Source organism: Actinoplanes sp. NPDC048988, from assembly GCF_043197815.1.
Taxonomy (GTDB): Bacteria; Actinomycetota; Actinomycetes; order Mycobacteriales; family Micromonosporaceae; genus Actinoplanes.
Genome location: NZ_JBICTW010000016.1, coordinates 1 through 43,345 on the forward strand (window position 1 = coordinate 1; position 43,345 = coordinate 43,345).

33 protein-coding genes and 2 pseudogenes are annotated in these 43,345 nt (G+C 71.2%); 19 read left to right on the forward strand and 16 right to left on the reverse strand.

Annotated elements, in window-relative coordinates:
• Nucleotides 1–390: 390 nt before the first annotated feature.
• A complete protein-coding gene (locus ACGFJ7_RS35820) occupies nucleotides 391–714 on the reverse strand; it encodes a hypothetical protein (RefSeq protein WP_392646381.1) in 324 nt (107 codons plus the stop codon).
• A gap of 9 nt (nucleotides 715–723) precedes the next feature.
• Entirely contained in the window at nucleotides 724–1,278 is a 555-nt protein-coding gene (locus tag ACGFJ7_RS35825; RefSeq protein ID WP_392646382.1) for a TetR/AcrR family transcriptional regulator, read from the reverse strand.
• Nucleotides 1,279–1,345: 67 nt separating this feature from the next.
• On the opposite strand from ACGFJ7_RS35825, the gene ACGFJ7_RS35830 reads away from it, so the two are divergent.
• The 5 genes and pseudogenes from ACGFJ7_RS35830 (at nucleotide 1,346) to ACGFJ7_RS35850 (ending at nucleotide 8,200) form a co-directional block, all read left to right on the forward strand.
• Nucleotides 1,346–2,746, forward strand: coding sequence for an MFS transporter (locus ACGFJ7_RS35830; protein ID WP_360253712.1), 1,401 nt, complete (start codon nucleotides 1,346–1,348; stop codon nucleotides 2,744–2,746).
• Nucleotides 2,747–3,078: 332 nt separating this feature from the next.
• Nucleotides 3,079–3,636, forward strand: a pseudogene (locus ACGFJ7_RS35835) (transposase); the annotation flags it as partial.
• 725 nt (nucleotides 3,637–4,361) lie between these two features.
• The gene (locus tag ACGFJ7_RS35840; RefSeq protein WP_360253714.1) at nucleotides 4,362–4,679 is read left to right on the forward strand and encodes a hypothetical protein; all 318 of its coding nucleotides are present in this window, start codon (nucleotides 4,362–4,364) and stop codon (nucleotides 4,677–4,679) included.
• Complete coding sequence (locus tag ACGFJ7_RS35845) at nucleotides 4,676–6,868, forward strand: bifunctional polysaccharide deacetylase/glycosyltransferase family 2 protein (RefSeq protein ID WP_392646385.1); 2,193 nt, start codon at nucleotides 4,676–4,678, stop codon at nucleotides 6,866–6,868. The genes ACGFJ7_RS35840 and ACGFJ7_RS35845 overlap by 4 nt, the downstream gene beginning before the upstream one ends.
• Before the next feature lie 30 nt (nucleotides 6,869–6,898).
• Nucleotides 6,899–8,200 (forward strand): protein kinase, encoded by a 1,302-nt coding sequence (locus tag ACGFJ7_RS35850; protein ID WP_392646387.1) that lies wholly within the window; start codon nucleotides 6,899–6,901, stop codon nucleotides 8,198–8,200.
• A gap of 33 nt (nucleotides 8,201–8,233) precedes the next feature.
• Here the strand turns inward: ACGFJ7_RS35850 and ACGFJ7_RS35855 are convergent, their stop codons facing one another.
• Nucleotides 8,234–8,935, reverse strand: coding sequence for a hypothetical protein (locus ACGFJ7_RS35855; RefSeq protein WP_392646389.1), 702 nt, complete (start codon nucleotides 8,933–8,935; stop codon nucleotides 8,234–8,236).
• A gap of 132 nt (nucleotides 8,936–9,067) precedes the next feature.
• The gene (locus ACGFJ7_RS35860; protein WP_392646391.1) at nucleotides 9,068–10,858 is read right to left on the reverse strand and encodes a LamG-like jellyroll fold domain-containing protein; all 1,791 of its coding nucleotides are present in this window, start codon (nucleotides 10,856–10,858) and stop codon (nucleotides 9,068–9,070) included.
• Nucleotides 10,859–10,966: 108 nt separating this feature from the next.
• Here ACGFJ7_RS35860 and ACGFJ7_RS35865 point away from each other — a divergent pair, with 108 nt between their 5' ends.
• Nucleotides 10,967–11,401 (forward strand): hypothetical protein, encoded by a 435-nt coding sequence (locus ACGFJ7_RS35865; RefSeq protein ID WP_360253724.1) that lies wholly within the window; start codon nucleotides 10,967–10,969, stop codon nucleotides 11,399–11,401.
• 6 nt (nucleotides 11,402–11,407) lie between these two features.
• Here the strand turns inward: ACGFJ7_RS35865 and ACGFJ7_RS35870 are convergent, their stop codons facing one another.
• A complete protein-coding gene (locus ACGFJ7_RS35870) occupies nucleotides 11,408–12,838 on the reverse strand; it encodes a gluconate:H+ symporter (protein ID WP_360253726.1) in 1,431 nt (476 codons plus the stop codon).
• A gap of 59 nt (nucleotides 12,839–12,897) precedes the next feature.
• Between ACGFJ7_RS35870 and ACGFJ7_RS35875 the strand changes: the two genes are divergently transcribed.
• Nucleotides 12,898–14,964, forward strand: a complete 2,067-nt coding sequence (locus ACGFJ7_RS35875; RefSeq protein ID WP_392646392.1) for an FUSC family protein — start codon at nucleotides 12,898–12,900, stop codon at nucleotides 14,962–14,964.
• A gap of 10 nt (nucleotides 14,965–14,974) precedes the next feature.
• On the opposite strand, the gene ACGFJ7_RS35880 is transcribed toward ACGFJ7_RS35875, so the two are convergent.
• Both ACGFJ7_RS35880 and ACGFJ7_RS35885 read right to left on the reverse strand, forming a co-directional pair.
• Nucleotides 14,975–15,322 (reverse strand): hypothetical protein, encoded by a 348-nt coding sequence (locus ACGFJ7_RS35880; protein ID WP_360253730.1) that lies wholly within the window; start codon nucleotides 15,320–15,322, stop codon nucleotides 14,975–14,977.
• Nucleotides 15,319–15,474, reverse strand: a complete 156-nt coding sequence (locus ACGFJ7_RS35885; RefSeq protein ID WP_360253732.1) for a hypothetical protein — start codon at nucleotides 15,472–15,474, stop codon at nucleotides 15,319–15,321. The genes ACGFJ7_RS35880 and ACGFJ7_RS35885 overlap by 4 nt, the downstream gene beginning before the upstream one ends.
• Nucleotides 15,475–15,605: 131 nt before the next feature.
• On the opposite strand from ACGFJ7_RS35885, the gene ACGFJ7_RS35890 reads away from it, so the two are divergent.
• A complete protein-coding gene (locus tag ACGFJ7_RS35890; RefSeq protein WP_392646394.1) occupies nucleotides 15,606–17,090 on the forward strand; it encodes an MFS transporter in 1,485 nt (494 codons plus the stop codon).
• Entirely contained in the window at nucleotides 17,087–17,683 is a 597-nt protein-coding gene (locus tag ACGFJ7_RS35895; protein WP_360253736.1) for a TetR family transcriptional regulator, read from the forward strand. Before ACGFJ7_RS35890 ends, ACGFJ7_RS35895 begins: the two co-directional genes overlap by 4 nt.
• On the opposite strand, the gene htpG is transcribed toward ACGFJ7_RS35895, so the two are convergent.
• Nucleotides 17,680–19,512: a molecular chaperone HtpG gene (gene htpG, locus ACGFJ7_RS35900; protein ID WP_360253738.1), complete on the reverse strand. Its 1,833-nt coding sequence runs from the start codon at nucleotides 19,510–19,512 to the stop codon at nucleotides 17,680–17,682. The genes ACGFJ7_RS35895 and htpG overlap by 4 nt on opposite strands.
• Before the next feature lie 65 nt (nucleotides 19,513–19,577).
• Nucleotides 19,578–20,861, reverse strand: coding sequence for a citrate synthase (locus ACGFJ7_RS35905; protein ID WP_360253740.1), 1,284 nt, complete (start codon nucleotides 20,859–20,861; stop codon nucleotides 19,578–19,580).
• Nucleotides 20,862–21,023: 162 nt separating this feature from the next.
• Here ACGFJ7_RS35905 and ACGFJ7_RS35910 point away from each other — a divergent pair, with 162 nt between their 5' ends.
• The 6 genes from ACGFJ7_RS35910 to ACGFJ7_RS35935 all read left to right on the forward strand — a co-directional run bounded on the left by ACGFJ7_RS35910 (nucleotide 21,024) and on the right by ACGFJ7_RS35935 (nucleotide 28,562).
• Nucleotides 21,024–21,845 carry a universal stress protein gene (locus ACGFJ7_RS35910; protein WP_360253742.1) on the forward strand — a complete coding sequence of 274 codons (822 nt, stop codon included), beginning with the start codon at nucleotides 21,024–21,026 and terminating at the stop codon, nucleotides 21,843–21,845.
• 39 nt (nucleotides 21,846–21,884) lie between these two features.
• Nucleotides 21,885–24,176 carry a putative bifunctional diguanylate cyclase/phosphodiesterase gene (locus ACGFJ7_RS35915; RefSeq protein WP_392646396.1) on the forward strand — a complete coding sequence of 764 codons (2,292 nt, stop codon included), beginning with the start codon at nucleotides 21,885–21,887 and terminating at the stop codon, nucleotides 24,174–24,176.
• A 290-nt stretch (nucleotides 24,177–24,466) separates the two neighbouring features.
• Complete coding sequence (locus tag ACGFJ7_RS35920; protein ID WP_360253746.1) at nucleotides 24,467–25,240, forward strand: exodeoxyribonuclease III; 774 nt, start codon at nucleotides 24,467–24,469, stop codon at nucleotides 25,238–25,240.
• Nucleotides 25,241–25,337: 97 nt separating this feature from the next.
• Complete coding sequence (locus tag ACGFJ7_RS35925) at nucleotides 25,338–27,041, forward strand: SpoIIE family protein phosphatase (RefSeq protein ID WP_360253748.1); 1,704 nt, start codon at nucleotides 25,338–25,340, stop codon at nucleotides 27,039–27,041.
• Complete coding sequence (locus ACGFJ7_RS35930) at nucleotides 27,038–28,060, forward strand: cobalamin-dependent protein (protein WP_360253750.1); 1,023 nt, start codon at nucleotides 27,038–27,040, stop codon at nucleotides 28,058–28,060. The genes ACGFJ7_RS35925 and ACGFJ7_RS35930 overlap by 4 nt, the downstream gene beginning before the upstream one ends.
• Nucleotides 28,061–28,319: 259 nt before the next feature.
• The gene (locus ACGFJ7_RS35935; protein WP_360253752.1) at nucleotides 28,320–28,562 is read left to right on the forward strand and encodes a hypothetical protein; all 243 of its coding nucleotides are present in this window, start codon (nucleotides 28,320–28,322) and stop codon (nucleotides 28,560–28,562) included.
• A gap of 201 nt (nucleotides 28,563–28,763) precedes the next feature.
• Here the strand turns inward: ACGFJ7_RS35935 and ACGFJ7_RS35940 are convergent.
• Nucleotides 28,764–29,046: pseudogene (locus ACGFJ7_RS35940) on the reverse strand (DUF1801 domain-containing protein); the annotation flags it as partial.
• 423 nt (nucleotides 29,047–29,469) lie between these two features.
• On the opposite strand from ACGFJ7_RS35940, the gene ACGFJ7_RS35945 reads away from it, so the two are divergent.
• Nucleotides 29,470–29,817, forward strand: a complete 348-nt coding sequence (locus ACGFJ7_RS35945; protein ID WP_360253754.1) for a metalloregulator ArsR/SmtB family transcription factor — start codon at nucleotides 29,470–29,472, stop codon at nucleotides 29,815–29,817.
• Nucleotide 29,818: 1 nt separating this feature from the next.
• Complete coding sequence (locus ACGFJ7_RS35950; RefSeq protein ID WP_360253756.1) at nucleotides 29,819–30,295, forward strand: SRPBCC family protein; 477 nt, start codon at nucleotides 29,819–29,821, stop codon at nucleotides 30,293–30,295.
• A gap of 52 nt (nucleotides 30,296–30,347) precedes the next feature.
• Here ACGFJ7_RS35950 and ACGFJ7_RS35955 read toward each other — a convergent pair whose 3' ends face one another.
• From ACGFJ7_RS35955 to gsmA, 6 genes are all read right to left on the reverse strand, one after another.
• Complete coding sequence (locus ACGFJ7_RS35955; protein WP_392646398.1) at nucleotides 30,348–31,367, reverse strand: LamG-like jellyroll fold domain-containing protein; 1,020 nt, start codon at nucleotides 31,365–31,367, stop codon at nucleotides 30,348–30,350.
• A gap of 496 nt (nucleotides 31,368–31,863) precedes the next feature.
• The gene (locus ACGFJ7_RS35960) at nucleotides 31,864–32,244 is read right to left on the reverse strand and encodes a DUF6401 family natural product biosynthesis protein (RefSeq protein WP_360253760.1); all 381 of its coding nucleotides are present in this window, start codon (nucleotides 32,242–32,244) and stop codon (nucleotides 31,864–31,866) included.
• Between the two features lie 75 nt (nucleotides 32,245–32,319).
• Nucleotides 32,320–36,234 (reverse strand): ATP-dependent RNA helicase HrpA, encoded by a 3,915-nt coding sequence (hrpA, locus tag ACGFJ7_RS35965; protein WP_360253762.1) that lies wholly within the window; start codon nucleotides 36,232–36,234, stop codon nucleotides 32,320–32,322.
• Nucleotides 36,235–36,277: 43 nt separating this feature from the next.
• On the reverse strand, nucleotides 36,278–37,066 hold the full coding sequence (locus ACGFJ7_RS35970; RefSeq protein WP_392646400.1) for an aldo/keto reductase: 789 nt from the start codon (nucleotides 37,064–37,066) through the stop codon (nucleotides 36,278–36,280).
• A gap of 43 nt (nucleotides 37,067–37,109) precedes the next feature.
• Complete coding sequence (locus ACGFJ7_RS35975) at nucleotides 37,110–39,437, reverse strand: ATP-binding protein (RefSeq protein ID WP_360253766.1); 2,328 nt, start codon at nucleotides 39,435–39,437, stop codon at nucleotides 37,110–37,112.
• A 65-nt stretch (nucleotides 39,438–39,502) separates the two neighbouring features.
• Entirely contained in the window at nucleotides 39,503–40,621 is a 1,119-nt protein-coding gene (gsmA, locus tag ACGFJ7_RS35980) for a sporangiospore maturation cell wall hydrolase GsmA (protein ID WP_360253768.1), read from the reverse strand.
• Between the two features lie 220 nt (nucleotides 40,622–40,841).
• On the opposite strand from gsmA, the gene ACGFJ7_RS35985 reads away from it, so the two are divergent.
• Nucleotides 40,842–41,720 (forward strand): phosphatase PAP2 family protein, encoded by an 879-nt coding sequence (locus ACGFJ7_RS35985; protein ID WP_392646403.1) that lies wholly within the window; start codon nucleotides 40,842–40,844, stop codon nucleotides 41,718–41,720.
• Nucleotides 41,717–42,265: a general stress protein gene (locus ACGFJ7_RS35990; protein WP_360253772.1), complete on the forward strand. Its 549-nt coding sequence runs from the start codon at nucleotides 41,717–41,719 to the stop codon at nucleotides 42,263–42,265. Before ACGFJ7_RS35985 ends, ACGFJ7_RS35990 begins: the two co-directional genes overlap by 4 nt.
• Nucleotides 42,266–43,345 lie beyond the last annotated feature (1,080 nt).

The following is a 43,345-nucleotide window of genomic DNA, read 5'->3' on the forward strand; positions in this document are numbered from 1 at the left end:
CATCGTCACCAGGAACGATCGCCCGAAAAGCACACCCAGAAAGAAGCCCTCAACCACTCCACGGCCACGCCGAACAGGTTAAAACTCAAGCTAGGGCTCGCTTGCGCTGGGACGGTGGGAAGCCGGGGGTGCCCACTCGGGCTGGCTGGGGAGCGCTTTATGCCTCGAGTGGTCACCCCCGGCTCCCCACCTTGCATGGCGGCTTGGTGCGGCCAGGGGAATGGTCGGGGGCCGCTGGGTGGGTGGCTTCGGTGAGGGTCACCTTGCGCTGGGCGGGGGTTGCTGTTCGCTGCCGCGCCGGGGTGCGGATAGGCGGATTTGTCGGGCAGGCCAGGGTGAGTGAGGACTGGGCGGCAATTCCAGGCCGGTTGCGCGGGCTGAAAGGCTGGGCTAGCGCGCGGCCCGTAATGCCGCGGCTATCTGGACGAGGTCCAGGTCGACTACGGCCTCCTGGACGTCCCACACGCCTCGCTCGCTGAGGGCCAGGCCGATCAAGGCCAGGTTGGCGGCGTCGTCACGCAGCTCGAATTCTTCGCGGCTCTCCTCGCCTGTCCCGCCCGTCTCCTCGCGGTGCCAGGCGGCGACCGCCGCTTCGGCCAGCGGCCTGGGCAAGCGCACGCTGATCCGATCGGCCTGGGACTCCAGCCGAGTGCCTATCGCGGTCAGCACGGTGCGGTCATGCCGGTATCGCGAGTACTGCTCGTGGTCGGCCACGAAACGAGGCTAGTCGAACTTTTCGTCGGGGTAGGTGCCGGCCAGCTCGGCCGACCAGGGCTGCAAGGGTACGGCGGCGGGGCCGATCACGCGCATCGAGGCCAGGCACGTCAGGAGCATGCCCTCGCCGAAGAAGGAACGGGCCTCCTCGGGGGTGCAGCCGGTCAGGGCGCGGATGGTGTCGTACAGGCGGCCGAAGCCGGCGCGAACGTGGTCGCCGATCGCGGGGTCGTCGCTGGCGGCGAAGCCGTGCAGGAGCATGGCCATGAGCTCGCGGCGACCCAGCAGCTGGAAGTAGGCGTGGCCGAGGCCGGGCAGGGTGGGGTCCCGGTCGGCGGCGGCACGGAACGTGGCGTCGATGAGTTCGACGGTGTGCTGCATGGCGGCCAGGAAGAGATCCTGCTTGGTACGGAACAGGCGGATCACGTACGGCTGGGAGACACCGGCCAGGCGGGCCACCTGATCGGTGGTGGTGCCGGCGTAGCCGCCGCTGCTGAACGCGGTGACGGCGGCCGCCACGAGCTGCTCCTGGCGCTCCTCGGCGGTGAGGCGGGTGCGAGACATGTTGACAGATTATCAGTCGATAACTACGTTGGTTATCAGTCAATAACAACTTGGGGGAACGACAGTCATGACCGCCGTACTGGAAGCACCCGCCGCACCCCGGCGCGCCGCCAAGCCGCTGGCCGCGGTGCTCGCCGCCGTCGGCATCCCGACCTTCATGGTCGCGCTGGACAACCTCGTCGTGAGCACGGCGCTGCCGGTGATCCGGGCCGACCTGGGCGCGTCGCTGACCGACCTGCAGTGGTTCGTGAACGCGTACACGCTGCCGTTCGCCGCGTTCCTGCTCACCGCGGCCGCCCTGGGCGACCGCATCGGCCGCCGCCGCATGTTCGTCGCCGGCCTGGTCGTCTTCACCCTGGCCTCGGCCGCGGCCGGCCTGGCCTCCTCGCCGTGGCAGCTCACCGCCGCCCGCGCCATCCAGGGCCTCGGCGGCGCCGCCGTCGCGCCCCTGGCCCTGACCCTGCTGTCGGCGGCCGTGCCCGACCGGATGCGCACCGCCGCCATCGGCATCTGGGGCGGCATTAGCGGCCTCGGCGTCGCGGTCGGCCCGGTCGTCGGCGGCGCCGTCGTCGAAGGCCTCGACTGGCACTGGATCTTCTGGCTGAACGTGCCGGTCGGCGTGCTCGCCGTGTTCCTCGCCCGCACCGTCCTGTCCGAGTCCCGCGGCGGCGCCCGCCGCCTCGACCCGCTCGGCCTGGTCCTGTCGGCGGCCGGCATGCTGCTGGTCATCTGGGGTGTCGTCGACGGACCCGACCACGGCTGGACCTCGGCCCGCGTCCTAGGCATGCTCGTCGGCGGCACCGTGCTGATCGCCGCGTTCCTGGCCTGGCAGAGCCGCAACCCGTCACCGATGATGCCGCTGTCGCTGTTCCGCTCCCGCGGTTTCGGCCTGGTCAACCTGGTCACCCTGGCCTTCTCGGCCGGCGCCTTCGGCTCGGTCTTCCTGCTGGCCCAGTTCTTCCAGGTGGTACAGGGCCTGAGCCCGCTCGACGCCGGCCTGCGCACCCTCCCGTGGACCGCCGCCCCGATGATCGTGGCCCCGTTGGCCGGCCTGTTCGGCGACCGCGTCGGCCAGCGCAACCTCATCCTGGCCGGCCAGGCCCTGCTGGCGGGCGGCATCCTCTGGATGGGCCTGGCCATCGGCACCGACGTGACGTACCCGTCCCTGGTGGCCGCCTTCGCCATGGCCGGCGTGGGCATGGGCTTGACCTTCGCCCCCGTCAGCACGGTGGCCATGGCCAGCGTCACCGAGGACCAGCGAGGCGTGGCCTCCGGCGTCAACAACACCATCCGCGAACTGGGCGTAGCCGTCGGCGTGGCCGCCCTGGCCTCGATCTTCAGCTCGTACGGCAGCTACGCCACCCACCAGTCCTTCGTGGACGGCATCAAGCCCGCCGTCGTCGTAGGCGCCGCGATCGTCGCCACCGGCGCCGTGATCGCCCTCTTCCTCCCCCGCCGCAAGCCCTGACCTTCCCACCCCAGCGAGCCGGACCGCCGAGGCGGCCCGGCTCGCCCCTTTGCCCGCCCCACCCGCCGAGGCGGCATCACCCCCGCAGTATCAGGCGCCGACCGCAGATCGAAACCTTCGAGACCCGCACCGACTGGCGGATCTCCTCGGCGGCGGGGAAGGCGAGGAAGTCACGCGCGACTCGCAGTGCACTGTCTGCGGGACGGGACGTGATCGGCCGCGCACATGGACGTCGAGACTGAGGTGTATCCGCCCGTGGCCGACGCTGTATCGATGGTTCCGCCACCGGCAGCGCGCCGGTGTTCCCGCGGCGGCTGGACCACCAAGGCCGCTGCTGGCGCCGGCTACGCGACTGGAACAACGCCGGGGTCCGGCAACGCCTGCACAAAGTGCTGCTGGCCGAGCTGCGCGCGGCCGGGAAGCTGGACCCTATCCCGAGCGGTGCTCGACTCAAGTCACGTGCGCGCGCTCCAGGGCGGCCCAAAACCGACCGGAGTCCAGTAGACCGCGGCCGGCTGGGCTCCCAGCACCATTTTGATCACGGACGCCGGCGGTGTCGCGTCGGCGGCGCTGCTGACCGGCGGCAACCGCAACGCGGCAGGCCCCGCCGTCGGGCCCCGAAGGTCTACGCCGACCGCGGCTACGACCACGACAAGTACCGCGCCCTGGTCCGCGAGCTGGGCATCACCCCGGTGATTGCCCGCCGCGGCACCGAGCATGGTTCCGGGCTTGGCAAGCCGCGCTGGGTCGTCGAGCAGAGCTTCGCGTTGCCGCACTGGTTCCGGCGGTTACGCATCCGCCGTGAAGTCCGCGACGACATCCACGAAGCCCTGCTCAAACGTGGCTGCGCCCTGATCTGCTGGCACCGCCTCCACCACCCAAAGAGTTAGGAGTTCTAAGGCCGCAAACTCCTGGCGGTGGTGGTGACCGCCGGCCAACGCGGCGACAGCCCTCAGCTCATCGGCGTGCCGGCCAAGGTGCGCGTTGCCCGAGCCCGTGGTCACCGGCCACGGACCGGACGCACACCGCAAAGCCAAGAGATCCAAGGGCAGGCGAGCGCCCGCACGGCCCCCTCTGTTGGTTCCTCCGCTGGGCCTGACATACGGCCGGCAGACGCGACGAGTCTCGCCCTCCACCCGCCCGCGCAACCGGCCTGGAATTGCCGCCCAGCCCCCCACCAACGCCGGCCCGCCCGACAAATCCCCCCACCCGCACCACAACGCGGCAGCGAACAGCAAACCCCGCGCAGCGCAAGGTGACCACTCACCGCAGCCACCCACCCAGCAGCCCCCCACCATTCCCCTGGCCGCACCAAGCCCCCATGCAAGGCGGGGAGCCGGGGGTGACCACTCGAGGCATAAAGCGCTCCCCAGCCAGCCCGAGTGGGCATCCCCGGCTCCCCGCCGTCCCACCGCAAGCGAGCCCCAAAGTCAGTCGGGTGGGTGACACCCACTCCTTACCGGCCACACCACCACCGCCCCCAGTATTTGATCGAGCACCCCTCCCCCACCTGCGAAGGAACCCCGCCAACCCTCAAGCCACACCGGACACAAGGGACATTCCACCCCCGCCTCACGACGTGCGGCGAATTGACGTACCTCTTAGCGTCGGAAGCGTGGGAGACGAACCCAACATCGGGCGGGCGCGGGTTCAGCGTCCGCCGCGCGGCCAGGCCCGGGTCGGCAAGGCCGTGGGCAAGGCGCGCACGCCCGAGAACGCGCCCACCGACTACATCCCCATCGGTTCGCAGGAGCCGCCGCCCGTCTTCGTCGATCCGACCGGTGGCCGCCGCCGGTGGGTGCGGCGTACGGCGTACGGAATCGGGCTTCTCCTGATTGTGGCCCTGGTCGTCATCTGGCTCAGCCAGCTCGGCGGATCGGCGCCGCCGCCGGCACGGACCCCCGGCCCCAGCAGCGCGGCAGCCGCGCGGTGACCGTCTACCGGGCCACGCCACCGCCGCATGATCCGGCCGAGTCGACCGGGCGGCTTCCCCCGCTTCAGCGTAAGCGGCGTATCCGGCGACGGCGGGTGTTCGCCGGCGGGCTCGGGCTTGTCGTTCTGCTCCTGCTGGCCACCGTGATCCTCGTGTCGGTCTACACCGACGCCGGGTTCAGCCCCGACGGGACCACACAGAGCACCACCTCGTCCGAGGACGTGCCCGACTCGATCAGCAACGGCGGCCCGATCATCGACGTCGACGGCGGCCAGGTCCGGACGTACGGCATGCCGGCCAAGACGATCGCCCTCACTTTTGACGACGGCCCCGATCCGCTGTGGACGCCGAAGATCCTCGACGTGTTGAGCCGGCATCACGCGCCGGCCACCTTCTTCGTCGTCGGGTCCCAGGTCGCCCGGCATCCGGACGTGGCCCGGCGGATCACCGACGAGGGGCATGAGATCGCCGGGCACAGCTTCACCCATCCCGATCTGGCCGAGCTGCCGAACTGGCGGCGGGAGATGGAGAACTCGCAGACGCAGCTGGCCATCGCCTACGCGACCGGACGCTCCTCGTCGCTGATGCGGCCGCCCTACTCGTCGTTCGCCGACGCCATCTCCGACAAGGACTGGCAAACCGTGCAGGACGTCGGCGCGCAGGGCTATCTGACCGTGCTCGACACCATGGACAGTGAGGACTGGAAGAGGCCCGGTGTCGACGCCATCGTGCGCAACGGCACGCCGCGCGGCACCGGCGGGCAGATTCTTCTCATGCACGACGCCGGCGGGGACCGTTCGCAGACGGTGGCCGCGCTGGACCGGCTCATCCCGGAGATGCAGCGCCGGGGCTACCGGTTCAGCACGGTCAGCGCCGCCCTGGGTGACCGGGTCAATCCGCCGGCCACCGACGAGGCCGTGTGGCGTGGCCGGGCCCTGGTGTGGACCGTGCACGTGGCCGACATCGTGCTCGACGCGCTCTGGGTGCTGTTGATCGTCGCGGGCGGCCTGATCGTCGTACGGACGCTGATCCTGTTTTTGTTCGCCTGGCGGCATTCGCGGCATCGGCGCAGCCCGGACTGGTCGTGGGGGTTGCCGGTGTCCACGCCGGTGACGATCGTCGTGCCCGCGTACAACGAGGAGAAGACGATCGCGCCCGCCGTCCGGTCGCTGGCCGGTTCGAAGCATCCGAGTGTCGAGGTCCTGGTGGTCGACGACGGCTCGACCGACGGGACCGCCGCGGCGGTCCGCGACCTGCGGATCCGCAATGTTCGCATCGTGCAAGTGCCCAACTCCGGCAAGGCGAACGCGCTCAACGCCGGGGTGGCCCTGTCCCGCAACCCGATCGTCGTCATGGTGGACGCCGACACCGTCGTGGAACCCGAGGCCGTACACCGCCTCGTGCAGCCCTTCGGCGACCCGATGGTCGGCGCGGTCGCCGGCAACGTGAAGGTCGCCAACCGCGGCAGCCTCATCGGCAAATGGCAGCACATCGAGTACGTGATCGGCTTCAACCTCGACCGGCGGCTGTACGACACCTTCGGCTGCATCCCGACGATCCCGGGAGCCCTCGGCGCCTTCCGCCGCAAGGCCCTGACCGAGGCCGGCGGCCTGAGCACCGACACGCTGGCCGAGGACACCGACCTGACCATGGCCATCCACCGGGCCGGCTGGCGGGTCGTCTACGAGGAGTCGGCGCGGGCGTACACCGAGGCCCCGGCCAGCATGAAGCAGCTCTGGAGGCAGCGCTACCGCTGGAGCTACGGCACCATGCAGGCGATGTGGAAGCACCGCCACGCGGTCGTCGAGTCCGGCCCGTCGGGACGGTTCGGCCGGCGCGGCCTACCGTTCATCACCCTTTTCAGCGTGCTGCTGCCCCTGCTGGCCCCGCTGATCGACCTGATGGCGGTGTACGGGCTGCTGTTCCTGGACCGCCGGATCACCGTCATCGGCTGGCTCGCGATGCTCGTGGTGCAGGTGCTGACCGCCATCCTGGCCTTCCGCCTCGACCGGGAGCCGCTGCGCCCGCTGTGGACGCTGCCGCTGCAACAGATCGTGTATCGCCAGCTCATGTATCTCGTTCTCCTGGTGTCGGCGCTGGCCGCGGTGACCGGCCGCCGACTGCGCTGGCAGACGATCCATCGGACGGGCGACCTCAGCTCGGCCCCCAGCCCGGCCCGCGGCGTATAGCCTGATCACCGGTCGGGTAGAGGAGAGGCTATGCCTTCCCCAGGAGAGATGTACGGCGGCCGGTATCGGCTGGACGAGCGGATCGCCGCCGGTGGCATGGGCGAGGTCTGGCGGGGCACCGACACGGTGCTCGGCCGGGACGTCGCGGTCAAGACGCTGCACGCCGATCGGGCCGGCGACCCCAACTTCCAGACGCGCTTCCGCAACGAGGCGCGGGCCATGGCCGCCCTGCACCATCCGGGCGTGGCCGACGTGTACGACTTCGGCGAGACCGAGGGCGGCACCGACGCGTTCATCGTGATGGCCCGGGTCGAAGGCGAGCCGCTCCATCAGCGGATCGCCGCGCGCGGCCGGCTGAGCGCCGACGAGACGCTGTCGGTGGTGTCGCAGGCCGGGCGGGCGCTCGAGGCGGCGCACCGGGCCGGCATCGTGCACCGCGACGTCAAGCCCGGCAACCTGATCATCAAGCCGGACGGCACGGTGGTGCTGGTCGACTTCGGGGTGGCCCGGCAGGCCGACACCGCGACCATGACCGCGGCCGGCGAGGTGGTCGGCACGGCGATGTACATCGCGCCCGAGCAGGTGTCGAAGGAGCCGATCACCCCGGCCGTGGACGTGTACGCGCTGGGCGTCGTCGCGTACCACTGCCTGGCCGGTCAGCCGCCGTTCCTCGGCGACAACCCGGTCGCCATCGCGATGCAGCATCTCAACGAGCCACCGCCGCCGTTGCCGGACGACGTGCCGCCGGCCGTGCAGGCCCTGGTCCTGCGGGCCATGGCCAAGCGGCCCGAGGACCGGTTCGCGTCGGCGGCGGCGATGGCCGGCGCGGCCGATCAGATCCTGGCCGGCGTCGACACCACGACGGTGCTCGCTGCCATCGCCCCTCCGGCGGGAACGACGGCGGCGCTTCCCGCGCGACAGGAGAACGCCCGCGGCCGTAAGCCGCTGATCGCGGCCGCCGCGGCTGTTCTGGTGCTGGCCGCGGCGGCGCTGGCGCTGGCGCTGACCTGGCCGGACGACGAGCAGACCCCGCCGGACACGCAGCCGTCGGCCACCGTCGGGTCCTCCGCCGGCACGGGCAACGCGCCGGCCAGGACGCCGACCAGCACGCCGAAGAGGACGTCGAACCCGGCACCGTCACGGTCGCAGCAGCCGGTGCCGGCCACCACCCGGCCGTCGGCGCCGGTCACCTCCACCACGACCTCGCCCAGCTCGGACGAGTCGGGTCCCTCGGAGCCGGAGACGTCGGCGCCGCCGGAGACCACCGCCCCGCCGGAGGAGACCGAGGGTCCCGAGGAGAACGCGAGCACCCCGGCCGGCGCCGGAGAATGAGAAAGGGGGCCTCGCGGCCCCCTTTCGCCTGGCTCAGTCCACTTGGACCATGGTCAGTGCCGCCACTTGCTTCTGGAGCTGGGCGACCTGCTCGCTCAGCTCGGCGATCTGCCGGGACAGGTCGTTCAGCGGCTGCTTGCTCGGCGCGTACCGCTGGAAGTCCCCGGCCGGCTGATTCACGTTGGTGTAGGGGTTGCGCAGGCGGAAGTCCCAGACCCGCTCCTCCACCTTGTTGATCTCGCCCGCGATCCAGGACTTGTCAGAGGAAGTGAGAGCCACCGGTATGTCCTCCAGATGCCAGGAAGCCGTCGAGGCTTCGAGGGACGTGGTGTACGACGACGAGAAGTGCGCGTGGTGGTCGTGCGGGTTGGCGCCGCTGTAGGACTGCTGCTTCCAGCCGTTGCTCTGCTGCCAGATGCGCCGGTTGAAGATGATGTAGCGCAGCCGCTTCTCGGCGCCGGACCGGCACCGCCGCAGCAGGAACTGCACCACCGTCTCCATGGTCAGCCCGGGCTCACGCAGGTCGACGTCGACGTCGATCGCGTGCACCTCGTGGATCTTGTCGGCGTCGTGGATCGGCACGTTGCCGACCTCGTCGTCGTTGTGGTCCGACTGCGTCGCCTGGTGAGCGCTGTCCCCGATCGAGCCGTCGCTGCTCTTGTCGCGGTTGGGCGCGATCGTGGTGAACTCGGAGCGCAGCTTCACCAGGCACGGGACCAGAATCCAGTCGGCCATGCGTCAGCTCCTCACGCTGCGTAGACGACGGCAGGCAGGTTAACAGTACCCGGGGTCGACGGTCGTCATTCCGATCAGGGGACCTCGCCCGCCCCCCATCGGGTGACTCGCTGTCACCACTGTCGCGCCTCGTCAGCCGATGTGGATCCAGACGTCGTCGAGTGAACCGTGGAACTGGTCGTTGTTCTTGCCCACGCCCTTGCCGCCGATGCTGAACGGCTGCGAGGACACGATCGAGAGGCTTTCCGGTACGGCGGTAGTGGCCTGGACCTGGTCGTCCACCACGACGGCGAGCGTCGGGCCGGTGCGGCGGCACTCGATCGTGTGCCAGCCGTCGTCCATGATCGACTGTCGGCCGCGGGCCACGTACGACTGACCGCCGTCCTTGCCGGTCAGCACGCAGCTGGGCTTGCCGGTCGTGCCCTCCAGCTGCGCCTTGTACTGGCCGCCGGCGCCCGCGAGGCCCTTCTGGAGCAGGTTCTGGCTGGTCCTGGTCGTGCCCGGGCGCACCGTCACGCCGTACCGGAAAGGCTTGTCGCCGGGGTTGAGATCCGGCGTGTCGGCCGCCTGCAGGACCAGCTTCGGGCAGGCGTCCTCGGCGCAGCCGGGCGGGAACGACAGGGCCTGGCCGGAGCCGTGCGGGGTCAGGGCGATCCTGCCGCCGTCGCGCATCACGGCCCGCAGCAGGTGACCGTGGCCGGAGCCGTCGTCGAAGGTGCCGTCGGCGATCGTCGTGTCGAAGTTGTACGAGGCCACCGGGCCGGTCGCGGGACCGCCCTCCTCCCGCGCCGGCACGCCGTTGAAGGCGGCGTAGCGCTTGCGCGGGGTCGCGTTGACCGTGGTGAAGTCACCGACCGCGCTGATCGAGCCGAGGGCGGGACTGGTGGCGATCTGCCGGGTGCCGGCCACGCCGTTGGCCTGCGGCGCCCACTCGAGCAGGTTGCCCTGCGCGTCCACGGCGGCCAGCTTGCCGCGGGTCACCGAGCCGTCGGTGCAGACCCCGCGCACGCCGTTGTTGCCGGTCGTGCAGGCCTTGTCGAAGTGGCCGCCGACGTAGGTGATGCCGTCCAGCACCGCGATGGCCTGGGCGTCACCGTCGAAGACCCGGGTCCAGCGGGTCGCGCCGGCCCTCGTGTAGGCGACGGCGCGGCCGCCCTGGCCACCGAGGGCGGCGTAGACCCCGTTGGCGTCGGCGGCGAGAGCGAAGACCTGAGAGACCGGCTTGGGTACGAAGGAAGCGTCCGTCACGCCCGTGGCCGGGTCGACCGCCGAGAGCCGGATCGTCGAGCTCACGTTGTTGGTGCGGTGGAACCGGCCGCCCACGTAGACGCGGTCGCTGGTGACGGCGAGCGCGTTGACGGTGTCGTCGGCCGAGGGCGCCCAGGCGTCGAGCGCGCCGGAGCTCAGCGTGAACGCGGCCAGATTCGCCCGCGGCACGCCGTCCACAGCCGAGAGGCGGCCGGCCAGATAGAGCCGGCCGTTGCCGGTGGCGAGGGCGTTGGGCTGGCCGGTCACCGAGTGCCGCATGCTGGTCAGCAGGCCGCTGGTGGCGCCGATGCCGGCCACCGCGTCGCGGGCCTCGCCGTTCACGACGTCGAAGTCGCCGGCCGCGTAGACCACGTCGCCGGCGACCGCGAGCGCGCGGACGTTGGCGTCGGCGCTGGGCTGCCAGTCGAGCAGCGCGCCGGTGCGGGCGTTGAAGGCCGCGAGCCGCGTGCGCGCGACGTTGCGGCCGCCGACGATCGCGGTGGTGAAGTTGCCTCCCACGTAGACGGTGTCACCGCGGTACACGACCGCGTAGACCGGGCCGTTGAACGAGGGGGCGGCGGAGGGTTCGGAGGTGACCACCCCGGCGAGGGCGGCACCGGCCGCGACTACGACGCCGGCGATCGCGAGGGCGGCACTTTTTCGGAGGTTGCGCACATTGGTCGTTAACTACGCTTTTCGTACGAGGTTGCGGCGCCGGCCGGGTGGCGCCCGTGACGGCGGCCACTATGCTTCCTGCGTACGGAATCGAAAAGGGAGAATGCCGTGTCTCGACGCCGCCTGCTGCCCGCCGCCTTGATCGCGACGGCGGCCCTGGCCGCCGGATGCGAGATCGACATCGCGCCCGAGGCGGTGCCGCCGCCGATCAGCATCAACCCGACGCCGTCCGGCTCGGCCGGCGTGCCCGAGTACGTGTGCACGGCCGTGTACAAGACCCTGACCGAGGGGGCGCTCAAACTGGCGCCGTGGATCGGCAGCTCCAGCGACGAGGCCAAGGCGAAGATCAAGCAGACCTTCACCGACATGGCCGCGCAGGTCGACGCCGAGGTCGCCCGGACGACGGAGCCCGGGCTCAAGAGCGCGCTCCAGGACATCTCGGGCGACCTGACCGCCGGGGCGCGGCTGAGCGACCCGGCGGCGTACGTCAAAGGCGATTTCCAGACCGTCGGCCAGAAGCTCGACGGGAAGTGCGGCGCCTGACTTTCGTCACACGAAGATGCTCAGGATCATCACGCAGGCGAAGCCCACCACCGAGATGATCGTCTCCATCACCGACCAGGTCTTGATGGTCTGGCCCACGGTCATCCCGAAGTATTCCTTGACCAGCCAGAACCCGGCGTCATTGACGTGCGAGAAGAAGAGCGAGCCGCTGCCGATGGCCAGCGCCAGCAGCGCCACCTCAGGCTTGTCGAGCGTCGCGGCCAGCGGGGCCACGATGCCGGCGGCGGTGATCGTCGCGACCGTGGCCGAGCCCGTCGCGACCCGGATGCCGACCGCGACCAGCCAGCCCAGCAGCAGCGCGTTGATGTTCGCGTCCTGAGCGGCGTCGGCCACCACGTTGCCGACACCCGCGTTCACCAGCACCTGCTTGAAACCGCCGCCGGCGGCCACGATGAGCAGGATGCCGGCGACCGGCGGCAGGGCGCCGCCGACCACGGCGGAGGTCTGCTGCCGGTTGAAGCCGGCCCGCTTGCCCAGCGTGTACATCGCGATCAGGACGCCGGCCAGCAACGCCACGATCGGCTCGCCGATGGTCTCCAGGACCGACCGGACGCCGTTGCCCTCGTCCAGGGTCAGCTCGGCGATGGCCCGGGCCAGCATGAGAACGATCGGCACCAGGACGGTGAGCACGGCCGGCCAGAACCCGGGATTGTGGGTCGGCCGGGGCTTGCCCTTCTCCTCCACCACGTCGCCCAGGTCGTCGGCGGTCGAGATGCCCGATCCGCCGGCCGCGGGAGTCGCCCCGGCCAGCGCCGGAACCCGCAGCGGGACCCGCTTGGCGATGAAGTTGCCGAAGACCGGGCCGGCCACGATCACGGTGGGGATCGCGCAGATGATGCCGAACAGCAGGGTCAGCCCCAGGTCGGCGTTGAGGTTCGAGATGGCGACCAGCGGGCCCGGGTGCGGCGGCACGAGACCGTGCAGCACCGAGAGGCCGGCCAGCGCCGGGATGCCGATGCGGAGAAGACCGATGTCGGTACGGCGGGCCACCAGCAGCACGATCGGCACCAGCAGCACCACGCCGACCTCGAAGAACAGCGGCAGGCCGATCAGGGCCGCCACTCCCGCCATGGCCCACGGCAGGGCCGAGCCGGAGACGCTGTTGACGATCCGGTTCACGATGCCGTCGGCACCGCCGGAATCGGCCAGCAGCGCCCCGATCATCGCACCGAGCGCGATCAGCACGCCGACACTGCCGGTGGTACTGCCGAGCCCGGCGGTGAAGGAGTCGATGGTGTCACCGGCCGACGCGCCGGCGACGAGGCCGAGCACCCCCGACCCGATGATCAGCGCGAGGAACGGATGCCACTTCGCCCAGGCGATGAGTAGCACGACAGCGATGATGCCGAGCACAGCGGCGAGAACCAGCTGCGTGGTCCCGGCGTCCGTGATGGCCTCAGCGGCGAGGGGCGTCATTTTCGGGCGGATACCCAAGGCGAACGCTTTTCAATCTTGGCTGGGTAATGTCGGACCTGGTGAGCCCACGCACAGTCCCCGCCGACCTGCGCGCCGCGGTCCGGGTCCGCCCGGCCGACGCGGCGTGGGCCTTCGCGCTCCGCGCCGGCCTGGCCGTCGCGGTGCCGCTGGTGGTGCTGATCGCTATCGGTCACACGGCGTGGGCCGGGGTGGCCACGTTCGGGGCGTTCACGGCGCTCTACGGCCGGGACGAGCCCTACCGCCGCCGGGCGGTGATCCTGACGTTCAGCGCGGCCGGCCTGGTGGCCTGCGTGGTCCTCGGCACGCTGGCCGCGCTGGCCCCGCACCCGGAGACCGTCGGGGTGGGGGTGGTCGCCCTGGTCGGCGGCGCGGCCACCCTGCTGTGCAACCGCTACCGGGTGGGACCACCGGCGGGCCTGATGTTCACCTTCGCGGCGGCGGTGGCCAGCGCGTTACCCGCCACGGCGTCGTCGATACCCCGCAACGCGGCCCTGACCGCGGCCGTGGCGGCGGTGGCCTGGCTGATCGTCATGTCGGGGGCGCTGGTGACCCCGGACGCCCCACGCCGCCTGGCCGTGGCCCGAGCCCTGCGCGCCGCCGCGGCCCTGCACGCGGCGCCGGCCGGCCCGGCCGGCTTGCTGGCGCGCCAGCAGGCGGCCCTGGCCGTCGACCGAGCCTGGCGAGCCGTCGCCGCCGGCCGCTGGACCGCCGTTCACCGCACCGGCTCCGCCGCCCCTCATACCTCCCACCTCGCCGGCCCAGCCGCCCTTTACACGTGCCAACCCGTCGACTCGGCCGCCCCTCACACGTCCCATGCCACCAACTCCGCCGCCCCTCCGGCGACCGCTGACACCTCCCGGCCCGCCGCCCCTCGCTCAGCCGTCCACGCCTCCCACCCCGCCGACTCCCTCGCCGCTACGGAAGCCGTCCACACCGTTCACCGCGCCGGCTCCGACGCTCCTTCGCAAGCCGTTCCCGCCGACGAGCCGGACGCCGACGGAAGTTCGGCCAACGGGATGACGGCTGCCGGGCGCCCGGCCAACGGAACAGCGGCCGCCGGAAGCGCAGCGGCCGCGGGTAGCGCAGCGGCCGCGGGTAACGCAACCAACGGAACAGCAGCCGACGGGAGCGCAGCCAACGGGGTGCGGGAGGAGGGGGAACGGGGCGACGAGTTGCGGGCCGAGGAGATCCTGGTCGCGCACGCGGAAACCGAACTCAGCGGGATGCATGGGCACACGGCCGAGGCCGCCGCCGAGCTGCGGGCCCTCGCCGCCCAGGTCAAGGCGCGGGGTCCGATCCCCCACCTGACCGCCACGCCGGCCGAGAACGCCCGGATCGCCGAGCGCCGCCTGGCCGCGCTTCTGCTGCGTGATCTGCCCGCTCCCGGGCCCGGCACGCCCCGGCGCCCGCTCTGGCCGGCGGCCGCCCGTGTCGCCTTCGGGGCGCTCATCGCCGGGGCCGCCGCCGGCATCCTCGTGCATGTCACGGGCCTGCACCACCCGTACTGGGCGGCCGTCTCCGCCGTCGCCGTCCTGCAGACCGCCTCGCTGCGGCTCTCCTCCCAGAAGGCCGTCCAGCGCGCCGGCGGCACCCTCCTCGGCCTGCTCATCGCCGGTGTGGTCGTCTCCGTGCCCGGGGGCCCGTGGGTGATGGTCGCCGGCATCGTGCTGGCCCAGGTGATCGCCGAGCTGCTGGTCATCCGCAACTACGGCCTGGCCATGCTCGCCATCACTCCCCTGGCCCTGCTGGTCGGCGAACTCGGCCACAAGACGCCACCGCTGGACCTGATCGGCGACCGGCTGGTGCAGACGGTTCTGGGCAGTCTGCTGGGCCTGGCCGCCGCCCTGCTGGTCCGTAACCGCGCCGCCAACCGCTACCTCGCCGAGGCCATCACCGCCGTCGAGCGGGGAACCGAGGCGCTGCGCCAGAGCCCGGCGGATCCCATGCTCGAGGCGAGGCGCCTGGCACTGCACGTGGCCACACTTCGTGAGGCGTACGACGTGGCCTCCGGCGAACCCGGCCTCAAGCCCGAGACAACGACCCGCGTCCTGGAGGCCGAACGATCGGCCCGCGCTTCATTGGCGGCCCTGTCCGCCACCGGGTGAGAGCCGCCGCTCAGCGGTCGGTGAGGGCTTGCCACTCGCCGGGCTCGAGGGGGAACGGGTTGCCGCCGGCGGGCATGCGCAGGATCAGGGCCTGGCGGAAGTGGGGGTCGGCACGGAGGTCGGCGCGCGGGATGCTGTGCCAGCGGTCGAAGCGGAGTTCCACCGACGTTCCGGCCGGGGTCGCGTGGGGGTTCGAGACGATCACGCCCAGGGCGGCCAGGCCGCCCGAGGGGCCGCTGTGCCACAGGGCCACCTTGTCGCCCGCGGCTATGCGGTCTCGGTAGCGGCGTACCGTCCAGTCGCCGTCGCCGCAGGCGCCCCGGGCCGGGTTGTGCTGGAAGAGCCAGTGGGCCGTCACGTGGCCAGCTCGCGGACGAAGACGCCCACGTTGCGGAAGACCTCGGCGATGCCGTCGCCGATGCCCTGGGCGATGTCCGCGGCGGGGCCCGGGTTCGTGCCGATGTAGAAGATCACGAGGATGAGCACGATCCAGCCGAGGGCCTTCTTCATCTGCTCGGCTCCCTTCCCGCGCGTGGCCTACGTGATCGTGGCACGTCGGCGCACGAACTTCGCGGATCTTCACCCGCGCGGCACACGGGAAAACTTGACAGCCACTATGAAGTGAGAGCTACTGTCAAAACATGGTTACTTCCACTTCTCGTTGGTACGCCCTGGCGGCGCTCGCCCTGAGCACGTTGGCCGTCGGGCTCGACACCACCGTGTTGAGCGTCGCCCTGCCCACCCTCGCCCGTGATCTGTCCGCCTCGACCGGCGATCTTCAGTGGTTCACCACCGCCTACCTGCTGGTGCTCGCGGCCGCGCTGCTTCCGGCCGGCCTGCTCGGCGACCGGCTGGGCCGCAAACGGATGCTCGTGGGGGCGCTCACCCTGTTCGGCCTCGCCTCCGTGGCCTGCGCTTACGCCCAGAACGCGGAGCAGCTGATCGCCGCCCGGGCTGTTCTGGGCCTCGGCGCGGCCGTGATCATGCCGCTGTCCGGCGCCGTGCTGACCACGCTGTTCGACCGCGCCACCCGGCCGCGGGCCATGTCGATCTGGGTGACCGCCAGCGCGCTCGGCATCCCGCTCGGGCCGCTGCTCGGCGGCTGGCTGCTCGACAACTTCTGGTGGGGCTCGGTCTTCCTCATCAACGTGCCGGTGGTCGTCGTCGGCGTCGCCGCGCTCGCCCGGTGGCTGCCGGAGTCGCGGGGCACGGGCGGCCGGCTCGACGGGCTCGGACTGGCTCTTTCCGCGGCCGGGCTGGTCGCGGTGACGTACGGCGTCATCTCGGTCGGTGACCGCGGCTGGTCCGACGGGCGCTCGCTGGGGACGATCGGCGCCGGTGTGGTGCTGCTGGCCGGTTTCGTCCGGTGGCAACGGCGCGCCTCGACGCCTCTGATCGATCTCGGGCTGTTCCGGTCGCGAGCCTTCACCGGCGGCGCCGCGCTGGCCACCATCGCCAGCTTCGCCATGCTCGGTCTGCTGTTCACGCTGCCGCAGTTCTTCGCCGCGGTCGGCGGCCACGACGCCTTCGGCTCCGGGTTGCGCCTGCTGCCGGTGATCGGCGGCCTGGTCGTCGGCGCCCGGGCGGCCGACATGCTCCGGTCGCGCCTGTCCACCCGTACCACCATCGCCGTCGGTCTTGTTCTGATCGCCGCCGCGTCGTTCCTGGGCGCGCGGACCGAGGTGGCCACCGGCTACGGCTCGATCGCCGTGTGGATCACCCTGGCCGGACTCGGGCTCGGCCTGACTCTGCCGCCCTCGCTCGACGCCGCGCTCGGCGCCCTCTCCCCCGAACAGAGCGGCGTCGGCAACGCCGTGCTTCAGGCCATGCGCCAGGTGGGCGGCGCGATCGGGGTGGCCGTGCTGGGCACGGTCGTCAGCGCCGGCTACCGGAGCGGTGTTCCCGCCTCGGTGGACGACGGGATCGCCACCGCCGTCCGGCTCGGCGACCCGGGCCTGCTGGCCCAGGCGCAGCGGGCCTTCACCCACGGCATGGACCTGTCACTGCTGGTGGCCGGCGCGGTCGCGGCGGCCGGCGTGGTGATCGCGCTGGTGGTCGTGCCGGCCCGCACGCCGGCGCCGCCCGCCGAGGTCAGCGAAGAGGCTTTGGCAGAATCGACGCTATGACCCCTTCCCCCGGTGTGCCGCTCGGCCTGCGTGAACGAAAGAAAGCCAGGACCCGGGCGGCCATTCGGGGGGCCGCGATGCGCCTGTTCGAGGAGCAGGGCTACGCGGCCACCACGGTCGAGCAGATCGCCGAGGCGGCCGAGGTGTCACCGAGCACGTTCTTCCGGTATTTCCCGACGAAGGAAGACACTGTCCTCACCGACGACTACGACCCGCTCATCGTCGAGGCGATCCGAGCCCAGCCCGTCGAGGTGCCGGCCGTGCGGGCCGTCCTGCTGGGCATGCGCGGGGTCTTCGAGAACCTCACCGAGCAGGAGTGGTCGGTCGAGCGCCGCCGCCAGCGGCTGATCGAGACGGTCCCCGAACTGCGCGTCCGTCAGCAACAGCAGACCGTGGCCGCGGTGGACATGCTGGCCGACGCCATCGCCGAGCGCGACGGCCGGCCGGCCGACGAGAACGCCCGCGTGGTGGCGGGCGCCCTCGTCGGCATCGTTCTCGCGGTCAGTCCTCCCGGTGCGGGCTTCCAGCCACACGACTTCGATCGCCTGGAACTGGCCCTGGCCGCGCTGAAGAACAGCCTGAAGGACTTCTAGACGGTACGGGCGAGCCGGTCGGCCAACAGCTTCGCGAACCGGGCCGGGTCGTCCAGGTCGCCGCCCTCGGCCAGCAGCGCCGTGCCGTACAGCAGCTCGGCCGTCTCGGGCAGCGCCTCGTCCGAGGCGTCCCGCTCGTGGGCCGCGCGCAGGCCGCTGACCAGCGGGTGGTTCGGGTTCAGCTCGAGGATCCGCTTGACCCGGGGTCCCTCCTGGCCCATCGCCCTATACATCTTCTCCAGCGTCGGGGTGATGTCGTCGGCGTCGCTCACCAGGCAGGCCGCCGAGGTCGTGAGGCGGTGCGACAGACGTACATCCTTGACCTGCTCCTCCAGACGCTCCTTGAGGAACCCGAGCAGCGGGTCGAAGTCACCTTCCGGCTCCTTGTCCTCGGACGAGTCCGAGGGCAGATCGACGGAACCGCGGGCGATCGACTGGAGCTTCTTGCCGTCGTAGTCGGGCACGGCCTCGACCCAGATCTCGTCGACCGGGTCGGTCAGGATCAGCACCTCGTACCCCTGGGCCTGGAACGCCTCCATGTGCGGCGAGTTCTCGACCTGGGAGCGCGATTCGCCGGTCAGGAAGTAGATCTCCTCCTGGCCCTCCTTCATCCGCTCGACATACGCGGCGAGCGTCGTCGGCTCGCTGCCCGCCGTCGAGGCGAAGGTGGCCACGTCCAGGATCGCCTTCTGGTTGTCCTGGTCGTTGAGCAGGCCTTCCTTGACCGCCCGGCCGAACTCGCGCCAGAACGTCGCGTACTTCTCCGGGTTGTTGTTCAGCAGGTCCTTGATGGTCGACAGCACCTTCTTGACCAGCCGTCGGCGGATCATCTGGATGTGCCGGTCCTGCTGCAGGATCTCCCGCGAGATGTTCAGCGACAGGTCGGCCGCGTCGACCACGCCCTTGACGAACCGCAGGTAGTCGGGGATCAGCTCCCGGCTGTCGTCCATGATGAAGACGCGCTTGACGTAGAGCTGCAGGCCGCGGGCCGAGTCGCGCTGGAACAGGTCGTGCGGGGCGCGCGACGGCAGGAACAGCAGGGCCTCGTACTCGAAGGTGCCCTCGGCCCGCATGTTGATGATCTCGAGCGGCTCGGACCAGTCATGGCTGATGTGCCGGTAGAACTCGTGGTATTCCTCGTCGGACACCTCCGAGCGCGGCCGCGCCCAGAGCGCCTTCATCGAGTTGAGCGTGTCGTCGCCCATCTTGATGGGGAACGAGATGAAGTCCGAGTACTTCTTGACGATCTCCTTGATCTTCCACTCGTCGGTGTAGTCGTAGAGAGCGTCCTCCTCGTCCTTCGGCCGCAGGTGGACGGTGACCGTCGTGCCGACCGGCGCGTCCGGCGCCTCGTCGATGGTGAAGGTGCCCTCGCCGGCCGACTCCCAGCGGGTGCCGTGACCCTCGGTGCCGGCCTTGCGGGTCACCAGCGAGACCCGGTCGGCCACCATGAAGGTCGAGTAGAAGCCGACACCGAACTGGCCGATCAGCTCGGGGCTCTCCTTCGCCTCCTTCAGCTTGCGCAGCAACTCGGCCGTACCCGACTTGGCGATCGTGCCGATCAGGTCGACCACCTCGTCGCGGGTCATGCCGATGCCGTTGTCGCGCACGGTCAGCGTGCGCGCCTCCTTGTCGGCCTCGATCTCGATGTGCAGGTCGGAGGCGTCCGCCTCGAGACCGTCCTGCAACGTCGCCAGGCGCAGCTTGTCCAGCGCGTCCGAGGCGTTCGAGATCAGCTCACGCAGGAAGATGTCCTTGTTCGAATAGATCGAGTGGACCATCAGCTGCAACAACTGCCGAGCTTCGGCTTGAAACTCCAACGTCTCCATGCCCCGATGGTACGAAAACGCCCCGCCGGAGATCCGGCGGGGCGTCGAAGGTTGTTTCGTCCGCGTCAGCGCTTGTCGATCGCGACGAAGTCGCGCTCGGGCGAGCCCGTGTAGAGCTGCCGCGGGCGGCCGATCTTGTTGGCCGGGTCGTTCATCATCTCGGTCCACTGGGCGATCCAGCCGGGCAGGCGGCCCAGCGCGAACAGCACGGTGAACATCTTGGTGGGGAAGCCCATGGCCTTGTAGATGAGGCCGGTGTAGAAGTCCACGTTCGGGTAGAGCTTGCGCGAGACGAAGTAGTCGTCGCTGAGCGCGATCTCCTCGAGCTGGAACGCGAGCTCCAGCAGGGGGTCGGGCTTGTCGAGCGTGTTGAGCATCTCCTGGGCGGCCTTCTTGACGATGGCGGCGCGCGGGTCGTAGTTCTTGTAGACCCGGTGGCCGAAGCCCATGAGCTTGACGCCCTTTTCCTTGTTCTTCACCCGGGTGACGAACGAGTTGACGTCGCCGCCCTCCTTGCGGATCTGCTCGAGCATCTCGAGCACGGCCGCGTTGGCGCCGCCGTGCAGCGGGCCGGAGAGGGCGTTGATGCCGGCCGAGACCGACGCGAACAGGTTGGCCTGCGCCGAGCCGACCAGCCGCACGGTCGACGTGGAGCAGTTCTGCTCGTGGTCGGCGTGCAGGATGAACAGCATGTCCAGGATCTTGGCGATCTTGGGGTCGACGTCGTACTGGACCGTGGGCAGGCCGAACGTCATCCGGAGGAAGTTCTCGACGTAGTCGAGGGAGTTGTCCGGGTACGGCAGCGGGTGGCCGATGCTCCTCTTGTACGCGTACGCGGCGATCGTCGGAAGCTTCGCCATCAGGCGGATGCCCGAGATCTCGACCTGCTCGGCGTCGAGCGGGTCGAGCGCGTCCTGGTAGAACGTGGACAGCGCGGTGGTGGCCGAGGAGAGCACGGCCATCGGGTGGGCGTCGCGCGGGAATCCGGAGAAGAAGGCGCGCATCTCCTCCTGCAGGAGCGTGTGCACCCGGATCTTGTCGCCGAAGTCCTTGAGCTGCTGCGCCGTCGGCAGCGCGTCGTGCATCAGGAGGTACGAGACCTCGAGGAACGTGGATTTCTCGGCCAGCTGCTCGATCGGGAAGCCGCGGTAGCGGAGGATGCCGGCGTCACCGTCGATGTAGGTGATCGCCGACGTGGTGGAGGCGGTGTTCACGAAACCCTGGTCGAGGGTCACATAGCCGGTCTCCTTGAGGAGGGCGCTGACATCGATGCCACCCGGACCCTCGACAGCCTCACGTACCGACATCGACAGTTGCCCGCCGGGATGGTCGAGCTTGACATCCGTCATGTATTTCCCTCGCTTCACCGGCAGATGTCCTACGAATTTTGTCGTTTACCGTAAACCCTCAACCTGAATGGGTCATCAGGCGGCTCCCTGCTGAGGGATTGATCACGAAGAGTGGCGTTCTTGCATAGATAATGGTTGGTATCAAACCCGGAGGTGCACCACATGCGTCGTCCGAGTCCATCGCCCGTCGTCGTAGGCGTCACCGGCACGTCGGCCGGTCTTGCCGCCGTGCGCCTGGCCGCGCGCGAAGCCCTCTCACGCGGCCGTCAACTACGAATCGTCCACGCTTTCACCTGGTCCGATCTCGATCACGACCGAGCCCGCCGAGCCGCCTCCCGGGTGGTCGACGAGGCGATAACCACCGCCCAGCGTTCCACACCAGGGGTGCGCGTGACGGGACAACTCGTCGACGGGCTGCCCGATCGGGTGCTGCTGCGCCTGGCCCGGACCGCCGAACTGCTGGTCGTCGGCGACGACGGCCTCGCCACGACGCCCTGGCTGCCCGAGCAGTCGGTGCTGGTCCAGGCGGTCTCCCGGGCCTGGTGCCCGGTCATGGTGGCCCGCGGGCCCCGCCCTCCGGCCGGTCCGGTGCTGGTGGCGGTCGACGGGTCCGCCCACTCTCTGGTCGCTCTGCAGCACGCGGCCAAGGAGGGCGCACGACACCAGGTCGCCGTCCATGTGGCGCACGTCTGCGCCGATCCCGCCGAGGGGGAACGGCTCGTCGCCCAGGCGGTGCGCTCCTGCCCCGAACTGGACGATCACGAGGTGCACGTGCTCACCGGGGCGCCGGGTCCCACGCTCGTACGCCAGTCCGGGCACGCCCGCATGCTCGTTCTCGGGCACCGGGGCGCCGACGGGGCCGGCCTGATCGGCTCCGTGGCGCGCGAGGTGCTGCACCACGCGGCCTGCCCGACCGTCTTCCCGCACGGCCGGCGGGTACCCTCCCCGCGCAAGCCGATCAGGGGGAACGCCCTGGCCCGGTAACTCCTCAGCCCGGCCGCTTCCGGGTCGAAATGGTCAGTGATGACCGAGAAATGGCGGCTCTTCGGAGTGGCCGGGCTGGCGGCGACGGCCGCGTACACGGCGAACCTGAACTCCGTGGTCAATGCCGTGTGCCTGCTGGCGATCGGGGCCGGCACCGTCTGGGCCTGCTTCACCGGCCCGGGCCGCTTCGGCGCCGAGCCGCGGGTGGCGTGGCGGCTGATGGCCTTCGCCGCGTCCAGCTTCCTGCTCGGCGTACTCGTCCGGCCGGTCGTCGACGACCTCGCGCAGCCGCTGCCGCTGCTGGCCGACGCGGCCACCGTCCCCGGCTACATCATGCTGGCCGCCTTCCTGATCATCCTGCTGCGCTGGCGGGTCAGCATCGACCGGCACGCCGTCCTGGACGGTCTGATCTTCTGCCTGGCCGGCGGCCTGGCGGCGACGCTGCTGCTCGCCGCCCCGGCGGCCGAGATCCAGGAGCGCGACGAGATCCAGAACATGCTGGCCGCGTTCTATCCGCTGTTCGACGTGATCCTGCTGCTGCTCGTGGTCAATCTGACCTTCACCGCGCGGCAGTGGCCGCCGAGCCTGTTCACCCTGCTCGGCACGATGACCATGCTCTTCGTCGGCGACACGGCCTACGCGATCATCGGGACGACCGGCGAGACGTACGCGTCGCCGCTGCTCGACGCGCCGTTCCTGGTGGCCTACGCGATGCTCGGGGTGACCGCCCTGCATCCGTCGATGGTGCAGCTCAGCCGCCCGGCCCGGCCACCCGTGCAGGCGTGGTCGATCCGGCGGGTGGCGGTGCTCGCGCCCGCCTCGATCACCCCGTTCGTGCTGCTGGTGGTGATCCCCGAGCCGACGCGGGCCGAGCGGCTGACCATCGCCGTGGCCGGGGTGCTGGCCACGGCGCTGTTGCTCGTGCGGGCCGTCTTCGCCGTACGGGCCCAGGTCGTGGCCCAGCTGCGCACCGAGCACCAGGCGCTGCACGACGCGCTCACCGGCCTGCCCAACCGCCTCATGCTCAGCGAGGAGATCGAGCGGCTGCTCGGGCGGGCCGCGCCCGGCGGCCTGCAGCGGGTCTGGGTGTTCGTGCTCGACCTGGACGGCTTCAAGTACGTCAACGAGAGCTGGGGCCACGACACCGGCGACCAGCTCGTCATCGAGCTGAGCCGCCGGCTGCGCTCGGCCGCGCCGGCCGCGGTGCCGGTGGCCGCGCTCGGCGGGGACGAGTTCGCGCTGGCCTACCTGGGCGAGCGCGAGGGCGCGCTGCGCCTCTGCGACGAGGTCAGCCGCTGCTTCGCCGAGCCGTTCTCGATCCGCGGCATCGACGTGACCATCACCGCCTCGATCGGCGTGGCCTCGGCCCCACCCGTCGAATACGGGAGATACGCGCAGGTCACCGAGGCCCTGATGCGTGACGCGGACACCGCCATGTACCGCGCCAAGTCGGAGGGGCCGGGCCACACGACGGTCTTCGACGCGTCCATGCACGAGGAGGTCCGCGAGCGCATCGAGCTCGAGGTGGCCCTGCGCCGGGCCCTCGAGGTCGGGCAGCTGCACGTCGCGTACCAGCCGATCGTCCGGACCAGGACCGGGGTGCCGGTCGGGGCCGAGGCGCTGGCCCGCTGGGTGCACCCCGAGCGCGGGGCGATCTCCCCGGCCGTGTTCATCCCGATCGCCGAGGACGCCGGGCTCATCGGGGCCCTCGGCGACTGGGTCCGCCGCCAGTCGCTGCGCCAGCTCGGCCAGTGGCGGCGCGACGGCACGGTCGGCGACGACTTCTACCTGTCCATCAACCTGTCGGCCCGGCAGCTCACCGACCCCGAGCTTCCGCTGATCATCTCGGCCGAGCTGCTCGAGACCGGGGTGCCGGCGCGGTGCGTGGCGCTGGAGATGACCGAGTCGGTGCTGGTCGACCCGGACAGCACCCCCGGCCGGGTGCTCTTCGAGCTGCGTGAGCTCGGGGTCCAACTGCTGATCGACGATTTCGGTACGGGGTTCTCCTCGCTGTCCTACCTGCGGCGCTTCCCGGTGACCGGGGTGAAGCTCGATCGTTCCTTCATCATCGGGCTCGGGCAGAGCACCGAGGACGACGAGATCGTCCGGGCCGTGGCGGCCATGAGCTACGCGCTGGGGCTGACCGTGATCGCCGAGGGGGTCGAGACCAGGTTGCAGCGCGACGTGCTGGACGCGATCGGCGTGACCCGGTGCCAGGGCTGGCTCTGGGGGCCCGCCGTGCCGGCGGCGGAGTTCGCGGCGCACTGGCACGTCGCGGGGGCGGCCTCTTTGCACAGTTCTCTTGATTCACCCAGAACCACTGGCGGTTGAGGGTTCGTTCGGGCATTATTCGCTGACGAGCGTGGTAACGGGGATCACACTCAGGTCAGGTTTAGCTACAGAATTGGTAACAAAGGAGCGACATGTCGGGCCTCGTGGTCGTGCTTCTCGTGCTCATGGCCGGTCTCGCCGCTGCCCTGATCCTCGCCACCGCGCGCCCCCGCCACACACGCCGCCTGTGAGGATTCTTCGCGACGGTGGAGACCTGGACACGTCACTCGCGCGGACGGCCTGGTTGCGGTAGGTCGCGAAGAACCCTCAACATGTAGCACCCTGGGTGGATGCGCTTCGCCACCTGGAACGTCAACTCGGTCAAGGCCCGCCTGCCGCGGCTGCTGGAGTGGCTCGACACCACCAAACCCGACGTGCTGTGCCTCCAGGAGACCAAGGTCGCCGACGGCGCGTTCCCCAGTGACGAGGTCGCCGAGCTCGGGTACGCCACCGCCGCGTACGGGCAAGGTCGTTGGAATGGTGTGGCGATCCTGTCCCGGGCCGGTCTCGAGGACGTGCGCCGCGGCTTTCCCGGCGAGCCGGGCTATCCGGAACCGGAGGCCCGCGCGATCGGCGCCCTCTGCGACGGCATCCGCTTCGTCTCGGTGTACGTGCCGAACGGGCGCACGCCCGACGACCCACACTACGAGTACAAACTGCGCTGGCTGGCCGCCCTGCGCGAGGCGCTGATCCCCGACGTCGCGGCCGGGCCGGTCGTCGTCACCGGCGACTACAACGTCGCCCCGACCGACGCCGACGTGTGGGACCCGGCCGTCTTCGCCGGATCCACCCACGTCACCCCCGCGGAGCGTGCGGCCCTGGCCGCGATCCGTGAGATCGGGCTCCAGGACGTGGTGGCGCGCCCGCTCAAGGGCGATCACCCGTTCACCTATTGGGATTACCGCGCCGGGATGTTCCACCAGAACAAGGGGATGCGGATCGACCTCGTCTACGCCACCCCCGCGATCGCCGGCCGGGTCACAGACGCGGTGGTGGACCGCGAGGCGCGCAAGGGCAAAGGCCCCTCCGACCACGCCCCGATCGTGGTCGACCTCGGCGACTGAACGGCCAGGCCGCACCGGCCGCACCGGCCATTCCACCGGAAAGCACGTAGGCTCTGCAGATCGAAGGAACATCCGGCGGGGAGAGACGGGAGGGACCATGACGGCGCAATCGCCGGTCACCATCGGCGACCGGCTCGTCGAGACGCCCGCACCGGCCCTGCTCCGCGCCGCGCTCGACGCGGCCAGCGAGGCCGTGCTGCTGTGCGGCGCCACCGACGACAAGATCTTGCTGGTCAACGCGGCCGCCGCCGCGCTGGTGCCGGGCCTGGCCCCCGGCGGCCTGGCCACCGCCGGCCCACTGCCCGGCCTGGCCGCCGCGGTCGCCGCGGGCGAGGACAGCTTCACCGACGAGTTCGCCGGACGCCACCTCGACGGCCGGCGCCGCGCCCTCGGCGACGACCACTACGGATGGTACCTGCGCGATCGCACCGAGGAAGTGGTTCGGGCCGACGCGCTGCAGGCCGAGCGCGCCCGCACGGCGTTCCTGGCCGAGGCCGGCCGGCGCCTGTCCGCCTCACTCCACCAGGGCCGCTGCCTGCGGATCACCGCCGAACTGGCGGTGGCCCACCTGGCCGACGCCGCGATCGTCGTGCTGCCGGTCAACCGCCGGCACAGCGTCTGGGTCCGGCTCGTCGCCGGCGGCACCGTCCAGGAGGGCCGGCTCCGGGAGAACGTGCTGCCCGACGTGCCCGGCCTGGTCGAGGTGCTGGGCGGCTTCCCGCCCATCCCGAGCAAGTGGCTCGACGCCGCCCAGGCACCCGAGTGGCTGCTGCCCGACGACTTCAGCCCGATAGGGGCGCTGCTGGTCACGCCGCTGCCCGGCAACGCCGAGCCGGCCGGCGCGCTCATCCTGGCCCGCCGCGGCGCCGAGGCTCAGTTCAGCCCCGAGGACGAGATGCTCGCCCGGATCTTCGCGGCCCGGGCCGGCGCCGCCATCTCGGCCGCCGGCCTCTACCGCGAGCAGGTCGACACCACCGCCGTGCTCCAGGCCGACCTGCTGCCGCCCGAGCTGCCCCAGCCCGACGGCATCGAACTGGTCGGCTCCTACCAGGCGGCCAAGGAGGCGCTGCGCATCGGCGGCGACTTCTACGACGTCTTCGGCCCGACCGAGAAGAGCGCCGACACGGTCATCGCGCTCGGCGACGTCTGCGGCAAGGGCCCCGAGGCGGCCGTGCTGACCGGCAAGGTCCGCCAGACGCTGCGCGCGCTGCGCCTGGTCGAGGCCACCCCCGGCGACATGCTGCGGGTGCTCAACCAGGCCCTGCTCCAGTCGACCCGCCAGCACCGGTTCGTCACCATGGTGGTGGGCTCGGTCAGCCGCGGCGACCACGGCCGGGTCAAGCTGACCCTGGCCACCGGCGGCCACCCGCCGCCGCTGGTGCTGCGCACCGACGGCACGGTCGAGGAGGTGCCGACCAGCGGCACGCTGATCGGCGCGGTGGCCCGCACGGTCGTCCGGCCGGCCGACATCGAACTCGCCCCCGGCGAGCTGTGCCTGCTCTACAGCGACGGCCTGACCGAGGCCCGGGGCGGGGCGTCGGGCACCGAGGAGTACGGCGAGGCCCGCCTGCGCGACGCCCTGTCCGGCTGCCGGGGCATGCCCGGCGCGGCCGCGGTGGAGCGCATCCGCCAGCTCGTCTCCGACTGGGTGCATGGCGGCGCCCGCGACGACATCGCGATGCTGGCCGTACGGGCCCCCGACCGCACCCAGCTCAGCCTCCGCACGGGCGCCCGCAACGCCTCGCCGTTCGCCATCGACGCTTCCCGGCGAGGTGACCGGCGCGTCAGGCAGCGGACATGACAGTACCCACGTCGCTGCGCTCCGGCCTGGCCGACGACTATCTCCAGCTGGTCGGCGACAGCGACGAGTACGGCGCGGTCGCCCTGGTCACCGGCCTGCTGGACGAGGGCGTGCCGCCCCAGCGCATCATGATGGACCTGATCGCCGGCACCCAGGCCCGCGTGGGCGAGCTGTGGGCGGCCAACGAGTGGACGGTGGCCCGCGAACACGCGGCCACGGCGATCAGCGAGCGCGCCCTGGCCGCGGTGGCGGCCCGCACGTCGGTGCGACCGACCCGGGGCAGCATCACCATCGCCTGCGTCGACGGTGAGTGGCACGCGCTGCCGATCCGCCTGCTGGCCGAGATGCTGCGCCTGGACGGCTGGCGGGTCGACTTCCTGGGCGCCAACGTCCCCGGCCAGCATCTGGTCACCCACCTGCACCAGACGGGACCGGACGCGGTCGCCCTCAGCTGCATGATCGCCACCCGCCTCCCCCGCGCCCACGCGGCCATCACGGCCTGCCGCGCGGCCGGCATCCCGGTGATCGCGGGCGGCCGCGGCTTCGGCCCCGGCGGCCGCTACGCGCAACACCTGGGCGCGGACGCCTGGGCGGCCGGCGCGGAGGAAGCGGTGCGGCGCCTGGCCCGCAACTGGCCGCCGCACTCCCCCGACCCCCAGCTGTCGGCGTTCCTGGGCGACGAGGAGTACACGTACGTGGTCCGCCACCGCGGCGACCTGATCGCCACGGCCATGACGACGCTGGCCGAGGCGTACCCGCGCCTGCGCGACTACAACACCCGCCAGCTGGACGCGACCACCGAGGACCTGGCCCACATCGTCGACTTCCTGGCCGCGGCCCTGTACGTCAGCGAGACCCAGATCTTCACCGACTTCATCACCTGGACCGCCGCCGTCCTGGAAGCCCGCGGCGTGCCCCCGGTGGCCCTGCGCGTCGGCCTGGAGGCGGTGCGCGCCCAGCTCCTCGACTTCCCCACCGCCGTCGCCGTCCTCAACGCCGGCTCCCAACTGGTCAGATAAATCGCTCGCGCCCCCGTGCGGCGGGCGCTACCGTGCTCCACATGATCTGACAGCTCCTCCGGCCTTCGCCCTCTCCGGTCCCCTCTCGCGGGACCGTCGACTGTGGGCGGCGCCGTTGATCGTGCTCGGTTCCGGGTGTTCCGGTGGTGGTCCGCCGTGGAGACGCCTCAGCGCCGACACCCGGAGCGCGCTCATCTTCTCTCACCACGGCTTCGCACTGCCCGGCCCGGCGTTCGCGCCGGGCCTCGAGGAGGCCCGCATGCCTGCCCAGCCCTTCACCGTTCACGTGGACGCCGACGACCTCGCCGCCAACGACCTGGCGGCCGGCCTGTTCGGCCCGTCCACGACCAGTCCCACCGGCCGCCGCGACGTCGCCGCCGACGCCCAGCACCACGGCGCCCGCGACGCCCGCCAGGACGCCCGCGAACGTTCCGGCCGCTCCCGTTCGGGCCGCGCCGCCGGCGCCACCTCGGGCCGCTCCTACGCCTTCCGGCGCAGCTGATCCCCCCGGCCCGGCACCCCTCGGGGTGCCGGGCCCGCACCGGACAGGATCAGGATCGCTCGTTCCGGCGCCTGTCCGGTGCGTTCGACGAGCTCGGCCAGCCTTTCCGCCCCTGTCCCGGCCAGCCTTTCCGCCCCTGTCCCGGCCAGCCTTTCCGCCCCTGTCCCGGCCGGCCTTTCCGCCGCTGTCCCGATCACACCACAGGGCGTACGAGGTCGGCCACAGCCCACCGTCGTCGTCGAGAGCGGCCCCGGCGCTGAACCCGAACGTCGAGTACCGCTGCCCGTCGGCCCGCCCGCTGCGAAAGAAGCTAGAGCTCGAGCGCGGCGCTGGTCACGATGGTGTGCACCCGCTCGGCCGGAGCACGGTCCGGCTCCGCCATCCGCGCGATCTTCGCCAGCACGTCCGCCTCGGCGGCGGCCTTGTCCGCGCCGCGGCGCCTCTCCTTGCGCAGCTCGGCTGCCCGTTCCTTGATCGCCGCGCGCGCCCGGAGAACCCGTCGTCGGAGGCCTCGGCCATTACCCGCTCTTCTTCGCGTCGTCGGCTTCGAAGCTGAAGATCGCAGAGGTCGCGGCGCTTCTCCGTCCCCCGCATCACCGAGGGCGCCGCCATGATCCGCTCGAAGGGCGGCTGACCGATCGCCGGCCCTTCCACCGGCGCGACACGGCCGGCTCGCGACCCGCTTCGGTGTACGGCACCGAGAAACTGCGGCCGGCGGAGATCCGGGCAACGCCGTCCGCGACCTGGCCGCCCTGAACAAGGTCGAGATGCTGCCGTGGATCCGCGTACGGTCGCCGCCCGCTACGGCTCGGCGGACCTTGCCAGCCCGTCTTTCAACTGATTGGTTGACACCTCTCAACGGCGGGTCTACCGTTACTTTCAACCGATGAGTTGAAAGAAGGTCGACATGGCGGCGGAGGGACTTTCCAAAGCGTTCGCCGCCCTGGCCGATCCGACCCGGCGCGACATGGTGGCCCGCCTGGCCGGTGGCGACGCCACGGTCGGGCAGCTCGCCGAGCCGTACGAGATGTCGCTTCAAGCCGTCTACAAGCACCTCAAGGTGCTGGAGGAGGCCGGGCTGGTCAGCCGGCCGCCGGGGCCGCAGCCGCGCTCCGTGCGGCTCGAGCGGGACGTCTTCGACGAGATCGGCGGATGGGTCGAGCAGTACCGCCGGCGCAGCGAGGCGCGCTACCAGCGCCTGGACGCGGTGCTCGCGGCCATGAACGAGGCAACCGACGAGGAGAAGGGCACGTGAGATGAACGAGGCACGGATCGAAGCCGACAAGGACCTGCCGATCATCCGGATCACCCGGGACTTCGCGGCCACACCGGAGCAGCTGTTCCGCGCACACACCGACCCCGAACTGTTCGCGCAGTGGACCGGCCCCGACGGGACCGCCGTCCGGATCGACAAGTGGGACGCCCAGCGCGGCGGCGCCTGGCGTTTCACCGGCGCCGTGGACGGCGGCGAGGAGTACGGCTTCCACGGCTGCTTCCACGAGGTACGCCCCGACCGGATCGTGCAGACCTTCACGTACGAGGGCGACCCCGACGGCGTGTCCCTGGAGACCCTGACCTTCGAGGATCTGGGCAACGGCCACACCAGGCTGCACGCCCAGTCGCTGGTCGACAGCTTCGCCGGGCGCGATGCCTGGCTGGAGAGCGGCATGGAGGTCGGTGTCAACGACGGCTACGCCAAGCTGGACGCCCTGGTGGCCAAGGGCGCGATCTGACGGCGGTAACGAACAGGGCGGCCGGGGCCGCCCTGTTCGCCACGCGTGCCGGTCAGCCCAGTTCGGCGTAGACGTCGTCCAGGCGGCCGTGGTACATGTCGGTCTTGGTGTTGAAGTTGGGGCCGCCGATCCGCAGCGGCAGCGGGTTGCTGATGTTCAGGTTGGACGGGATCGTGGCCGTGCCGCGGACCACGTTGTCCACGTAGACCGAGAGCGTCGAGCCGCTGCGCTGGCACAGGATCTTGTGCCACTGGCCGTCGGCGACCGAGGCGGCCGACCGGGCCACGTAGATGGTGGCCGAGCCGGTGCCCACGACGGCGCACTGCGCCTTGCCGTTGGTGCGGCCGACCTGCATCTTCCACTGGCTGGCGGTGGTGGCCACGCCCTTCTGCATGATGTTGGCCGAGCCGGTGATCTGGGCCTTGGTCAGCTGGATGCGGGCCGACCAGCGGAACATGCGGGTGCCCGGGTTGAGGTCGGCGTCGTCCGGGGCCTCGAGAAGGCCACGCGGGCAGGAGGTGGCGGTGGTGGCGCAGGCACCCGGGAAGCTCGCGTAGCGGCCGGCCGGCGTGCCGGCGTCGAACCGGATGACGCCCTGGTCGACGGAGCGCACGGTGAGCGCGGGCCCGCGGCCGGAGGTGTCGGCGACCCGCCCGTTCACGGCGCCGGCGTCGAACGTGTACCGGGCGACGAGCGCGGGCGCGGCCGGCGTGGTGGCCGGCCGAACGGCGGCAGCACCACCAGCAGCACCACCAGCGGCACCGGCGGCGGGAGCGGCGGGAGTCGTGGCAGGCATCGCCCCGGAACGGGCAGCAGCGGCGGGAGTCGTGGCAGGCATCGCCCCGGAACGGGCAGCAGCGGCGGGAGCGGTGGTGACGGCCGCGGCGGGAGTAGAGGTGGCGGCCGCGGCCGGGGCGGTCGTGGCGACCGGGGCGGCGCCGGGGCGGACGGCGGTCGGGGTGGTCACCGCGAGGGGCGGTGGCGTGGTGGTCGCGGGCGCGGGGAGCCCGGGTGCGGCCATCGCGGGCGCCGGGACCGCGAGACCGGCGAGCGCAACGAGGGTATAAGCCATTTTCATACGTATAACTTCACTTATAGGCGGCGAAAGGGCAAAGGACCGCTTTCGGCGTTTCGGCGGGATTCCCCCGCCCGGACGGGCGAGCCCGTCCGGGCGACGGGAGAAGCCCGTCCGAGGGATCCACACCAGCCCAGCCGGGTTACGGCGAGCTGGGCCACAGCGTCGAAGAGAGGACCCAAGGAACGCGAGCGAGGACCCGCACAGCGCGGGAAACGGGTCAGAGCGGACGCGGGAAGCGGGTCAGAGCGGACGCGGGAAGCGGGTCAGAGCGGACGCGGGAAGCGGGTCAGAGCGGGCGCGGGAAGCGGGTCAGAGCGGGCGCGGGAAGCGGGTCAGAGCAGCCGCAGGAACTGGTCAGGGCAGGCGCGGGAAGCGGATCAAAGCAGGCGCGGGAAACGGGTCAGGGCAGGCGCGGGAAGCGGATCAAAGCAGGCGCGGGAAACGGGTCAGGGCAGGCGCGGGAAGTGGGTCGGTCGCTGGAGTCGGCGGGTCAGAGGACTTCGTTCTCCAGGGCGATCCGGCAGACCGCGACCAGGCGCAGGACGTGCCACTCGGCGGCCAGCCACTCGGACGAGTGGGACGGGGCCGTGCCGGGGGTCGGCAGGGTGCGGCCCATGCGGCGGGCGCCGGCGGCGATGGAGCGGGCGTACGAGGCCAGGCCGTCGGCGTCGGGGGCCTGCTCGGCGTCGGCCAGGGCGTCGCGGACGCCGGCCGCGTGCTGGTCGATGAGGGCGAGGACGCCGGGGTCGGCGAGCGCGGCGACGATTCCGTCGACGCCCACGCGAGCCATCATCTCGTCGAGCGTGCCGGCGGCCGGCGAGGTCGGGACAAGAGCGGAAATCGGGGCGAAGGCCAGGAATTCGTTCGTCATGCGGAAGAACTTATGGCCTCCGGCTACCCCGCGACAGGGGGGTAACCGAACGGCACCCGAGCGCTCCCCACGCTGCTACGCAGGCAGTTGGTCCATCGCCTTGTAGATCCTTTTGTCCGAAATCGGATAGGCGGTTCCCAACGATTGGGCGAAGAAGTTGATCCTCAGCTCCTCGATCATCCAGCGGATCTCGCGCAGCTGCTCGGTCGCCGCGCCGCCGAGATCGGCCCGCAGCTCGCGGTACTCCGACTCGATCTCGTGGATCTGCGCCATCAGCTGCCGGTCGCGGGCCAGGTTGCCGCCGAGACGGTCCAGCCGGTAGACGATGCCCCGCAGGTAGCGCGGCAGGTGGTGCATCTGCCGGAAGCCGGTCTCGGTCACGAACCCGGCGTGCACGAGCCCCTTGAGCTGCTGCCGGATGTCGGCCAGGGCGGGCAGCAGCGCCGGGTCGCGCAGGGACTTCAACCGCTGTTCGACGTCGTACGCCGTCGCCAGCACCGCCTGGACCTGGGTGACCACGTTCGCCACGGCGTCGACCAGGTCCTGCCGTACGGTGTCGCGCAGGGACGCGAACTCGATGGACGACCAGACCGGGCCGCCCGCGTCGGCCACCAGCTTGTCGACGGCCGCGCCCGCGCAGTCGTCGAGCAGGTCCGCGATCGAGCGGTACGGGTTGGCCCGTGACAGTTCGAGCTTGGCCCGGTTGTCGAGTCGCCCCTGCAGGTAGCGGGCCGCCGGCGGCAGCGTGAGCAGCAGCAGCTTGCGCGTGCCGGCGGTCATCGCCGTACGCTGCTCGGCCTCGGTCTCGAAAACCTTCACGGCGACGCTGTCGCCCTCGTCGGCCAGCGCCGGATAGACGTTCACCTCGTAACCGCCGCGGACCTGGGCCACCCGGCGCGGCAGCATGCCGAAGTCGTTCGTGGTGATGCCCCGGCGCTCGATGTCGCCGGCCGCCCGGGAGATCGTCGCCTGGACCTTGGGGGCCAGGCTGCGGCGCAGCACCTCGAGGTCGCGCCCCTCCCCCAGCACCTTGCCCTGCTCGTCGACGACCCGGAAGTTGACCCGCAGATGGTCGGGGACCTGGTCGGGGCGCCAGGCGTCGCGGGGCACGATCGTCCCGGTGAGCCGGCGCAGCTCGCCCGCGATCGCGTCGGGCAGCGGGCCGCGGCGGGCCGGCACCCGGTCGAGGACGGCCTCGGCCCAGTCCGGCACCGGCACGAAGTTGGTGCGCAGGGCCTTGGGCAGGGCCCGGATCAGCGCGATCACGACGTCCTTGCGGAATCCGGGCACCGACCAGCCGAAGTCCTCGGGGTCGAGTTTGTTGAGCAGCGGCAGCGGCACCTCGACGGTCACGCCGTCGGCCGCCGTGTTCGGCTCGAACTCGTACGACAAGGGCAATTTGACGCCGTTGGCGAGCCAGGCGTCCGGGTAGGCGTTGGGGTCGACGGAGTCACGCCCGGCGTTGACCAGCAGCTCACGGGTGAAGGTGAGCAGGTCGGGCTGGGTCCGGCGGGTGTTCTTCCACCACGCGTCGAAGTGGCGGGCGGAGACGACGTCGGCCGGGATGCGGGCGTCGTACAGGGCGTAGACCGTCTCGTCGTCGACCGCGATGTCGCGCCGCCGCGCCCGGTTCTCGATCTCCTCGATCTGCTCGAGCAGTTTGGCGTTCTCGGCGAAGAACTTGTGGTGGGTCTCCCAGTCGCCCTCGACCAGCGCGTGCCGGATGAACAGCTCCCGCGAGACCACCGGGTCGACCTTCGAGTAACCGACCTTGCGGCGCGGAACGATAGGCAACCCATAGAGAGTCACTTTCTCGTACGCCATGACGGCGCCCTGTTTCTTCTCCCAGTGCGGTTCGCTGTAGCTGCGCTTCACCAGATGCGGGGCGAGCTTTTCGGCCCATTCCGGCTCGATGCGCGCGTTGACCCGGCCCCACAGACGGCTGGTCTCGACGAGCTCGGCCGACATGACCCAGCGCGGCTGTTTCTTGAACAGCGCCGAGCCCGGGAAGATGGCGAACTTGGCCCCGCGGGCGCCCAGGTATTCGCGCTTGTCGGTGTCCTTGAGCCCGATGTGGCTGAGCAGGCCGGACAGCAGCGCGGTGTGCACGTGCTGGCCCTCGGCGACGTCCTCGCGGTCCTCCGACAAGGTCAGTCCGAGGGTACGGGCGACCTGGCGCAGCTGGGCGTAGATGTCCTGCCACTCGCGGACCCGCAGGTAGTTCAGGAATTCCGTACGGCAAAGACGCCGGAACTGGTTTCCGGACAGCTCCTGCTGTTTCTCGCGCAGATAGCGCCACAGGTTGAGATAGCTGAAGAAGTCCGATTCCTTGTCGGTGAACCGGGCATGTTTCTCGTCGGCCTGCTGCTGCTTGTCGGCCGGGCGCTCGCGCGGGTCCTGGATGGACAGCGCGGCCGCGATGACCATGACCTCGGCCACACACTGCTGCTTGTCGGCCTCCATGACCATGCGGGCCAGCCGCGGGTCGACCGGAAGCTGCGCGAGCTGACGGCCGAGCGGGGTGAGGCGACGCTCGTCGAGGGCGCCCAGTTCCTCGAGCAGCTTCACGCCGTCGGTGATGTTGCGGCGGTCCGGCGGGTCGATGAACGGGAACTTGGCCAGGTCGCCCAGGCCCAGGTTGGTCATCTGGAGGATGACGCTGGCCAGGTTCGTGCGCAGGATCTCGGGCTCGGTGAACTCGGGCCGGCCGAGAAAGTCCTCCTCGGAGTAGAGCCTGACGCAGATGCCGTCGGCGACGCGGCCGCAGCGGCCCTTGCGCTGGTTGGCGCTGGCCTGCGAGACCGGCTCGATGGGTAGCCGCTGCACCTTGAGCCGGCTGGAGTACCGGCTGATGCGGGCGGTGCCGGGGTCGATGACGTACCGGATGCCGGGCACGGTCAGCGAGGTCTCGGCCACGTTGGTGGCCAGCACGACCCGGCGCTGCGAGTGCCGTTCGAAGACCTTGTGCTGCTCGGCCGCGGAGAGCCGGCCGTAGAGCGGCACGATGTCGGTGTTGCGCAGGTTGCGCTTGGCCAGCGCGTCGGCGGTGTCGCGGATCTCGCGCTCGCCGGAGAGGAAGACCAGGATGTCGCCGTCGCCCTCGCGGCCCAGCTCGTCGACGGCTTCGGCGATCCCGTCCACCTGATCGACGGGCTCTTCGGTCTCGTCCTCGTCGAGTGTCACCAGCGGCCGGTATCGGACCTCGACCGGGAAAGTCCGGCCACTGACCTCGATGACCGGGGCCGGTTTGCCCGATTGGTCGGCGAAATGCGTGGCGAAACGGGCGGTCTCGATGGTGGCCGATGTGATGATCAGCTTCAGGTCGGGGCGCTTGGGCAGCAGCTCCCGCAGGTAGCCGAGGATGAAGTCGATGTTGAGGCTGCGCTCGTGCGCCTCGTCGATGATCAGTGTGTCGTACCGGCGCAGCATCCGGTCGTTCTGGATCTCGGCCAGCAGGATGCCGTCCGTCATCACCTTGACCATGGTGTCGTCGCTGACCTGGTCGGTGAAGCGCACCTTGTAGCCGACCGTGTTGCCCAGCGGGCGGTCGAGCTCCTCGGCGATCCGCTCGGCCACCGTGCGGGCGGCGATCCGCCGCGGCTGGGTGTGCCCGATCTGGCCGCGCAGGCCCCGGCCCAGCTCCAGGCAGATCTTGGGCAGCTGGGTCGTCTTGCCCGAGCCGGTCTCGCCGGCCACCACGACCACCTGATGGTCGCGGATGGCGGCGGCGATGTCGTCCTTGCGCTGGCTGACCGGCAGCGACTCGGGATAGGTGATCGTGGGTACGGAGGCGAGCCGCGACGCCAGACGGGCGGCGGCCCGGTCGGTGTCGGCGGCGATCTCGGCGAGAACGGCCGTACGGGCCGCCTCGTCTTTGATCTTGCGGGTGCCCTCGAGCCGGCGCGTCAGCCGGCGCTCGTCGTGCGGGAGAAGCTCGGCTATCCGGCTGCGCAGCTCGGCTACGGCCGGTGGGGCAGGTGTTATCGACATGGCGAGGCAAGAATAGGCGGATCTGGCCGCAAACGCCTGGTGATTAACGCCCCAGGTGGTCGACCTCGGCCATCTCCGCCGCGGTGAGCTCGAATCCGGCGATGTCGGCGTTGCGGGCGATCCGCTCCGGCGTCGACGACTTCGGGATCACGACGATCTCGTGCTGGACGTGCCAGCGCAGCACCACGCGGGCGGTGTCGACGCCGTGGGCGGCGGCGATCCTGGTCAGGACCGGGTCGTTCAGGTTGGTCGTCTTGAACGGCGAGTAGCCCTCGAGCACCACGCCGCGGTCCTTGTGCGCCTGGACCAGCCCGGCGTCGTACAGGGAAGGGCCGAACCTGATCTGGTTGACCGCGGGCGTCACCCCGGTCTCGGCGGTGAGCTCGTCGATCTCGTCCGGCCCGTAGTTGCTGACGCCGATGGCGCGCGCGAGCCCGGCGTCGCGGATCGCGACGAACTCCTGCCACACCTTGACCGAGCGGCCCCGGTGCGGCGGCCAGTGGATCAGCCACAGGTCGACCGCGTCCAGGCCGAGCGCGTGCAGGCTGGCCTCGATGGTCCGGCGCTCCTTGCCGGCCCGCTCGGGCGGCAGCTTGGTGGTCACGAAGACCTCGTCGCGGGGCACGCCGGAGTCGGCCAGCGCCCGGCCGACCTCCTCCTCGTTGCCGTACATGGTGGCCGTGTCGAGATGCCGGTAGCCGGCCTCGAGCGCGTCGCGGACAGCCTGGTAGGCCTGGTCGCCGCGAATCTGCCAGGTGCCGAAGCCCAGCAGGGGCATCTCGACCGGGGTGCCGTCGGCGGCCTTGGGAAGCGGCAGGGCAGGAATCGTCATACGAGTCATCCTGCCCCGCGATCCGGCCACCGACACCTCTGGATCACTCAGCGGTCGCCGGGGGCCGCTCGGGCACGGGCGACCGCAGCGGCACGGCCGCCGGGTTGTGGCCCGACGGCACCGAGGACGGCAGCGCCCCCAGCCCGGGCAGCCGGGTGTTCTCGATCGCCGCGCGCTCGGCCAGCGCGCGCTCCAGCGCCGCCCGGGTGGCGGCCTCGTCGTCCGACTTCGTCCTGCTCATCTCTGGTTCCTCCTCTTTGCCGACCGGAATCGTGAAGTGGAATCGGGTACCTCCGCCGGGGTTGTCGGCGACGCCGATCTCGCCGCCGTGGCGCTCGACGATCCGCTTGCAGATGGCCAGGCCCAGGCCGGTGCCGGCGTACCCGGCGGCGGTCTGCGCCCGGTGGAAGCTCTCGAAGATCTCGGGCTTGTCCTCGTCCGGGATACCGATGCCGCGGTCGGCGATCTCGACGCGGGCCCACGCCCCGGCCACCACCTCGCCGGTCACGTCGACCCGCGGCGTGGTGCCGGGACGCACGTACTTGAGGGCGTTGCCGACCAGGTTGTCCAGGACGTGCCGCAGCATCGCCGGGTCGGCGCGGACCTCGGGCATCGGGCCTACGTAGACGTCCGGGCGGTCCTCGGGCCGCAGATGCTCCACCCGGTCGCGGATCACCTCGGCCAGCAGCGCGCCGAGGTCGACCGGCCGGGTGCGCAGCGGCGCGTTGCGCGCGGTGCTGTAGGCCAGCAGCGTGTCGATGAGCCCGCCCATCCGGTCGACCGCCCGCACGATCCGCTGCAGGCTGTCGCGGACGTCGTCGCCGGCCTCCGAGGCCGGCACGTCGGCCAGGTCCTCGATCGCCGCCTCGCAGTGCCCGCGGATCACCGCCAGGGGCGCCTTCAGGTCGTGCGCCACCACCCCGGCGAAGACGGCCAGGTCGCTCTCGTAGCGCCGCAGCTCGGTGATGTCGTGGAAGACGGCGACCGCGCCGCGCAGGCCGGCGCCGGTGTGCAGCGGGCGCCCGTCGACGCTGATCAGGATCCCCTCGGGCCGGCGCTGGTTGCGGACGATCATCTCGACGCCGTCGGACGACTCGCCGCGCAGAGCCCGCATCAACGGCAGGTCCTCCATCGGGAACGGGGTTCGCCCGTCCGTCCGGTAGAGCCCGTAGTGCTCGTGCCAGTCGTCCGGCCCGTCGGCGTCGTCCATCCCGCCCAGCAGCTGCCGGGCCGCCGGGTTGTGCAGCAGGAAGGCGCCGTTCTCGTCGACCACCCCGACGCCGTCGCCGATGCTGTTCATGATCGCGCCGAGCAGCTCGGCGTGGCGCCGGCTCTCGGCCTCGGCGTCGCGCAGCTCGGCCGTGGCCCCCTCGACCTCGGCCAGGGCCCGGGCCCGGCCGGTGGCCAGGGTGTAGACGAGCCCGGCGAGGATGAGCGAGACGGCGATGCCGCCGAGCAGCACGCTGAGCGGCAGCGGGCTGGCCGCGCCGGGCAGCAGTGACGCGTCGGCCTTGGTGATCAGCGTCCACTGCCGGTCGGCGACCTCGAAGTCGCCGCGCCGCTCGAGGTCGGTGTCGCCGCCGACCCGGTACTCGGCGACCACCGGCCGGTCGCCGTCGCGGTTCGCGGCCAGCAGCGTGGCGTCGAGCTGGCCCTGACTGACGGTGGCCAGCACACCGCTGAGGAAGTCCTGCCCGCGTAGGCCGAGCACGATCCAGCCGCGGAAGCCGGGCGACGAGGCGCGGTTCCACACGGGGGCGGCGAAGATGAACGAGTGCTGCTGCTCGGCCCCGGGCAGATTGCGGTCGCGCAGCAGAACGTAGGTGTCGGAGACGCTGGGCTGGCCGAGGCGGCGGGCGTCCTGCAGGGCGGCGGCCGCTTCGACGGCGGCCGACACGTCGAGGCCGTTGAGGGCGGGCCCGGCCGAGTTGAGTGTCCTCGTGTAGATCGAGAAGTAGTGCTCGCCCTCCCCGACCGGCTTCAGCTGGAGCCCGTCGGCGCCCCGGCTGCGCCACAGCCGCTGCACCTGCGGAACCTCGGCGGTGGTGGCCGGCACGATGAAGGCCAGGGAGGCGGCGCCGATCAGGTTGGCCGACGACAGCGGCGCGGTCGCCGAGTCGAAGTCGTCCCAGGTGAGATCGTTGTCGGTGCCGAGGCCGGCGGCGGTCGCCTCGGTGAGGGCACGGAAGCGCTCGGTCTCGGTCTGCACGGCGGCCTGGGCCATGGCGGTGCGCTGGTCCATCACGCGCTCGGCGGTCTCGTCCTGGGCGGTGCGCATACCGGCGTACACCAGACCGAAGACGATGAGGCCGACGAGCGCGACCGAGACGGCCAGCGCGAGGCCCCTCTTGTCCGCCGCCAGTCGTGCCACAAATGTGAGCATAAAACGCAAATCACCCCGGTCGGACAGGTTCGGCCGACCGGGGTGAGGCAAGCTCACTTCCAGGTGTCGTACTGGTACAGATCCCGCTGCGCCATCAGGGTCGTGATCTTGGTGTAGTAGTTCGGGTCGGTGGCGTAGCCGGCCTTCCACACGTTCCAGATGAACTTGTTCGCGTCCTTGGTGTAGGTGAACGCGGGCTTGTAGCGGTTGTTCACCCGCAGGAAGCTGCCGTGGTCACGGAACGAGTGCGCCATCGAGGCGTACGTCCGGAAGCTGCCGACCGTGGTGAAGCAGGTGCCGGCCTTGGTGCACTCCTGGGTCGTGTAGTCGTGGCAGCCGCTGGCCAGCGTCCCGTACCGGCCGCTCTGGCACTTGATGCCGAAGTAGTTCTTGTCGACCGAGGCCAGGCCGCTCTTGCCCCAGCCCGACTCGAGGATCGCCTGGGCGATCGTGACCGACGCCGGGACGCCGTACTCGCGCCAGCCGCGCTGCGCGCCGGGCACGGCCGCGGCCAGGAACTGCTCCGGGGTGACCGGGGTGACCGGCGCCGGCGCGGTCTTGGCGCCCGGGCACTGCGCCAGGGTGGGCGTGACGACGTACGCGTGCGAGATGTAACCGCCGTCGGAGAGCTTGTTCCATTGCGAGGTCGTACGGACGGTGCCGCTCACCGTGGAACCGGCGACGCCGCAGACGCCGTTGACCTTGGCGCCGCTGGTGACCGAGCGCTTGACGGGCGCCGTGGTCGACGGGGCGGTCCGGATGTTGACCTTGCCGTCGGAGCTCTTGACGGTGCCGACCGTGAACGTGCTCTTCACCGGCGTCTTCGTCTTGACCGCGGACGCCTGCGGCGACGCGGTGGCGCACTTCTTGATCGCCCCGCTGCGCAGGTACGAGTGGGTGACGTAGCCGCCGGTGTTCAGGCGGTCCCACTGGGTCGTGGTGCGGACCGAGCCGCGCACGCTCTGGCCGGTCACCGAGCAGGCGACCGAGACCTTCTGATCGTCGCGCAGCGAGCCGACCACCTTCGCGGCCAGCGACGGCGCGGAGCGGACCTTCAGCGTGCTACGGACATCGACCGTGGCCGTCACCCCCGCCGCGTAGGCCGTCTGAGGTACGGCGAGAAGGCCGGCCCCCACGGCGAGCGCGAGCATCGGTCCGGCGATGTGCCTCATGAAAAAAGTCCCCCTTCGTTCTGCGTCCGTTCGAAGGTGGGGGCGCGGCGTTGCCGGGCGAGAGCGATCCGGGGTGCAGAATCGTTGCCTCGCCAGGTCGCTGTGGCGAAAATGTGCCGTAGGTGACGTTGTGCCGCGTGGGACGCACGCTTGAAAATCCGACCGGCTGGGAAATGCGCGTACCGCCGTTGACCGCGACTCGCAGAAGGGCAGCCCGCCGATGACGGCCCTGGCGTCCCCGTCGTTACCCGACACCCCCACCCGGGGTGCCGGCCATCTGGTCGCCCCGCTGGCGACCTTCGTCCTGTCGGTAGCGGCCTTGTACGCGGTGTGGCGGGTGGCCATCCGCACGTCGCCGGGGCAGCGGGCCGACACGGCCGCGATGGACGGCGCCGACGTGGGGCATCCGCGGGTGGTGGAGGTGCTCGACCGCACGCTGAACGGCACGACGCTGGCCACGCTGGTGCTGGTGTGCCTGTTCGCGGCGGTGTTCGGGGTGCTGCGCAAGCGGGCCGACCTGGCGATCGGCGCGGCCCTGATGGTGATCGGCTCGAACGCGACCGCCCAGCTGCTGAAAATGCACCTGTACCGGCCCGACCTGGACGGCACGGACATGCCGAACTCGTTCCCGAGCGGGCACACGGCGGCGGCCGCGTCGGTGGCGTTCGCGGTGATCCTGGTGCTGCCGCAGGCGTTGCGGGGCACGATCGCGCTGGTCGGTTTCGCCTACGTGACGGTGATCGCGGTGGCGACGGTGTGGGCCGAGTGGCACCGCCCGAGCGACACGCTGGCCGGCCTGCTGGTCACGCTGGCGTGGGGTTCGCTAGCGGTCCTCCTCGTACGCCTGTGGCGCCTGCGCACGCCGGGCGCGCCCCGCCGCCCGAGCCGGGTGGCGACGGTCCCGCTGATCCTGGCCGGCGCGGTCGCGGCGGTCGCCGCGGCGTTCGGCATCGCCGCCGAGGCCCTGCTGGACGACCTCCCCGGCCGCTTCACATTCTTGTCCGGCTCGGCCGCGATCACCGCCGCGGCCGCCGGCGCGTTTCTCGTCTGGGTGTGGCTGACGGCCTCACCGGGCGTCATCCAAGGAGGCACAAAGTGACCACACCATCCACCCCTGACAATTCCGGCGTGCCCTCGGGCCCGTCCGGGGTCCCCACCCTGCCCGCCCAGAACGTGGCGGCCGGCCCGACCCCGACCGTGGTGGTGGGCACGTTCCCCGAGTACGCGCTGGCCCAGCAGGCGGTGGACCTGCTGTCGGACAACAAGTTCCCGGTAGAGCGCACAGCCATCATCGGAACCGACCTGCGCCTGGTGGAAAACGTCCTGGGCCGCCTGACGGTGGGCCGGGCGGCCCTGGCCGGCGCCGCCTCGGGCGCCTGGTTCGGCCTGTTCATCGGCTTGCTGTTCGGCCTGTTCAGCGACTCGAACTGGTTCGCGGTAATCCTGTCCACCCTGCTGATCGGCGCGGTATGGGGAGCCATCTTCGGCGCCATCGCCCACGCCGCCACGGGCGGCCGCCGAGACTTCGCCTCCCGAAGCTCCCTCCAGGCGGGCCAGTACGCGGTAACCGCCGACGCCGAGGTGGCGGCCCAGGCCCAACAGCTCTTGGTCCAACTGAACTGGCGCGCCTCGGGCGCACAGTAATTGCTCCCACCGGAGGGCCCGGCCGCCGAGCCGGGCCCTTTACTGTAGCCGCAGCGCCCCATTCCGCCCTTCTCTCCCCTTTCTCGCCAACGCGCCTTTTCTCCATCCGGCCTCCTTTTATCGGCGGTCCTATTACTGACCGCCGACAGCCGAACAAGAGACGGCGCGGGCTGACAATCGACCCATAATCCACCGGCCCGGCAAGGAAGGCAGCCTGCGGCAATACCGGAATACGCGGTCGAGCCTTCCCGCCAGCCACCGGCCTATCCGCAGAACCCACATCCGGACACCGGCCGCCCGTGGCCTCGACGAGCACAGCTCTCCCGCGCCCAACGCCTTCAAGGAAACGCCCTTCGGGTATGAGCCCCACCCGCACATATCCAGCATCGTCGGGCGCCGCCCACCCGAGCGCAGTCGCCTCAGGCACGAACCCGTTAGGCGCGGCGCCCCGAAGCGGAACCCGCGGTGGCTCTTCCTAGATGCCGCTCCCGTCACGGCGATCCGCCACAGCACCGGCCGCATGAGCACCGCAGCCGGGGCACACGGCCACACGACAGCCGAGGCACACCGTCCCACGACAGCCGAGGCACACCGCCCCACGACAGCCGAGGCACACCGCCCCACGACAGCCGAGGCGCACTGCCACACGACAGCCGGGGCGAAGTGCGGGCCGCCATGGCCGGGGCACGGCACGTCGCAGTGGGCGGCCCCGTCACGGGAACTGTCCTCCGATGCGCCCGCCGTGGCGCCGGCAGACGGAGCGGAGTGCAAAACCTCGACACGGCGCGCGGGCGACGGGACCTCGACAGGTGGAACGAACTGTGAGGCACCGACCGGCGGCACCCTAACTGGCACGACCAGCCGTGATGCCCCAACAGGCGGAGCGGACCGCGAGACCCCGACCGACGCAACCGGCCGCGATACCCCAACAGGCGGAGTGGACCTTGGGCCGCCAACAGAGGGGGTGGATCGTGGGCCGGCAACAGGCGCGACGGATCGTGAGCCGCCGACAGGCGGGACAGACCGTGAGCCGCCAACAGACGGGACAGACCGTGGGCCACCAACAGACGCGACAGACCG

Coding starts and splice junctions, on each gene's coding strand:
- ACGFJ7_RS35825 (WP_392646382.1), bottom strand. CDS start 1,278: ATGTCTCGCACCCGCCTCACCGCCGAGGAGCGCCAGGAGCAGCTCGTG.
- ACGFJ7_RS35830 (WP_360253712.1), top strand. CDS start 1,346: ATGACCGCCGTACTGGAAGCACCCGCCGCACCCCGGCGCGCCGCCAAG.
- ACGFJ7_RS35850 (WP_392646387.1), top strand. CDS start 6,899: ATGCCTTCCCCAGGAGAGATGTACGGCGGCCGGTATCGGCTGGACGAG.
- ACGFJ7_RS35855 (WP_392646389.1), bottom strand. CDS start 8,935: ATGGCCGACTGGATTCTGGTCCCGTGCCTGGTGAAGCTGCGCTCCGAG.
- ACGFJ7_RS35870 (WP_360253726.1), bottom strand. CDS start 12,838: ATGACGCCCCTCGCCGCTGAGGCCATCACGGACGCCGGGACCACGCAG.
- ACGFJ7_RS35885 (WP_360253732.1), bottom strand. CDS start 15,474: ATGAAGAAGGCCCTCGGCTGGATCGTGCTCATCCTCGTGATCTTCTAC.
- ACGFJ7_RS35890 (WP_392646394.1), top strand. CDS start 15,606: ATGGTTACTTCCACTTCTCGTTGGTACGCCCTGGCGGCGCTCGCCCTG.
- ACGFJ7_RS35895 (WP_360253736.1), top strand. CDS start 17,087: ATGACCCCTTCCCCCGGTGTGCCGCTCGGCCTGCGTGAACGAAAGAAA.
- htpG (WP_360253738.1), bottom strand. CDS start 19,512: ATGGAGACGTTGGAGTTTCAAGCCGAAGCTCGGCAGTTGTTGCAGCTG.
- ACGFJ7_RS35905 (WP_360253740.1), bottom strand. CDS start 20,861: ATGACGGATGTCAAGCTCGACCATCCCGGCGGGCAACTGTCGATGTCG.
- ACGFJ7_RS35910 (WP_360253742.1), top strand. CDS start 21,024: ATGCGTCGTCCGAGTCCATCGCCCGTCGTCGTAGGCGTCACCGGCACG.
- ACGFJ7_RS35915 (WP_392646396.1), top strand. CDS start 21,885: ATGACCGAGAAATGGCGGCTCTTCGGAGTGGCCGGGCTGGCGGCGACG.
- ACGFJ7_RS35920 (WP_360253746.1), top strand. CDS start 24,467: ATGCGCTTCGCCACCTGGAACGTCAACTCGGTCAAGGCCCGCCTGCCG.
- ACGFJ7_RS35925 (WP_360253748.1), top strand. CDS start 25,338: ATGACGGCGCAATCGCCGGTCACCATCGGCGACCGGCTCGTCGAGACG.
- ACGFJ7_RS35930 (WP_360253750.1), top strand. CDS start 27,038: ATGACAGTACCCACGTCGCTGCGCTCCGGCCTGGCCGACGACTATCTC.
- ACGFJ7_RS35935 (WP_360253752.1), top strand. CDS start 28,320: ATGCCTGCCCAGCCCTTCACCGTTCACGTGGACGCCGACGACCTCGCC.
- ACGFJ7_RS35945 (WP_360253754.1), top strand. CDS start 29,470: ATGGCGGCGGAGGGACTTTCCAAAGCGTTCGCCGCCCTGGCCGATCCG.
- ACGFJ7_RS35950 (WP_360253756.1), top strand. CDS start 29,819: ATGAACGAGGCACGGATCGAAGCCGACAAGGACCTGCCGATCATCCGG.
- ACGFJ7_RS35955 (WP_392646398.1), bottom strand. CDS start 31,367: ATGGCTTATACCCTCGTTGCGCTCGCCGGTCTCGCGGTCCCGGCGCCC.
- ACGFJ7_RS35960 (WP_360253760.1), bottom strand. CDS start 32,244: ATGACGAACGAATTCCTGGCCTTCGCCCCGATTTCCGCTCTTGTCCCG.
- hrpA (WP_360253762.1), bottom strand. CDS start 36,234: ATGTCGATAACACCTGCCCCACCGGCCGTAGCCGAGCTGCGCAGCCGG.
- ACGFJ7_RS35970 (WP_392646400.1), bottom strand. CDS start 37,066: ATGACGATTCCTGCCCTGCCGCTTCCCAAGGCCGCCGACGGCACCCCG.
- gsmA (WP_360253768.1), bottom strand. CDS start 40,621: ATGAGGCACATCGCCGGACCGATGCTCGCGCTCGCCGTGGGGGCCGGC.
- ACGFJ7_RS35985 (WP_392646403.1), top strand. CDS start 40,842: ATGACGGCCCTGGCGTCCCCGTCGTTACCCGACACCCCCACCCGGGGT.